This is a genomic window from Desulfovibrio sp. TomC (genome assembly GCF_000801335.2).
Classification (GTDB): domain Bacteria; phylum Desulfobacterota; class Desulfovibrionia; order Desulfovibrionales; family Desulfovibrionaceae; genus Solidesulfovibrio.
This window is the reverse complement of record NZ_JSEH01000012.1, coordinates 113,920-171,590: the sequence shown is the minus strand read 5'-3', so window position 1 is coordinate 171,590 and position 57,671 is coordinate 113,920. Positions and strand designations below refer to the sequence as shown.

The following is a 57,671-nucleotide window of genomic DNA, read 5'->3' as shown; positions in this document are numbered from 1 at the left end:
GGGAGGCGGCAAAGCGGCTGGCCTTTTCCACGGTCAGAAGCAATTCGTCGTTGGCAAAGGGCTTGGCGATATAGTCGAAGGCCCCGATGCGCATGGCTTCCACCGCGCCTTCGATGCTGCCAAAGGCGGTCATGATGATGACCGGGATGTAGGGGTAGTTGCGCTTGACGTGTTCCAGGACCTGCTGCCCGGTGACCTTGGGCATCTTCATGTCGGTGATGACCACGTCCACTTCGGACTCGTCGAGAAAGGCCAGTCCGGTCTCGGGGTCGTCGAGCGGGGTGACGGCATAGCCGGCGTCGCCGAGCATGGCTTCAAGGATGAGCAGGTAGTTCTTCTCGTCGTCGAGGATCAGTATCTGGCTTGGCATGGTTCTCTTTTATCCGAAAAAGGGTCGGGGGATGGCGTGGCGGTCGCGGCGCGACGGGTCTGGCGGCAGCCTACCCCAGGTTCAGGCCGCAGGGAAGGCCATGCTGACGCAGGCCCCGGCGTTTTCGGCGTTATCCAGGCCAAGGGTCGCGTTGTGGCTTTCCACGATGTTGCGGACAATGGCCAGGCCAAGGCCGGTGCCGGCATCCTTGGTGGTGAAAAAGGGGTCCAGGGCACGGTCCTTGTGTTCCGGGGAAAATCCCGGGCCGGAGTCGGTGATGGCCAGGGTCACCACCCCGTCGGCCACGGTCCCGGTCACGGTGATGGACGGCGCGCGGAGTTTCGCCTTGTCTTCGGTCAGGGATTCCATGGCGTTGGACAGCACGTTGTAGATGGCCCGGTAGAGGAGGTCCTTGTCGCCGCGAACGGTCAGGCCCGGGGCGTAGTTGCGCGCCACGTCCACGCCCAGTTCCTCGCATTTGGCTTCGAGAAAGGTCAGGGCCTGATCGAGAATAATGGCCAGATCCACCTCGTCCTGGCGCGGGGCTTTGGGCCGGGCATAGTCCAGGAAGTCGCCGACGGTCTTGGACAGGCGCTTGGATTCGTCGAAAATGGCCGAAAGCAGCCGGGCATTGGCCGGGTCGCTGTCTTTGGCCCGCTTGAGGAGCAATTCCGCGGTGGAGCGGATGATGCCGAGCGGATTTCGGATTTCGTGGGCGATGCCGGCCACCATGCGGCCCATGCCGGCCAGTTTCTCCTGCTGTTGCAGTTCGCGCTCCAGGCGTTCGCGGTCCTGGATGCGTTGGGCGTTGATGCGCCCGGCCCGGCTGATGATGACGCGCAACAGGACAAACAGGAGCAGGGAGGAGGCCAGCGAGGTGCCGATGATGATGCGCTGGAAATCCACGACTTTCTGGTAATCGGAGGTGATGTCCTGGGTGAATTCCAGTGCGCCCATGATAAAGCCCTGGGGATTGCCCGGGACCAGCGAGCGCTCGGTGCGCAGCGGATAGATGGTGCGCAGGGTCACGGTGTCGGGCTTGGGCGAGAAATCGAGGATGCCGCCGAGCATCCCGGCCCGGGTCACCAGCTGGAAGCTCGACGTGCCCTGCTCCAGGGCCTCCAGGATGGCCGCGCCGGCAAAACCGGACTGGCCCACCAGTTCCTTGTCCGTGGAATAGGACACGCGCTTGTCATGGTCGTAGATGCGCACTTCGCTGACGTGGAAGCTGTGGATGGTGGACAGCACGGTCTTGTCCAGGCGGTCGTACTGGGCCGGCTGGGACAGTTCCACCCGGCCGAAACCGATGACGGTTGGCAGGGTGAAGCGCTGGTAAATCTGGTGGTTGAGGTTTTCGGCCAGGAGCAGGGCGAATTCCTTCTGCTTGGTCAGCACGTCCTGGCGGGCGTAGTTGGACAGGAAGATGGAGAGGAACAGGTTGACCAGGAGAATGAGGGCCAGGGAACTCCAGGACAGGAATTTAACGAATCCCAAGTCCTGGTCGCCGTCTGAGCGCGGTTTTTTTTTCACGGGTTGCCTTCCCGGCGTCCGGCCCTGCCCGTGAGGAGACAGGCAGAACCGGCGCGCGGGTTGGAATCTAGGAGGAGAGTTTTTTGAGGAAATCGCCCATGATGGTCAGGGCTTTTTCCAGGGTTTCGTCGCTGGTGGCATAGGACAGGCGCACGCAACGATCTTCGCCAAAGGCCACGCCCGGGACGGTGGCCACGCCGGTTTCGGTCAACAGGGCCTCGGACAGGGCCGTGGAATTGGGGACGGCATCGGTATAGTAGGCCGACACGCAGGGGAAGAGATAGAATGCGCCGGCCGGGGTGGCGCAAAAGGCCTTGTCCCAGGTCTTGATGATGGACAGGCACAGGTCGCGGCGGCGGGCAAAGGCCTGGCGCATCTCCTCGACGCACTCAAGCGGCCCGGTCAGGGCGGCGATGGCGGCCTTTTGCACGATGGAGCAGATATTGGAGGTGGACTGGCTTTGCAGGGTGGACATGGCCCGGATCACGTCGGGATGGGCCACGCAGTAGCCCATGCGCCAGCCGGTCATGGCAAAGCTTTTGGCCAACCCGCCGACCACGGCGACATTGTCGGGGTGTATGGCAAAGGACGCGGCCATGGAGGCGGGTTTGGCCGGATCGTAGACGAGACGGTCGTAGATCTCGTCGGAGATGACGTAGATGTCGCGGGAGATGGCCCATTCCATGATGGCGTCGAGCTGCTCGGCCGAGTAATGCGCCCCGGTGGGGTTGGACGGCGAGTTGAGGACCATGGCCCGGGTGGCGGGAGTGACGGCCCGGTCGAGGTCGGCAATGGTGACCAGGAAACCGCTTTCCGGGGTGCTCGGCACGGCCACGGGATAGGCCCCGGCCAGCCGGATCATGTCCGGGTAGCTCACCCAGTACGGGGCCGGCACGAGCACCTCGTCGCCAGGGTTGAGCACGGCCAGGAACAGGTTGGCCAGGGCCTGTTTGCCGCCGTTGGTGGCGATGACCGCCTCTTTGGGAATGGGCACGCCGTAGAGTTTTTTATAATAGCCGGTAATGGCTTCCCGCAGGGTGGGGATGCCGGGCACCGGGGTGTAGCGGGTAAAATTGTCGTCGATGGCTTTTTTGGCGGCGTCCTTGATGTGTTGCGGCGTATTGAAGTCCGGTTCGCCGGCGGAAAGATCGAGGACGGCCTTGCCCTGACGGCGCAGATCGGCGGCCTTGGCGGCCATGCCGAGGGTGGCGGACGGGGCGACGAGACGCATACGGAGCGCGGTGCGCATGGCCCGAAATCCTTGGCTTGGGGGTTTATTGCGGGCGGCCGCAGGGTGCGGCCGTCGGCGAATGTAGGGCATATTACACAAAAGGTAAATCACGATGGCAGACACAATCGGGCAGGTCTGTCTGCCCCATGGCGGGCCGCTGCGTCTGGCGCGGTTTGTGCGGCGCTACAAGCGGTTTTTCATCGATGCCGAAGACGACGGTGGGGTGTTTACGGCCCACGCCAACAACACCGGCTCCATGCTCGGGCTGTTGCGCCCCGGGGCCACGGTGGCCTTTTCCGTGTCGGACAATCCCAAGCGCCGGTTCCCCTGCACGTTGGAAATGGTGCGGTTGGCGGATTTTCGCAATGATTTCTGGGTCGGGGTCAACACGCTGACCCCCAATCGGCTTTTTCGCCTGGGCTGCGCTGCCGGGGCTTTTGCCGAGCTCCCCGGCTATGACGCCATCCGGTCCGAGCCGCCCTTTGGCGGCGGACGGCTGGATTTTCTGCTCACCGGTCCGGCCGGGCGCTGTTTTGTCGAATGCAAAAATGTGACGATGGTGGAAGACGGGGCGGCCATGTTTCCCGATGCGGCCACTGAGCGGGGGTGCAAGCATCTGGTTGAACTGACCCGGCTGGCCCGGGAAGGCCTTGACAAGGCGGCCCTCTTTTTTTGCGTCCAGCGTCCGGACGGCGACTGTTTCGCGCCGGCCGCAGTGGTCGATCCCGACTACGCCGCCCTGTTGGCCGAGGCTGTGGCTGCCGGGGTGCTGGTTCTCCCCTACCGGGCCGAGGTGACCGAGGCCGGCATCATCCTGGGCAAGCGCCTCCCCCTGGCCCCGCTTGGCAACGAGTGAGGCGACAGACCGGGCCAACGCGCCCGCCGGCTCCAACCGCCAGGGCTTGCCGCTGACCCCCGGTCTCGCTGATTCGCAACCGGCCGGATGATCAGCTAGCGTCTAAACCCCTTAAAAAACTTCTCCCTTTGCAGGGGGCCGGGGGGATCATCCCCCCGGCCGCCGGAGGCACTCTTTCTCCCCTCTCTTCCTCATCCCCAACAAATACCGGGCGGCCGGGGCTTCGACCAGTCGGGTAAGGGCCATGCCGGCGGCCACGGTGACGGCCATGCCGGCCAGGGCCATGGCCGCCCAGAGCAGGGTCGAAGCGCCGGCTGGGGCCTTGCACAGCGGCAGGGTCCAGGCCTGGACCAGATAGATCGACAGGCTGGCGAGGCCGATGCCGGCCAGGAGCGGGTGGGTGGTCCACCGGCGCGGCCGGGCGGCCCAGGCCAGACACAGTGCCGCCAGGAAGGGGGCGTAGAGGGCGTTGTTGGCCAGTACGGCCAGAAAGAAATTCCCGGCCGGCAACGGGACGAGGAGCAGGGCCAGCAGACCGGCGGCGGCCAGGAGGTCGAGGCCGGGTACGGCGACCGGACGCAGGACGAACAACCGGGCCATGGCCGCTCCCAGGACGAATTCAAAGGCCCGGAAATAGGGGCTGGTGTAGGTCAGCCAGGGAAAGAACACGCCGGCGAATTCGCCCGGAACATTTGCCCAGAGCGGATAGCGGGCCAGGACTGCGGGGAAAAGCTGCGGCCAGTTGGCGGCGGTCAGGGCGTCGAGGCCCAGGATGGCGGCCAGACTGGCCAGCCCAATTCCCAGGGCCGCCCTGGGTGTGGCGAGGTGGGCTAGCAGCCGGGCGACGGGCGGGAAGAGCAGGTAAAAAAAGACTTCGACGCTGATGGCCCAGGCCAGGGGGAAGAGGCGGGGCGATTCAGGGCTGAAAACCCAGCCGTGGGTCAGGGTCAGGTAGGAGGCGATATTGGCCGCGCTGCCGAGCGCGCCCGGTCCTTCGCTGACAAGCAGGCCGGCCACGGCCAGGGCCAGGAGCAGCAGGTAGACCGGGTAGAGCCGGACCAGCCGGGTCGTTATGAACCGGGCCAGCGGGGTGCGGCCGGCGGCCAGGGCCGGACCGTAATTGTACTGGAGTACGAACCCGGACAGCAGGAAAAAGGCCGACAGGCCGCATTGGGTCAGTCGGGCCAGGGGCGTGAATAGGGCCGGCGTCTGGGGCAGCGGGGTGAGCCAGGCGGCGGCATGTCCGGCCAGGACGGCCAAGGCGGCCAAGGCCCGCAGGCCGCCAAGGCCCGGCAGAAACGGCGGTCGTTGCGAGGGGTTGGGCATCGCGCCCCCGCTACCACGGTCCGGGCGGCCTGGAAAGGCCGGCCGGACCGGGGGCGTCGCCGGCCGCCGGCCGCCGCTTCGGGCGGCCTTCTTTGTGCGCCTTGTGCGGCGAGGATGACAAACGGGCCGGAAGATCGTATCCAAAGCGTTACGCCGGTTTGTGCGGCGCAATCCCCCTAACGCCCTTCCCCAGACGGAATCCATGATCAGACACCTGACCCCCAAGGACCTGCGCGCTTGCTGCGATCCAGCCTCCCTGCCCTTTGCCGACAGCCGGGAGATTCCCGAAGACCCGGCCGCCCTGTCCCGGACCCAGCCCAGGGCCCATGCCGCCCTGTCCCTGGCCTTGTCCATCAGCGGCCGTGAGTACAACGTCTACCTGGCCGGCGAGCCGTACATGGGCCGTACCCATTTTGCCCGCTGCTTCCTTGATCCGGCGGCCAAGGCCGGGGCCACGCCGCCGGACTGGCTCTATGTCCATAATTTCGACGATCCCGACCGGCCCCGGGCCATCTCCCTGCCGGCCGGCCAGGGCCGCGGTTTCAAGACCGCCCTGGCCAAGGCCGTGGCCGATATGCGCGAGGAGATCCCGGCCCGGTTCGAGCGCGAAGCCTATCTGGCCCAGAAGCAGAGCCTCATGCGCGGCTACAACGCCGACCGCGAAACCATGCTCGACGAGATGGAAGAGCGGGCCAAGGGCGAGGGCTACAGCCTGTTTGTCGATGACCAGGGCGCTTTTACCCTCTATCCGCTCCTTGAGGGCAAGGTGGTCAACGACGAGGAATTCGAACGCCTCGACCCGGATCTCAAAAAAACCCTCAAGGCCAAGGGCGACCGGCTGCTCGAAGAGATGGGTTCGGCCCTGCGCCGTCTGTCCAAGGAAGAGCGCGGCTACCGCGACCGGGAAAAAGATCTGGAACGCGACGCCGCCGGCGAGGTCTGCGACGCCCATCTGGCCCAGTTTGCCGAGCTTCGCGCCACCTACCCGGCCATTGAGCAGTATCTGACCGCCATGCGGGCGGACATTCTCGACAACCTCGATGCCTTCATGCCCCAGACCGTCCCGACGCCGCCGCCCTCGCCCCACGGCGAACCGTCCTTTCCCGACGACGTGTTTTTCCACTACGAAGCCAACCTGTTCGTGGACAACGGCCAGCTCTCGGGCGCGCCGGTCATCGTCGAGGACCATCCGACCTATTTCAATCTCATGGGCTGCATCGAGCGCGAATCGGAAATGGGCGCGCTCTATACCGATTTCACCCTCATCAAGTCCGGCTCCCTGCACCGGGCCAACGGCGGCTTTCTGATCATCCGGGTGGATGATCTGTCGGCCAATCCCGGAGCCTGGGAGAGCCTGCTGCGGGCCTTGCGTTCCGGCTCGGCCCGGGTGGAAGACCCGGCCGAGGGCGGCGAACATGTGCGCACCCGCACCATCGAGCCCGAGCCGATTCCCCTTGACCTCAAGGTGGTGCTGGTCGGGCCGGACGAGGCCTATGAGCTGCTCCTGTACAACGACGAGCGCTTCGGCAAGCTGTTTAAGCTCAAGGCCCATCTTCAGGAGACCATGCCGCGCACCCCGGACAATGTGGCCGTCTACCTGAGTCTGGCCGCCCGGGCCATCCGCGACGCCGGGCTGTTGCCCTTTGACCGCACCGCCTTGGCCGGGCTGGTGGAGTATGCCTCGGTGGCGGCCGAGGACCAGAGCCGGCTGTCGCTCAAAATTCCGCTCACCCGCGAGCTTATGATCGAGTCCGATGCCCTGGCCCGGCGCGACGGGGCCGAGTGCGTGACCGCCGCCCATCTGGTCCTGGCCCGGAAAGCCCGGGCCTTCCGGGTCAATCTCTTCGAGGAGGAATACCTTGAGGAATACGACCGGGAAATGATCAAGGTGGCCACCACCGGCGAGGCCGTGGGCCGGGCCAACGGGCTGTCGGTGCGCATGTTTGGCGACTATGCCTTTGGCCTGCCGCACCAGATCGCCTGCACCGTGGGCGTCGGCCACGGCGGCATCCTCGACCTCGAGCGCGAGGCCGAACTCGGCGGCCCCATCCATACCAAGGGCATGATGATTTTAAAGAGCTACCTGATTGGTCGCTTTGCCCAGGACAAGCCCCTGGTCATGACCGGGTCGCTGTGCTTTGAGCAGAATTATGCCGCCGTGGAAGGCGATTCGGCCTCCGGGGCCGAGCTGGCCGCCCTGCTTTCGGCCCTGGCCGAGCAGCCGCTCAAGCTGCGCTACGCCATGACCGGCGCGGTGTCCCAGTCCGGGGCCATCCTGGCCGTCGGCGGGCTCAACGAGAAAATCCGGGGCTTTTTCGCGGTCTGCCGCCGTCGCGGCCTGACCGGCGACCAGGGCGTGCTTTTGCCGGCGGACAACGTGGTCAATCTGATGCTCGACGACGAGGTCATGGCGGCGGTGGCGGCCGGACAGTTCCACATCCATCCGGTGACCACCATCGAAGAGGCCATGGAGATTTTGACCGGCATCCCGGCCGGCGTCCGGGGCGCGGACGGGACCTTCCCGCCCGGCAGCCTCTACGCCCAGGTGGACGAGCGGCTGGCCCGGCTGGCCCGGCTGACGCCCATGATGAGCAGTCTCTGCCCCCAGGCCGGACGGGGGTAGGCGGCATGTCCAACACCTGGTTTGAGGAAAAGCACGACGAGTTCTGCCGCGATCTCCTGCGGGACTATTGCCTGTCGGTCGAGACCCTGGAACGGTTGTTTCAGGAGTTCGACCGGTCGGGCAAGATGGTCTTTGAGGAGTTGCGCGATCTGCTGGGCGAGGAGATGAACAAGGGCCTGCTGTGGCGTCTGAAAGACACGGCCCACCATCTTTTCCGCGAGGGCGGGGCCTCAAGCCCGGTGGGGCAATTCCTGGACTGGTGCATCGGCTACATCTTCCACGAATCCATGAAGCTCAAGGAAGACGCCTACCAACAGCAGAACTACGCCCCCTGGTTTCGCTCCATGCAGGAGCGCGAGCTGCCCGAACAGGACCTCATCATCAGCCGCGAGCTGTTCCAGCTGCTCATGCAGACCACCGAGAGCATGCAGCGGGAAATCCGGCGCATCCGTTTTCTTTTTGGCGAGTGCCGCAAGCTTTTTCCCATGTACTTGTCGGATCAGGGCGAGAACCACTGGCTGGCCCGGTTTCTGTTTAAGCGCAACGAGCTGGTGCGCGACGTCTTCGGCCAGGGCTACCGGGAACTCATTCGCGGCATTTACGGCGCTGCGCCCGAGTCGATGCACGTCATGGCCTCGCGCAGCCTGCGCGAAGGCGGCTGGATGCAGCAGGCGGCCGAGGCTGCGGCCAAGGCCTGCCAGACCAACCCGGACAGCGAACCGGCCCGGCGCGAAAAAGAGATCGTCGATACCTGGCGGGCCAGACTTCGGGCCTGAGGCGCGGAGGCGCGGAGGGGTGGAGAGGGGAAGAAGAGAGCCTCCGGCGGCCGGGGGGATGATCCCCCCGGACCCCTGCAATGGGAGAAGTTTGGCCAGGGGTTCTTGGCCTTGACCGGCAATCCGGTCGGCTATGGACCGGGAGAACTGCAGGGGGCGTTTGGCGGGAATCACGGAGGTTTCGACGGCCAAAGGGGCGACCTCTTTGGCATCCCACCTGGGTTGTGGTGGATGCAGACGTAGCTCCCGGTGAAGGATCACCGTGAATTTTTTTGGAGATTTTTTGATGAACGCGGCCCCGCAGGCAATGCCTGCGGGGCCGCGTTCGTTGGGACAGGCTTAATTGAGCAGCAACGACTGCCAGGGCCGTCCGACTGTCGGCGGCGGCAGCGTTGCCGGCTGGATGAGCAGGGCGCTGGCGTTGCCGAGGTCCGGCAGGCCGTTTCGCAGGCCAAGGAGCCGGGTGGACGCGCTGCCGGCCGAGACGCCGATGGTCTTGTCGCGCTGCGCAACCAGGGTCGTGTGCTGGTTGCCGGAGCCATAGTAAAAGCGCATGGCCCCGGAGGGATACAGGCGCACGGCCACATTGACCGGCCGGGCGTCGGTGACGGTGGCGGCCTTCCAGGCGATGGTCACGCTGGACGCGCTGGCGGCAACCGCGATGTCGTTGCCGGCACCGGCTGTGGTCAGGCGGTCCCACAGGGGGGCGACGGCCACGCATGCGGCCAGGCCATCGACGGTATTGTAGCCGCTGTTCACCGGGCTTGCGAACGACACGATGCCATGGCTGGACACATGGGCCGTGGTGTAGCGCTGCCCCCCCAGCGGAAAGGCAAACGGCAGGGTCAGGGGCCAGGACTGGTCCGTACCATTCCAGCCCTGGTCCGTGGCACCGATGGGGAAGGTATCGCCCGTCTGGTACTGGCTATAGCCGCCGGAGGTCGGGGCTTTGGCCGCCGGGAAGCTGCCGCCCAGGGCCAGCTGGCGGCCGAGATTCCAGGGATTGCTGAAGTAGGATGGGTGCTCGCCGTTGTTGGCTGGCCCGCTCCCGTCGTCGGATAGGTCTTCGCTTTGGACGCTGTCCTTGCCCAGGGCATAGAGGAAGGCTTCCTCCATGGTCACGATGCCGTCGGCATTGCTGTCGCCCTTGGCCGTGTCGGCCAGGGCCTGGGTGGCGTAATAGGCAAATTCATCGACGGTGTAGTCCGGCCCCATGGCGTAGGACAATTCCCAGAACCGGGCGGCGGACATGAGCACCCGGTTGGGGGCCTTGAGCGGTTCGATCATGCCGCCGGAAAAGCATTGCTCGAAAATGGCCACCGTAGCCTTGGTGGTCACCTTGTTCACCTCGGCGGCGAATTCCGTATTGGTGATGCTTTCCCCCCACAGATAAAGCACCACGTCAGTTGTATCGTACGGTGGGGTATTACCCTCGCCGGCCCCGCCGTGGTCCGTGGTGAAGATATAGAGGATATCTTCGCTGCCAAGCTTGCCGGCCAAGGTATTAAACACCGTGGCGATGTTGGCCTTGGTGGCGCTGTAGCCGATATCCGGAGTGCCGTCGTTGTTGAAATCCGTGTTGGAGTTTTCACCCAGGAAGTTGTCAACGGCTGGATCTGTGCCGTCGGCAAAGAGCACGAAAATGTTTTCCTGCAAGAATCCGTTGGCCTTGAGCGTATTGAAGAAATAGGCGCAATCGTTCCAGTAGCGGATGTGATTGTTGGGCTGGTTGTAGCCGCCGGAGAGAATGACGGCGTAGCGGTGCCCGGCGTCGGTGGCGGCGTCTGCGGTCGGCGCGGCAATCCTGGCCTCGGCGGCCGGCTGCGAGGCGGGTGCGCCGGCCGGCGGCCAGACCGTCAGTTCCGTGAACCCGGCCATATCCTTGGGCGGCGTGCGGGCGCTTGCCACCTGGATTTCGCCGCTTTCGGCCACCAGGGCAAAGCGGCAGGGGTGCTCCCAGTTGGCGGCGGGTGCGTCGTCGATGAAAAAGAGCCAACCTGGTCCGCCGGACAGCGTCACGGTGGTGCGCCACAATGCGAGGCTCGCCGTGTCGGCAACCTTCGTCGTGGCTGCGTAGACCCGCCGGCCTTGCAGGGAATGGCCCAGCAGCCGGTTGGTCAGGGCCGCTTTGGCCGCTTCAAGGCTGTCCACAGGGGCGACGTCGGCTGTCGTCCCAAGGGCGGGGAGCGGGGACAGGCCGGAGGGCAGGGCGTTGGTCGGGGCGAACCGTGTGGTCCCATCCTGGGCGACGAAGGCCACCCGCTTGTCGCCGTTGGCCATAACAATGCCGAAGAGCCAGCCGGGACCCTGGCCCAGGCGGACCGGACGGGCGTCCAGGTTGAGGACCACCTCGCCGGTGCGGAGGGTTTCGTCCCCGGTCAGGGCGGCGTTGTCCCGGGCCAGACGGGCATCCTGGGCCAGCAGCCGGTCGCGGGCCTGGGCAAAGGTCTCAATGTCGGCGGCCAGCCCTGGCCCGGCCAGGGAGAACAAGCAGGCAAGGGCAACGGCCAAGCGCAGCAGTCCGGAAGAGAGCATACAGGACCTCCTGGAAAAGCGGCTTGTCAGCCCATACGGCGGGCGTAGAGCAGGATGTCTTTCTGGGTGATCAGGCCGGCCAGACGGCCGTCGGCTTCGGTGACGGCCAGACGGCGCACCCTTTTTTGCCGCATGTACAAAATGACCTTGTAGACCATGGCGTCCACCGGCACGCAGACCACCGGGCCGCTCATGTGGGCCGAAAGAGGGTCAAGCAGCCGTTCGGGACGGCCCATGATGGCGCGCAGGGCGTCGCGTTCGGTGAAAATACCGGCGGCCTTGCCGGCGTCGGTCACCAGCACGCAGCCGGCGTTTTTCTGGCGCATCTGGCCAAGGGCGGCGCGCACGGAATCCCCAGGCCCAAGGCAGATGGGGTCAGCCCGCATAATCGCCCGGCAATCCACGCTTTCCACCATGAAATCCACGGCCAGGGCGTCCACCAGTTCTTTGTCCGTAACCAGCCCGACCAGGGAGCCGCCAATATCCACAACAGGCAGGTGGCGCTCCCGGCGTTCCAGCATTCGCTTGATGGCTTCGTCCACGCCCAGGTCCTTGGCGATGCCGACGCCGGTCCGGGACAGGATTTCGCGGATGGGGGTGGACGGATCGAGATCGACGTCGAGGTGGCGCACCAGTTCGCGTTCGGTGAGAAACCCCAAGACCCTGGCCCCGGTCACGGCCGCCAGACAGCTGACATCGGCCGTCACCATAAGATCAGCGGCCTGGGTCACGGTGGCGTCCGCAGGCACGATATGGGGCCTTTTGGCCAGTTCACCGACCCGGCGTTTGAACATGCTGATTCCTGACGGGGAAGAGTATCTCCAATGTATGGTCGGGCAAGGTCGGAAAGTCAAGAAATACTGGGTAAAATCGACGTCTGGCCGGCTTGCCGCGATGGTGCGATTCCGGTAGGGGAACAGGGAAAGACGTCTCCGGGAGTGTGCGGCATGACCCTCGACAGCACCCCATCCACGCCTGGCGATCAATCCGGTTTCATCGCCCGGTTGCTCGAACTGGGCCGGCCGCGCCGCGAGCGGTTGCCGGTCGTCGCTCCCAGGCCGCAGCCGATGCCATCTGTGGGCAAGGGCGCTCGCCGTTCCCTGGCCGACATCAATCCGCCACCCCTGCCCGAGGCCTATCTGGCCCTTCGCCGGGCCGCAGAAAATCCCATGAGCACCGTGGCCGAGGTGGCCTCGGTGGTATCCCTGGACCCCAGTCTGGCGGCCTATGTGCTGCGTCTGGCCAACAGTCCGCTGTTCACTCCGGCCGGCCGGGTGGAGACGGTGAGCCGGGCCGTGGGCCTGATCGGGCTGACCGAGATCGTCAATCTGGCGGCCGGGGCCGTGCTGACCCGGCTGTTTGACAAACCGCCGCGTCCGGATTTGCTGTCCCTGCCGGATTTCTGGCGGCATGCCGTGGCGGTCGGTCTGTTGTCCCGGGCCGTGGCCCGCAGGCGCGACGCAGTTGGCAGCGAACGGTTTTTTGTGGCCGGCCTGCTCCATGACATGGGCCGGCTGGTGCTGGCCGTGGCCGAGCCGGATCTGGCCGGGGCTGCCCTGGCCCGGGCCGTTGACACCGGCATTTCCCTGGCCGGAGCCGAACGCCTGGAATTCGATTTTGACCATGCCGCTCTGGGCGGGCGGATCTGCGGCAAGTGGCTGTTGCCACAGTCCCTGATCGAGGGTGTGGCCGGGCATCACAACCCGTCGCTTGCCCCGGACAGCGTGGTGGCCGCTGCCGTCCATGTGGCCGATTTCATGGCCAACGCCCTGGGGGTGCGGGCCGTGCCGACCGCCGGCCTCCCCTTGCTCGACCCCAAGACCCTGGCCGTTTTCAATCTGGCCGAGGCCGATCCCGCGGAGTTCGAGGCCCTGCTTGACGAGGGTCTTTCGGCCATGGCCGCCTTGTTTGCCGCCTGACCGCCGGCCTGCCCCTTGCCTTTCCCGGGGCGGGGCGCTACAGCAAGAAAAAATGGAGCGTAACGCCATGAGCGCGCCAACTATCGCCCTGGCCCCGCTGACCGGCACGGCCATAAACGATATGATTTACGAATACATGTCCTTGTCCGGCGACCGCCGGCGGGCTGAATTGGCCGGCTTTCTGGAAAGCGGCCGCAGCACCCAAAGCGACATCATGGCCGTCACCCTGCGCGGCATGATTCTTCGCGCGTCGGCCTAGGGCCGATCCCACCCTCGCATGAAAAACCTCGTTTTCCTCATCGTTGTCTGTTGTCTTGTCCTTGGCGCCCAACCAGCCGCAGCCAAGCACACCCCCCCGGCCAAGCACGCCGCCGCCAAAAAAAATCCTGAAAAAGCGCCCGAGCGCCACGAGTCCGCCCCAGGCGAGACCGTGGAGGCCCCGGGCCGGGTCATCAAGGAACCCAATGCCTTCAACGGCATCAAATGGGGCACGGGCATGGCCGCCATCCCGGACCTGAGCGTGGCCGAGCGCGACGGACAGGCCGCCTATGCCACGGCCCAGGGCGTGGTCTACCGTATCGGCGACGCCTTTCTTTCCGGCGTGGTCTATGGCTTTTGCCAGGACAAGTTCGCGGCGGTTATGGTGGACTACAAGGGCAAGAAGAACCACGAGAGCATCAAGAATTTTCTTGTCGCCAAGTATTCCAAGCCCATTGATCTGGAAGGAAACGGCTACGACGTGGGCTGGCCCGTGGGCAACGTATTGATCCGCATGAATTATTCGCCGGCCACGGATGCCGGCACGCTGAGCTATTTCTACCAGCCGCTCTATGGTCCCTGCGGTGAAGCCAAGGCCGCCCAGTGACGCGTCGTCTGGCTGCCGTCCTGGCGCTTTTCGTCTGGTGTCTGCTGCTGTCCCTGCCGGCCGAGGCGGCCGAAGCGGGGCGCAGCCTGCCTTTTAACAAACAAAACGTCTTTATGTTTTTCAAGCAGGTGGCGGAAGCCAGGGAGAAGCTGCCCGAAGAGCTGCCCCTGGAAGAGCTGCGCGACCGGCAGTGTATGCTCTACGCCAGCATCCTCAAGCAGGGCGGCTACGATTTCGAGGCCACGGTCCTAAACGCCCTGCAATTTTCCGAAAAGGGCGGCAACAAGCTCGACGACCCCCGCTTCATGTTCCTGGCCGGCGTTTTCCAGGAACACCCCGACGTGTTCGTGCGCTTGAAGGTCATCTCCAAGGCCACCCGTGACGCCGTGGTGCGCTACTTCGGCGGTTAGATCCGTTGTGGCGGAGCGCGGAAATTGCCGTTGCGCGCCTGCGGCCCAAAGTGGCCTGACCGTCTCCCGTCGAAACGTCACCCCGTATAGGTGCTGGTGATCTTCCCCACCCGGTCGATGAGCTGGAGGTGGCGGTATTCGCCCTTGATCTGGCCGGCTTCGTAAATGCGGTAGGCTTCTTCCACACAGGCCGGGCAGGCCCCGACCGGCGCTTCCACGCCCAGGCACAGGGGATTTCGGGTGGATTCCGTCTCATACTTGACCACGCCCCGGCAGTGGTCGCAAAGCCGCACCGCCTCGGTCTGGTACTCGGTGATGGCGTCGGTGTCGTAATACAGCGTCTTTCGCCGGGTGAACCAGCCGGCCACCACATCGCCTTTGCCCGGTCCCCGGGGGTGGCGCACTTCTTTCAAGATGTCGCGGCACACGTCCTCGATATACTCCGTCACCTGCGCACTTTGGCGCACGGCCGCCGCATCGAACCCGGGTTCGCGCACGTGGCTGTAGTCCAGCCCGGCCATGGACAGCACCAGCCCCAGATTGACGTAGGGCAGCGCTCCCTGGATGGCGTAGCCGCCTTCCAGCACGGCGATGTCCGCCCCGAGCAGCTCGGTCAGCTGGGCATAGCCCTGGGCCGAGAAGGCCATGTCCGTGATGGGATCGGAGAAGTGGTTGTCCTGGCCGGCGGAATTGATGATGAGATCGGGTTTGAAATCCTCAATGAGCGGCATGACCACTTCGCGCATGGCAAAGAGGAAGCCCTCGTCCGAGGTGCCGGGCGGCAGGGGGATGTTGACCGTTGCGCCAAGGGCCTTGGGGCCGCCGAGTTCGAGCGGAAAGCCGGTGCCGGGATAGAGCGTGCGGCCGTCCTGGTGCAGGGAAATAAACAGCGTGTCCGGATCGTTCCAGTAGACGTCCTGGGTGCCGTCGCCGTGGTGGCAGTCGGTGTCCACGATGGCCACCCGAAGCGGCCCATAGTGGTCGCGCAGCCATTCGATCATGACCGCTTCGATGTTGATGTTGCAAAACCCGCGCGCCCCGTGGACCACCTTCATGGCGTGGTGTCCGGGCGGGCGCACCAGGGCAAAGGCCCGCTTGGCCTCTTTCTCCAGGACCGTGCGGGCGGCCCGGATGGCCCCGCCGGCGGAAATGAGGTGGGAGGTGGTGGTGACCGAGGCCACGTCGGGGAAACAGAAATGGGCGCGCAGCACATCCTCGGCCGTGGCCAGATCGGGCTTGAGCTCGGTGATGCCGCCGATGTCGAACACCCCTTCCTCGCGCAACTGGTCCTGGGTGTAAAGCAGGCGTTCCTGGCGCTCGGGGTGTGTCGGGGAAATGGCCCAGTCGTAGGCCGGGAAGAAGACGATGCCAAGCGGCTGGCGGGCTTTCAACATGATTTGGACACCGCCTGTTTGTAGGCCGCCGACACCCCGGGGCGCACCTGGCAGGCCACCCGGATATTGTGTCCGACAAGGCATTGGCCCTCGACCATGGGAAACGAGGACAGCTCCACCGTCTCAATGGGCGCGTCCTCGACCTCGGCCCCGATGGAGGCGAGGTAGTCGCGCAGGCAGGTGGCGGCCTCGCCTTCGGCAGCGGCCGGACTGTAGTTGTCGGCCACCTGCCGGGTGATGCCAAGCGACGGGATGGTGAGCCGGCCGCTGGCGGTATCGGCAAAAAGCTCCACGGAAAAGGTCGGGCGGGCCAGGGCCGCGCCAATGGCGTTGGCCACGGCAAAGCTTTCCGGGACCACCACTTCCTCGGAAAAGGCGTCCTGCAGCAGGGCGGACAGGGCCAGGGCCGGGCCGCCCATGACGTAGACGCGCGTCGGGCGCACCTGCCGGCCTTCCAGCAGTTCGAAAATCGTATAGACCGGCCGGTCGTTAATTTCCCGTACAAAAGCCGCCACTTCCGAGCGGATCTGGTTGACGGCGTTGAGGATGGCGGCCTCGGCCACTTCCTCCGGCTCAAACCCGTTGGCTGCGGCCACGGCCAGGATGCCCTGGTAGGAGGCCCGGGGGTCGCCCACGGCGATGACATTTTGAATATTGAGCGCATCAACCAGGGTCGGGACCGGCCCGCCCAGGGCCATGGGCGGCCCCAGACGCCGGGGACCGACTTCCACGGCCTGGCGGCTGACGCTTATGGCCGAGTCGCCGCCAACGCCGATGGACCGGGTGCGCAGCGCCCGGACCAGGGTGGAGCGGCCGGCAATGGCAATGCCCTCGTTTTCAATGAGCGGCGCGCCGGCGGCAAAGACGGCGATGTCGGTGGTGGTGCCGCCGATGTCCAAAATGATGGAATCCTCGGCAATGTCGCACACGGCAATGATGCCCATGACCGAGGCGGCCGGGCCGGACAGGATGGACTGGACCGGCAGGGTGCGGGAGACGGACAGGGGCATGGTGCCGCCGTCGGCCTTGAGCACATTGAGGGCGGCGGTCATGCCAAGCTCGGCCACCGACTGTTCCACGGCGTCGCAAAAGCGGTTGTAGACCCGCCACACGGCGCTGTTTAAGCAGGCCGTGGCGATGCGCCGGCCAAAGCCCAGGCGGCCGGAAAATTCGTGGCCAAGCGACACGCAGTCGGACCGGTCGGCAAGGAGCGCCTTGAGCGCCAGTTCCTGGTCCGGGCAGCGGGTGGAAAATTTGGTGACCGCGGCAAAGGCGCGGACCCCGGCCGCGGCCCAGGCGTCGATGACCGGCCGGGCGGCGGCCAGGTCAATGGCCCCGGTCTGGCGGCCCCGGTGGTCGATGGCTCCGTCAAGGACGTGGTAATGCCCGCCCATGCGGTAGGCCTCGGGATCGATGCCCGGTCCGCCGGAGACCAGGACGCCGACCGGATCGGCCGTGCCTTCGATGATGGCGTTGGTGGTGAGCGTGGTGGACAGCGTCAGGCGGCTGATGGCCGTCGGGCCGGCCACGGCCACAATGCTGGCCAAGGCCTCGCGGATGGAGGCCAGCAGATCATCATGGTTGGTGGGCAATTTGGCGCACGCCACAACGCCGTGCGGCCCGATGAGGACCGCGTCCGTGTGGGTGCCGCCGACGTCGATTCCGCAAAGCATCGGCAACCCCTAGCATCAAGGGCCGCCGCCGTCGAGACGGGAGTGGCGGGGCGACCCCGAGGGAGGGGATGCCGACGGCAGAGGGCCGCAGCGATCGGGACCGGCGATTGGCCTGACCGGAGTCGTATGGCCGCGATCAGGGCCGCAGCGACGGCCTGTCGGCTCACCCCCGCCCGTAGCGCCCGATGAGCGTGGCCGAGGCCAGGATGTGCCCCTTGGCCGCCCGCAGGACGTCCCCTTTGCCGGCTCCGGGGGGGAGCGGCAGCTTCGTGTCCAGGGCGTAGAGGGTGAACACGTAGCGGTGGACGCCGGACGGCGCGCAGGGACCGCCGTAGCCGGGCCGGCCCCAACTGTTTTTGCCGGAGACGCTGCCGTCGGGATAGGCGTCCAGGGCCGGCAGCCCCTCAGGCAGGCCCGGGGTGGCCGGCGAGAGGTTGAAGATCAGGAAATGGTCCCAGACCCCGGACACGGCGTCGGGATTGTCGCACACCAGCATGAGGCTGGCCGTGCCGTCCGGCGCTCCGGCAAAAACCAACGGCGGCGACAGGTCGGCTCCGTCGCAGGTGTGGCGGGAGGGAATGAGGTCGTTGTGGGCAAAGGCCGGCGAGACAAGCGACATGACCATGGGCGCTCCTCGGCCGCGTGGGCGGCGGGCAGGGTGTGGCGAGGCAGGATGCTGCGTCCCGGAAGCCGGGACGGCACAAAAGCGACCTCCGATCGAGCGCCGGACACCAGCCGGGAAAGAGTCCACCCCTTCCGGGCGCCGAAGCAACAATGGTTCCTGTCAAACGCAGACACGGTGACGGCGGCGTTGCCCGGCCGACGCGATTTCTTTCCGCTTCCGTCCACCGTCACGGCAACGCCGTCCGCTTTACCCAGTTGGGGGGTCCGGGGGCCTGAGGCCCCCGGCCGCCGGAGGCCTCTCCCCCCTTCACGAATTATGGCACGCAGCGCTAGTCGTCGAAATCGCCCTCAGGGCCTTTGTCGCGGGACAGGGTCTTGGCCCGGGCAAGAATCTCTTCCCGGGTCCATTCGGCCGGGTTTTCGATGCGTTTGGCCTTGGGGCCGAGATCATAGGAGCCGGCGGCCAGCAAGGCTTCGATGCCAAGGGAGGCGGTGCCGGCGGCATTGAAGACGTCGGTCAAAAGCCAGGTCACGAACTCGGCCACGGCCCCGGCCATGCGGTCGCGCACGTCCTTGGGCTGGGCCAGGATCTTGTTTTCAAAAACGCAGTTGAGCTTCTTGTAATCGCCGGCCTTAATGGCCTTGCCGTCGGCGTAGCCCACCATCTCGGCCCACAGGGCCTCGTCGAGGCCCTTGCCGGGCTGTTTGATAAACGCCCCGGCCGCGTCCATGATGGCGTTGCCGTAGTCGTTGACGGCCACGCCCCAGGCGATCATCTGCAGCGCCGTGGCCACGTTGGCCTTGGTGGTGCGGGTCAAGGAAGCGATTTCCTTGAGCTTTTCCGAGGAATTGCCCGAGGTGCCGTGCTGGGCGCCGGAAATGCCATAGGGGAGAAGGGCCTTGTGGATCTCGGCGGTCAGCTCGACCTGGATGCCCGTGGCCGAGGCTTCGATACCGTGGGTGGTGCCGTTATTGAGGGCAATCCAGTCCGGGTGGATGCCGTTGGCATTGAGCCCCCGAATGAGAAACAGGGCCTCGTCCGGTGTAGAAAGGCCGGATTTGCCTTTTATTTCGCCAACTTCCGTTTCGTAGCCGGCCCAGCCCGGAACGAACGGGGCCAGGGCGATGTTGGCCAGCAGGTTTTCCTCGTCAGGCAGGTGGGAGGCGTCGATGGCGATGGAGGTGATGCCGGCCTCGAACAGAGTGGGGATTTCGGCCTGGGCTTCGGCGATCTCGGAAGTCTTTTTGATGCCGTAGTGGTCGGCGTGGATGGCCACCGGCACGGTGATGCCCAGTTCGTTCATGGCCTGGTCGGCCTGCCGGGCGATGTTCCACATGGTGACGTTGCAGTAGTTGGATTCGGACCGGGCGATCTCGACGATGATGGCTGCATCGGCCTTCTGGGCGGCAATGAGCGCCCCGCGCAGCACGGCGTTGCTGCGGGAGTTGGCGGCGATGGTCATGGCCTTGCCCTTCTTGAGCATGGCCCGGTCAATGGCCTTGCCGCTGACGATCAGCGCCCGGGAATTGGGGAAAATGGTTTTGATGTTGGGCGGGCGGCCAACGGCCAGGGCCTGGTCAAATGCGGTCATATCCGTCTTGGTCATGCAGTCCTCCTTATCAAGGCCGGGCGCGTGGCCCGAAAGGGTGTAGCCGGCCGGATCAGCCGGCGGCGTAAGTGGCTTTGATGTTGTGGCGTTCGAGGATGGCCGTGGCGGCCGGATCATCGGCGGTGGCCCGGATCAGGGCGGCCACGGCCGTGGCGATGCGGGCGCGCTCCACCGGAAAGGGGATGTCGGCCAGTTTGGCGCACAGGGCGTCCAAGCGGGCCAGATTGGCGTCGGCCGGGCCGGACTGGCAGTGGCCGAGGAAATCGCAGCTGACCACCGAGGCCGTGCCGGCGGCCGTGGGCGGCAGGGCCATGTAGGCCGGGTTGCCGCAAATGGCGCAGGTCATCTCGCCCATGGCGGTGTCGGCCACGGGAAAGGTCCAGTTGCTGGTGGTGTTGCCGCAGGCGTCGTATTTGCGAATATGCAGGAAACGGCTCTCGGCGGCCCAGCCGAAATCGGCGTGCGTGGGATCGGCGATGCAAAAAAGCTTGCGCGAAAGCATGGTTCGCTCCTTTTGCCCCGGATACGGGCGTAGCCATCCAGGCATAGTACGGGAGGCCGAAACAATCAACAAATCGACGAAAATCACCTACCCGGAGAGGGGGTTTTTCCTTTCGCGGCAGCGTCCTTTCTGGTAGCTGCAAGCCTCGCTGTCCGCGCAGATTCCGGGGGAAGCATGTCGGGTTATCTCTATGTTCTTGCCGCCGCCGCCCTGTGGGGGCTTATCGGGCCGCTGTCCAAGCTGTCGTTTGCCGCCGGCATGGACACGGTGGAAGTGGCCTTCTGGCGCACCACCCTGGCCTGGGTGCTCTTTGCCGCCCAGGCCGTGGTGAACCGGGAGACGCATATCGACCGGCGCGACCTGCCGGCTGTGGCCGGTTTCGGCGTGGCCGGCATCGCCGGGCTGTTTGGGGCCTACGTGGTGGCGGTTGCGGCCGGCGGCGCGGCCCTGGCCTCGGTGCTGCTCTATACCGCCCCGGCCTGGGTGGCGCTCATGTCCTGGCTTTTTCTCAAGGAGCGGATGGGCGGGTTCAAGGTGGCGGCGGTGGCGGCCACCATCATCGGCGTGGCCGGGGTGAGCCTTGGCCCTGGCGACGGCGGGGCCATGGTCGACGGCCGGGCCATTGTCTTTGGCCTGCTCTCGGGCGTCACCTACGCCCTCTATTATATCTTCGGGAAATACTACCTGGGCCGTTACAAAACGCCGACGCTGTTTCTCTATGCCCTGCCGGTCGGGTCGCTGGCCCTGCTGCCTTTTACCACGTTCACCACGCCGACCCTGGCCGGGGCGGTCCCGTGTCTTATTTTGGCCCTGTGTTCCACCTACGGGGCCTATTCGCTCTATTATGCCGGCTTAAAGCGCCTGGAGGCCACCCGGGCGGCGGTGACGGCCACGTTTGAGCCGGTGATGGCGGCCCTTTTGGCCTATACCATGTTTGGCGAGCGGTTCAGCTTCGTGGGCTATCTTGGTGCCGGGCTGATCATCGCCTCGGTCCTGTTGACCATCTGGGACGGGGCCAGGGAGCGGTTTCGCGCCCCGTTGCCAACGGTTGCGCCAGCGCGCCTGGGAGACTAAAGTCGGGGCAACCCCAGTCCGATAGAGAAGATACGGAGGACCGCGCGGATCGTCCCTGCCGCCGGCAGCCCACCATGAGCGCAAACGACGTCGCCTCCCCTCTGGCCGCCCAGGTCCAGGCCGCCGCGCCCTCCCCGGCGCAGGTCCAGACTGTTGCCGCGCCCACTCCCCGGCCTAGCCCGCCGCCCAAGACGGAAGAGACGCCGGCCCAGACGGTCGAGCCGCCCTTTCCCGAGCACCGGGTTCTGCTTAAAATCGACGAGGCCACCCAGACCATCCAGGCCCAGATCCGCGACCTGGATTCCGGCAAAGTGGTCTATGCCCTGCCCGACGACCAGTGGCTGCGCCTGTCGGCCAAGCTGCGGGCCTTTGCCGCCACCGCCATTGTGGACAAATCCGTCTAGCCCGGCCGGCTTGCGCTTTGCCGGGCCATTCGGTAGAGGGTACGCCACTGCTCTCCTGACGGCTTGTTCGGCGTCTGAACTGAAGCGACAACCGCAAGACCAGACAACGCCATGCCAAGCCGCCGTCCCCAACCCCGTCATTTTCCGACACGTTCCGTCCTGGCCCTGCTTGGCCTCGGACTGGTCCTGGCTTTTGGGCTGGGTTGGATGGAACTGGCCGCCGAGCACAACACGGCCATCTTTCCCTTCGTCATCGAAGGGGTGGTGGGTGAGCTCCGTGCGGCCGCAGGCGAGCTGCATGCCATGGCTCTTTTGGCCGCCGCCGGGGAGACGCAGGCCGTCGCCGCCTCCCGGGAGCAGGCTGCAAAGATTGCAGCCTGCGTCGAAACCCTGCGCCGGTCGGCTCCGAAAACCCAGGAATTCTACGACTTCGCCTGCATTGACGGACCGTTGCAGCGTGTCCTTGATATTGAGAACCGGGCCATAGCCCTGGCTGCCGACCGGGGAGGGCTTGCCCAGGCCCAGGCCCTTTTGCAGGGTCAGGACTCCCGGACAGCCCGGGCCGATCTCCGGGACTGTCTGGAACAGGCCCAGGCCAAGGTCCGAACCATCGTGCAAGAGCGTTTGGCCAGCCAGGACCACCATGCCCGGTTGGCTGCCGGCGTCATTGGCCTGGGCACACTGGCTCTGGGCCTGTTTGCCCTCATGCTGCTGCGCCGGGCCGTCCGCGCCGCCCAGGAGAATGCCGCGGCCCGCGCGGCCCTGGGGGAATCGGACCGGCGGTTTCGCGACACCTTCGAACTGGCCGCCGTGGGCATCGCCCATGTGGGCCTCGATGGGCAATTTCTGCGCGCCAACAACCGCTTTTTGGAAATAACCGGCTATACGGCCGAGGCCTTGCAAGCGCAGACCTTTGCCGCCATCACCCATCCTGAGGATCTCGACGAGGACCTGGAGCAGGTCGCGCGTCTGCTGTCCGGGGCCATCGATACCTTTGCCATGGACAAGCGCTACGTGCGCCAGGACGGGTCCCTGGTCTGGGTCAGCCTGACCGTGTCGCTTCTGCGCGATGCCGCCGGAGCGCCGCTGCATTACATCAGCGTGATCTCCGACATCAGCGACCGCAAGGCCGCCGAGGCCGCAGCAAAGGAGAATGCGGCCACAGTCACGGCCCTGCTCGACGCCACCTCGGACCGGGTGTTCCTGGTCGACGCCGCCGGGCGCATCCTGGCCGCCAATATGGCTGCGGCCCAGGGGCTGGATGTGGCCCGGGAGGCGATCACCGGGCTGACCTTCGACGCGATTTTCCCACCGGACCTCGCCCGGTCGCGTCTGGCCCATCTGACCCGGGCCTTGCTCCTCGACCGGCCGGTCCGGTTTACTGACGAACGAAGCGGCATCCTTTTCGACATCATCATCGCCCCGCTGCCGGCTGCCCCGGGAACGCCGGGACGGGCAGCCCTTTTCGCCCGCGACGCCACGGAACTCATCCGGGCCAGGGAAGCTGCCGAAGCGGCCAGCCAGGCCAAGAGCGACTTTCTGGCCAATGTCAGCCACGAATTGCGAACGCCCTTAAACGGCATCATGGGCATGGCCCAGCTGCTTGGGACCACGCCTCTGGAGTCCGACCAGCAGCAGTGCCTCGACGACCTGCAAAGTGCCGCAGCCGCCTTGCTGGCCCTGGTCAATGATCTTCTCGATCTGGCCAAGATCGAGGCCGGGCGGATGGACCTGGTCAACGAACCGTTTGTCCTGTCCTCCATCATCCAGGGGGTGACCGCCACCCTGGAGCCGCTGGCCACAAACAAGGGGTTGACGCTCGTCGCCCAGGTCGAGGCCGAGGTGCCCAGGCTGTTGGTCGGCGACGGCGACAAGCTGCGCCAGGTGCTGCTCAATCTGGTGGGCAATGGGCTGAAATTTACCGAGACGGGCGGGGTGACCCTGGATGTGGCCTGTGCCCGACCCAGCGTCTTGCCCGGGTGCGAGGGCACGGTCACGGATGTCTTTTTTGCCGTCCGCGATTCCGGCATCGGGATTGCGGCGGCAGATCAGGCGCGGATTTTCGAGAGTTTCACCCAGGTGGACACCTCGGCCACCCGGCGTTTTGGCGGCACAGGCCTGGGACTGGCCATCAGCCAACGGCTGGTGACGCTTATGGGCGGGGGTATCGGGGTGCAAAGCGAACCCGGGAAGGGCAGCGTGTTTTCGTTTGCCGTGCGTTTTGCCGTCAGGGACGATGCCCTGCTGGGCGACGGCCTCCGGGACGAACCGGCTACTGCCCCAGATAGGCCTTCTTGATGTCGGCGTTTTCCCGCAGGGCCGAGGCCTTGTCTTCCAGCACCACCGCGCCGGTTTCCATGACGTAGGCCCGGTCGGCCAGCTTAAGCGCCATGTTGGCGTTTTGCTCAACCAGCAGGATGGTCACGCCGCTCTCTTCGTTGACGTTGCGGATGATGCGGAAGATGTGCTGGGAGATCATGGGCGAAAGGCCGAGTGAGGGTTCGTCCAAGAGCAGCATTTTCGGGCGGCCCATGAAGGCCCGGGCAATGGCCAGCATCTGCTGTTCGCCGCCGGACAGCGTGCCGCCGTGCTGCTTGCGCCGCTCGAAAAGGACCGGAAACAGGCGAAAGACCATGCCGAGATCGTTGGCGATTTCGTCGTTGTCGCGGCGCAGAAACGCGCCCATGTCCAGATTTTCCTGAACCGTCAGGCGGGGAAAGATGCGCCGGCCCTCGGGCACCTGGCAAAGGCCCAGGGCCGGCAGCTCATCGGCGCGTTTGTCGAGGATCGACGCGCCCTGATAGCGCACGTCGCCGGCGCTGGCCCGGACAATGCCGCAGATGGTCATGAGCGTGGTGGACTTGCCCGCGCCGTTGGCTCCGATGATGGTGACGATTTCGCCTTCCTCGACGCGAAGCGACACGTCGCGAAGGGCCTGGATGCGGCCGTAATGGGCGCAAACGCCCTCAAGTTCCAAAATCGCGGCCACAGGTTACTCCGTATCGTCCGATCGTTTGCCAAGCCGCGCCGCCGGCCACAGGCCGGCCGGGCGCACCAGCATCATGATGGCCATGGCTCCGCCAAAGGCCAACATGCGGTACAGTTCAAAGCCCCGAAACATCTCCGGCAAGGCCACCAGGGCCAGGGCTCCCAGGATCACCCCGGGAATCGAACCCATGCCGCCAAGCACCACCATGGCCAGCACCATGGCCGACTCGATGAAGGTGAAGCTCTCGGGGCTGACAAAGCGCATGCGGGCGGCGAAAAAGGCCCCGGCCAGACCGCCGAAGACCGCGCCCAGGGCGTAGGCCAACAGCTTGAAGCGAAAGGTGTCCACGCCCATGAGTTCAGCCGCGGTCTCATCCTCGCGGATGGCCTCGAAGGCCCGGCCGATGCGGGAAAAATTGATGCGGTGGACGGCAATGATGGTGAATACGGCCAGGGCCAGGATGATGTAGTAGAGGTATTCGAGCTTGCGGATGACCAGATATTCCAAGGAAAAGGAGCCGTCGACCAACTGCGGCAGATAGATGCCCGGCGACTTGATGCCTAAAAGTCCGTTGGGGCCGCCGGTCAGCGCCATCCAGTTGTTGATGACGATGCGCACGATCTCGCCAAAGCCCAGGGTCACAATGGCCAGATAGTCGCCGCGCATGCGCAGGGTCGGATAGCCGATCAGGCAGCCGGCAATGGCGGCGAAGGCGGCGCAGACGGGCAGGCACAGCCAGAAGGGCACGGCGTAGTGGATGGAGAGCAGGGCGTAGGTGTAGGCCCCGACGCCGTAAAAGGCGATGTAGCCCAGATCGAGCAGGCCGCACAGCCCGACGACCACGTTAAGCCCCAGGCCCAGGCAGATGTAGACGAGCACGTTTATGGCCACGTCCTGGGCATAGCGGTTGGTCAGCATGGGGTAGCTCAAGGCAAAGGCGGCCAGGGGCACGAGCAGCATCCAGCGCGGGGCGCGGGCCAGGGCGCCGCCCACGGCGTCGCGGGCGGCCCCCAGGGGATTGAGCACCCCGTCCAGACGGCCGGCCTTGCCCAGGCGGTAGAGGCCAAAGCAGATGGTTGCGCCGACAGCCGCCCGCAGCCAGACGCCAAAGGCCTCGGCGAAGTGGAACTGGCCGTCGCGGATGCCCATAAGCGGCCAGAGCAGGAGAAAAAACCAGGCCAGGCCCAGGCCGAAATATTGCCAGGATTTCCTAGACCCGCGTATCATCGACGTTCTCTCCCATGATGCCGGTGGGCATGAAATAAAGCACCCCGATCAGGATGACGAAGGCGAAGACGTCTTTGTACTCGCCGCCGTGGGGGATGTAGGCGGCGGCCAAGATCTCCACCATGCCGATGATGAGGCCGCCGATCATGGCCCCGGTGATGTTGCCGATGCCGCCAAGGACGGCGGCGGCAAAGGCTTTGATGCCGGGGACAAAGCCCATGTCGTAGCGCACCGAGCCGTAGTACAGGCCGACCATGATGCCGGCGGCGGCGGCCAGGGCCGCGCCGATGGCAAAGGTGGTGCTGATCACCCGGTCGGAGTGGATGCCGACCAGGGCGGACATGACTTTGTCCTGGGAGGTGGCCCGCATGGCCTTGCCGATGCGGGTCTTGAAGACCAGGGCGTTGAGCAGGACGAGCAGCAGGCCGGTGACGGCCAGGATGCCGATTTGCATGAAGCTGACCCGAACGCCGAGCCACTCGAAACCGCCGTGGGTAAATTCCGTGGGATAGGCCTTGTCGTAGACGCCCTGGGTCAGCATGAGGCCGTTTTGCAGAAAGATCGACATGCCAAGGGCCGAGAGCAGAACCGACAGGCGCGAGGAAGAGCGCAGCGGCTTATAGGCCACCTTTTCCACGGCCATGGCCAGCATGGCGCAGTAGCCCATGGCCAGGATCAGGGCGAAGGCCAGGCCGAACCAGGGGTGGCTGGCCATGAGGCCCTGGGAGGCCATGTAGCTTAACAGAATGACGCCGAGGTAGCCGCCAGCGGCAAAAATCTCGCCATGGGCGAAGTTGATAAGGGAGATGATGCCGTAGACCATGGTGTAGCCAAGGGCCACCAGGGCATAGACGCCGCCAAGGGTCAGACCGTTTATGAGCTGCTGGAAGAGGTAATCCATGGATCGGTGCCGCCGAAGGGGGGAGGTTCGGCCTCCCCCCGTGCTTAACGATGCGTTTTTAGTACTTTTTGCCGGTCTGGGGATCCCAGAAGTTGGCGAACTTGCCGTCTTTGACCACACGGATGATGTAGTTGGAGCCGGACTCGCCGTTGGCTTCGAACTTGATCTTCTTGGACGCGCCCTGCATCTCGGTCTTGACCAGTTCGGCCTTGATCTTGGCCGGATCGGTGCTCTTGGCGGCCTTGATGGCGGAAAGCAGGGAATAGGCGGCGTCGTAGGCGTAGGCCGAGTAGGCCCCGGGCTTGCCGAACTTCTCGTAGGCGGCCTGGAACTTCTTGTACGACGGGGTGGTCTCGTCGATGTAGCCAAAGGTCAGGTACATGCCTTCGGCCGCGTCCTTGGCGATTTCCATGAGCTGGGGATGGTAGACGGCATCCTGGCCGATGATGGCGGCCTCGACGCCGGTGCGCTTGGCCTGGATGAGCATGAGCGCGCCGGAGGCGGAGTTCTGCAGGCTCATGTACAGGACGTCGGGTTTGGCGTCCTTGATCTTGGTCAAAACGGCCGAGAAGTCCTTGTCGCCCTGGTTGACGTGGTCATGGGCGATGACCTTGACGCCTTCCTTGGCGGCCAGCTTCTCGACGTTGTCGGCCAGACCCTGGGAATAGGTGGTCTTGTCGTCGACGATGTAGATGGTCTTGGCCTTGAGCACATCTTTGATGAACTTCATGGCGGCGATGGACTGGTCGTCGTCGCGGCCGCAGACGCGAAACATGTAGGGCAGGCCGCGCTCGGTGACCTTTTCCGAGGTGGAGGCCGGGGTCAGCATGGGGATGTCGGCTTCGGCCAGGGCTTCCGAGGCCGGGATGGTGGCCGAGGAGCAATAGGCGCCGATGACGCCGACGACCTTCTCGTTGACCAGCTTGTTGGCCGCGGCCACGGCTTGCCGGGGATCGCAGGCGTCGTCTTCGGCGAACAGCTCGATTTTGTCGAAGCCGGCGATGCCGCCGTCCTTTTCAATGGCGGCGATGGCGGCCCGGGCGCCGTTGGCAATGTCGTTGCCGTCGGCGGCGTAGGAGCCGGTGAGCGGGCTTAAACTGCCGATTTTGAGGGTGGCGGCCGAGGCCGTGCCGGCCGTCAGGCACAGGGCGACGAGGGCAAGGATGATGCTTCTGGCTTTCATGTTCCGCAAACCTCCTGTCTTCATGGTGTCGCCCCTCCCGCCGCGAGGTTGCGGCCAGCGTGGGCGTTTTCGCGGCACGGGAATCTAGTCGACTTCGGAACCGAGATAGGCCTCGATCACGGTCGGATTGGACCGGACCTCGTCCGGGGTGCCCTGGCAGATGCACACCCCGTGGTCGAGAACCACCAGCCGGTGGCTGACGTTCATGACCACGCTCATGTCGTGTTCGACCAGGAGCACGTTGACGCCGGTGGCGGCGATGCGCTGGATCATGGCCATGAGTTCCCGGCTTTCCGACGGATTGAGCCCGGCGGCGGGTTCGTCGAGCAAAATGGTCTTGGGGTCGGAGCCAAGGGCCCGGGCGATTTCCAGGCGGCGCTGCAGGCCGTAGGGCAGGTTCTTGGCCACGACATGGGCGAATTCGCCCAGTCCGGCAAAGGCCAGGGCGGCCATGGCCCGGTCGCGGACCGCTCGTTCTTCGGCCTGCTGCCCCCGGGTGTGCAGGACAGAGCCGAGCACCCCGGCCCGGCTGCGGCAATGCCGGGCCACCATGACGTTTTCAAGCGCCGTCATGGCGGTAAAAAGCCTGATATTCTGAAATGTTCTGGCAATGCCCCGGGCCAGGATGTGATGCGGCCGAAGCCCGGAAAGCGGTTGGTCGTTGTAGACCACAGATCCGCCGGAAATGCGGTAGACGCCGGTGATGACGTTGAAAATCGTGGTCTTGCCGGCCCCGTTGGGGCCAATAAGACTGACGATCTCGCCGGGGCGCAGATCGAAAGACACTTCCGTAAGGGCTTGCAGCCCGCCGAAGTGGACGCTGACATCGGTAAGACACAAGTGGGCCATGGGATTGTTCGTATACGAAAAATTCCGACGAAAAAAAAGGGGAATTTTTCAAGGGGGACAAGGTCTTGAATTGCTGTAACGGCCGTGAATGAAGCCTTTGGGCGAGGATGCGGGCATGGTGCTCAGGCACAGAAGCGTCTGGAAACAGTCTTTGCCGCGTGGCAGGAACGTTGCCTATAAGCGTGCCCGTATCGACGGAATTGTGACTCGGTGCTCCGATGCGGATCATCAACAACTGCGTCGCCAAAATGACAGGGCCGGGAACGCCTCGCAGCATCCCCGGCCCTGTTGCACAGACGGTACGCCCGTTCAGACCGCAGCCAGCACCTGCCCGAGGGCCTCGGAAAACCGCTTGAGGTCCTCCTGCTCGATGACGAGCGGCGGCAGCAGCCGCAACACCGTGTCCTGGGTCAGGTTGAGGACAAAGCCACGGGCAAGGAGCGCCTTCCAGACGTCTGTGCCGGGGAAGGTCAGCTCGATGCCAAGCATCAGCCCCAGGCCGCGCACGTCGGCAATCTTGTCCGGAAACCGGTCCTTGAGCTCGCCGAAAAGGGCCTGGGCAAAATCACCCAGGCGCGCGGCGCGTTCGGCAATCTTGTCGCGGTTCATGATCTCGATGGTCTTTGAGGCTGCCGCCGACACCAGCGCCCCGCCGCCAAAGGTGGTGGCATGGGAACCCGGCACAAAGCCGGCGGCCACGGCGTCGGTGGCCAGCACCGCGCCCATGGGCAACCCGTTGGCCAACGCCTTGGAACAGGTAAAGACATCCGGGGTCAGGCCGTAGTTCTGGAAGGCCCAGAATTTGCCGGTGCGGCACATGCCGGTCTGGACCTCGTCGATCATAAAGAGCACGTCGCGCTCGCGGCACAGCTCAGCCACGGCGTCGAGATATTCCTGGGAAAACGGCTTCACGCCCCCTTCGCCCTGGATGCACTCCAACAGCACCGCCGCCGTGCATTCGCCCACAGCCGCGCGCATGGCCCCGATGTCGCCGGCCGGCACGGTGACAAACCCTTCGGGCAGGGGATCAAAACCGAACTTGATCTTGTCCTGGCCGGTGGCTGTCAGCGTCGCCAGGGTGCGGCCGTGAAACGACTGGGTGAGCGTGACGATCTCATAGGCGTCGCGGTTTTTGACCGTGCGCATGTAACGCCGGGCCAGCTTGATGGCCCCTTCGTTGGCCTCGGCCCCGGAGTTGCAAAAAAAGACCTTGCCCATGTGGCAGGTGGCCTTGAGTGCCTCGGCCAGCTCCACCTGCTCACGCTGGTAAAAAACATTGCTCACATGCACCAGCTCGCGGGCCTTGGCGGCAATGACGTCGGCCACCTCGGGCTGGCAATGCCCCAGGTTGCACACCGCGATGCCGGCCAGCAAATCAATGTATTCGCGGCCGTCGAGATCGCGCAGACGGCAGCCGTCGGCCGAGGCCACGGCCAACGGATACCGGCCATAGGTGCTCATGACGGATGCCTGCTCCCGCGCCCGCAGCGCGTCGAACGCTTCACTCATCGCGATTCTCCTTTATGGTGAATGAATGTGAGATCCTGGGGGAGGAAACCCCTTTTTGAAAAAAGGGGTTTCCTCCCCCAGACCCCCACCTTCCCCAAAAACTTTTAACGGGGTGGGGTGCCCCGTAGCAACGCCCTGGTTCGTCCGCAGGACAACATGCTTATTCGCCCGAAGGGCGAGGCCCTTGTGGGCTTGGGATTCCGGCTGGGGCGGTTGTCGCCCTGCGACAGCCGCCCCAGCCGGAATCCCAAGCCCACTATTGAGGGGTCCGGGGGGATGATCCCCCCGGCCGCCGGAGGCATCTTCTCTTCCTCTTGCCCTACACTTTCCCGGTATGCCCGAAGCCGCCCTCGCCGCGGCTGGTGTCGTCGAGGTCGTCGACGGGGGTGACGATGGGCCGCACGATGGGGGCCAGGACGAGTTGGGCGATGCGTTCGTGGCGGCTTACGGTGCGGGGTTCGGCGGAGGTGTTGAGCAGCCAGACGATGATTTCGCCCCGGTAGTCGGGGTCGATGACGCCGACGCCCTGGGCCACGGTGAGGCCGTGTTTGGCTCCCAGGCCCGAGCGCGAGTAGATGAAGCCGGCGACGCCGGGGGTCTGGACGGCGATGGCGATGCCGGTGGGGACCGGGGCGCGTTCGCCCGGGCCGATGGTCAGGGACTCGGTTTCGAGGTCGGCGCGAAGGTCCAGTCCGGCCGAGCCGGGGGTGGCCACGGCGGGCGGGTTGTTGCGGCTGGATTCCCGCAGAAATTTGATATGAAGGACGGTTGTTTGGCCGGACACGGGCACACCTCCGCGAAGTGAAATCAGGGGGGTAAAAGTACCTCTTTGAGTGGATTTGTAAACGCTTTTTAATATGCTGAAATACAAGAATTTTTGTCGGTCTGGTGTCGTGGTGGCGACGTTTTTGGGCCGGCCTTGCCTTTTGCGAGGGCTTATGGATAGATGCTGGCGTGCAGTTGGCCGGATGGCAGGTGTTCCATCCTGGCCGGACTCAAAAAGGGGAACGTATGCAGCCGTTACGTGTCTATAGCGTCGTGCCGAAATTGCCGGAGAAGCTGAAACCGCTTTGGGATTTGGCCTACAACCTGCTTTTTTCCTGGAACGACGACATTGTGTCCTTGTTTGCCCAGGTGGATCGCCGGTTGTGGCGGGAGTGCTACGGGAACCCGGTGTGCTTCCTGAACCGCCTGCCCCAGAAGACCCTGGAAACCCTGGCCGAGGACGAATTTTTCGTCGAGCGGCTGGCCGATCTGCGCCAGAACCTGACCACCTACCTGTCGCGCAAGACCGCCTCGATTCCCTTCCCCGATCGCGACGGCACGCCGGTGGTGGCCTATTTCAGCCTGGAATACGGCATAAGCCAGAGCCTGCCCATCTACTCCGGCGGCCTTGGCATCCTGGCCGGCGACCATCTCAAATCGGCCAGCGACCTGTGCGTGCCGCTGGTTGGCATCGGCCTGTGCTACCAGCAGGGCTTTTTCCGCCAGTACCTCACCCCGGACGGCTGGCAGCAGGAACGCTACCCCATTTACGATTTCGAGCAGATGCCGCTGACCTTGTGCAAGGGGGCCGACGGGGAACGGATTCTCGTGACGGTCGATCTCAAGGGCGAGCGCGTCACGGCCCAGATCTGGAAGGCGCAGGTCGGCCGGGTGTCGCTGTATCTCATGGACACCAACGTGCCGGAAAACCAGCCGGCCACACGGCAGCTCACCAACCGCCTGTACGGCGGCGATCTGGAGACGCGGGTACGCCAGGAATACCTGCTCGGCATCGGCGGCGTCCGGGCCTTGGAGGCCCTGGGCTTAAAGCCCAAGGTCATCCACATGAACGAGGGCCATTCGGCCTTTGCCGGGTTGGAGCGCATCGCCAATTTCATGGACAAGCATCAGCTGTCCTTTGAGGCGGCCATGGAGCTGGTGGCCTCCAGTTCCGTGTTTACCACGCACACGCCGGTGCCGGCCGGCAACGACCGCTTCCCGCCGGAGCTCATTCAGGCCTATTTCGAGGACTATGCCAAGCGGCTCGGGCTGGCCTTCAAGGTGCTCCTCGCCCTTGGCCGCGAGGACCCGCGCAACGACACCGAACATTTCTGCATGACGGTGTTGGCGCTCAAGCTGTCGCGGTTCAACAACGGCGTGTCCCAGCTCCACGGCGTGGTGTCGCGCAAGATGTGGAACCGGGTCTGGACCCAGTATCCCGTGGAAGACGTGCCTATCGGGGCCATCACCAACGGCGTGCATGTGCCGACCTGGGTGGCCCAGGATCTGGCCGCGCTCTATGACCGCTATCTCGGGGCCAACTGGCGTGAGGACCCGGACACCAGCCGCGTCTTTTCCCAGGCCCATCTGATTTCCGACGCCGAGCTGTGGCGCACCCATGAACGTCTGCGCGAACGGCTGGTCGGCTATGTGCGCGAGCGGCTGCGCGACCAGTTGCTGGCTCGCGGCGCCAAGAGCATCGAACTGCAAAACGCCGAGGAAGTGCTTGATCCCCAGGCGCTCACCATCGGGTTTGCCCGGCGCTTTGCCACCTACAAGCGGGCCAACATGCTGCTCCAGGACAAGGAGCGCCTGATCCGCATCATTTCCAACGCCGACCGGCCCGTGCAGTTCGTCTTTGCCGGCAAGGCCCATCCCCACGACAACGAGGGCAAGCGCCTGATCCAGGATCTGGTGCAGTTGTGCGGCACGGCCCCGTGCCGCTACAATATGGTTTTTCTCGAAGACTACGACATGGAGATCGCCAGCTACCTGGTCCAGGGCGTGGACGTGTGGCTCAATACGCCCCGCCGGCCCCTTGAGGCCTGCGGCACCAGCGGCATGAAGGCCATGTGCAACGGCGTGCTCAACTTCTCCACCCTGGACGGCTGGTGGGCCGAGGCCTGGAAGCCCGACAACAGCGTGGGTTGGGCCATTGGCATGGGCGAGGAATACGAGGACGCCGGGTATCAGGATTTTGTGGAGAGCCAGACGCTTTATAACATTCTGGAAAATGAGATCATCCCGACCTTTTACGAGCGGGGCCACGGCAATTTGCCGCGCAACTGGATTCGCAAGATGAAGGATTCCATTTGCCAGCTGACCCCGGTCTACAACTCCCACCGCATGGTGGAAGACTATGCCCGCATCGCCTACGGGCCGGCGCTGGAAAACTACAACCGCCTGACCCGCGAGGAATGTGCCGCGGCCAAGGATCTGGCCTCCTGGCGCATGGACATGATGACCAAGTGGGGCAACCTGGACATCCGCAACATCCGGGCCGGCGACCCTGAGGTGCTGCATGTGGGCGAATCCGTGCGCGTCACGACGGAAGTGCAGTTAAACGGCATCCGCCCCCAGGACGTGGAAGTGCAGATTTACGCCGGCCGGCTGGACTACGAAGGCAAGTTTGCCCAGCGCGAGACCGTGGCCATGCGTCCGGTGGAAACCACCGCCGACGGCTGGCACCTCTACATGGGCGAGATGCGGCCGGCCGAGGCCGGCCGGTTCGGGTTTACCGTGCGCATCCTGCCGCACCATCCGCTGCTGCTTGATTCCCACAGCCTGGGGCTGATCCGCTGGGCGCAAAACGTGTAGGCGACGCTTCGGGAGAGTGCCGGGGAGTGGTTGTCTCCCCACAGAGACGCAACGCGCGGGCTTCCTTGGCCGGGAGGTCCGCGCTTTGCATTTTCAGTGCAGGAGTGGCGGCGGCAACGCGAGGTCGGTCAACGGCACGCTTGTGTTGCTCTGCCTCTGGCAGACTGGCCAATCCTCGCGGCCTGCGCGTCTGTCCGCACTCGGGCCGCAGTGTCCCCTCCGTGCGCCGTCCGGGCGAGACGGCCGTCCGTCAGACCCCAGGCTGCAGGGAAGGCCCTGTCGCCTCTACGTCTTCTTGTATATCCCGAAGCAGTGACCAGAATTCGTGCGGATTTTTGTCTTGCTAATAGGAATTTTTTTGGTGTAGATTCTGAACATAGGAATACGATAGGCTGTATCGAGTCAGTAAAAAGGGAAAAAGGTGGTAGTGACGTCATTTGGGGTGAAGGTATGGACAGGATGCCCTCAAAAATAATTTTAAAAAATGGTTGTTACTGTACGATTCTTTTGCAAGAAAGAATTTTTTATATTTATCTGCACATTTTTTAAGTATCATTCTTAATAGATCGTTGGCATATAGATATTGAGTTTAAGTAGTTCATTTTCTGTCCGATAATCTCTGTGTAGGAGTTGGCAGTAATTGCCAGTTGGAATTTAGTATATAGAAATTGCCGAATGAGGATGCATATGAAAAATTGGAAGCTTGGAGCGAAAATTGGTGCTGGTTTTGGCTGTCTTATCTTTATCGCCATGGCGCTAGGATTGATGGGCGTGTTGTACATGCAGCATGTAGAGTCTTCTTCTGCCACGCTTGCCAAACAATATATGCCTGAAACTGACATTGCGAATGCAATTGAACGTTCTTCCTTGAAAACCATGTTTGCCATGCGCGGCTATTCCATGAGCCTGGAACAGCGCTACCGCGACCAGGCCAAGACCGAAATTGAGCATGCGCGCCAAGCCCTGGATCAGGCCCAGGCGCTTTCCGTCAAATATCCCGGCCTGACCCGGCTCAAAACTGACCTGCCCAAAATCAGGGAAGCCGCCACCACGTATTTCGCCCTGGCCGACGAGACGGAAAAGAATATCCATGTCCTGGGCGAAGCCCGCAAGGCCATGGATGTCGCCGCTGTCGAATTCGTGGAGAGCGCCACGCAGCTTACCAACAGCCAGAAAAAGCAATTTGAAGATGATATTAACGCCGAAGCCAGTCATGCGGCCTTGTTGGAACGGCTCGCCAAACTGTCCGCCATCGATGACTTAATGGATTTGGGTTCTGAGATCCGGGTGCTCAATTTCAAAGCCCAGGCCACGGGTGACCATGCCTTGCGCCAGAAAGCCCTCGGCCTGTTCGCCAAGGCCGACCCCATCCTCAAGCAACTGGATGCCGTCACAACCAAAGCGGCCAACAAGAAGGAACTGGAGGACGTGCGCCATGCCTTGGCCCAGTACAAGGCGGCCATGACCGCTTTTGACCAAGCCATGATCGCTCTCACCGAACTTGACGGCAAGCGGAATAAGACTGCGGACAGCGTCCTGGCCGGAGCGGGGGAAATGGCTGCCGCCGGCATGGCGCACACGAAGGAATTGTCCCAGGAGGCCGTTGAGAGCCTTGGCACCGCCTCCATGGTCATGCTGGGCGGCCTGGCCGCGGCCTTGGTCCTGTGCATTGCCGTGGCCGTCTCCCTGACCCGGGCCATCACCCGGCCGGTCCATGCGAGCATGGATTTTGCCGACAAGGTGGCCGGCGGCAACCTCGACGGCGAACTGGCCGTGCACCAGGGAGACGAGATCGGTAGATTGGCCGACAGCCTGCGCGCCATGGTCAACAATCTCAAGGCGCGTATCCAGGAGGCCAACGAGCGGTCCGCCGAGGCGGCCGCCGAAGCCGAGAAAGCCCAACAAGCCATGGCCCAGGCCGAAGAGGCCCAGCGCGAGGCCCTGGCCCAGCGCGACGCCATGATGACCGCCGCCGGCACGCTCCAGGAAGTGGCCCAGGCCACGGCCTCGGCCACGGAAGAGTTGTCGGCCCAGATTGAACAGGCCAGCCAGGGGGCAGGCGTGCAGTCCCAGCGGGCAGCGGAAACCGCCACGGCCATGGAGGAGATGAACTCCACGGTCATGGAAGTGGCCCGAAACGCCAGTATGGCCGCCGGCACGGCCGATCAGGCCAAGGCCAAGGCGGTCACCGGGAAATCCGTCGTGAATGATGTCGTCAGCGGCATTGCCCAGGTGCAGGCCCATGCCCAGGAGTTGCAGCGCGACATGAAGCAGCTTGGCGAGCGGGCCAAGGGGATCGGGGCCATCATGGGAGTCATTTCCGATATTGCCGACCAGACCAATCTGCTGGCCTTAAACGCCGCCATTGAGGCCGCCCGGGCCGGCGAGGCCGGACGCGGCTTTGCCGTCGTGGCCGATGAGGTCCGCAAGCTGGCCGAAAAGACCATGAGCGCCACCCGCGAGGTCGGTGAAGCAATCGTCGGGATTCAGCAGGGGACCACGGACAACGTGCAAAACGTCCGCAAGACCGTGGACGTCATTGAGCAGACCACCCGATTGGCCGGCGAGTCCGGCGACGCGCTCAATGAGATCGTCACCCTGGCCGACACGGTGGCCAGCCAGATTCAGTCCATTGCCACGGCTTCCGAGCAGCAGTCGGCCACCAGCGAAGAGATCAACCGCAGCATCGAGGAGATCAACCGCATCTCCATGGAATCCTCGGACGGCATGCGCCAATCGGCCCAGGCTGTCACCGAAGTGGCCTCCCAGTCCGGCGTGCTGACCCAGCTCATCGGCGAAATGCGCGGCGAAAAGACGGCAGCCCCCGCCCGGGGCCGCAAGCGCGCCCTCTCGGCCTGATTTTTTCAATGGTGCGGGTGGAAGATCTGCAACGGGTGGAAGACCTGCAAGATGACGAGCAAAAAGGGCGGTTCCGCGAGGAACCGCCTTTTTTACTGGTGTGGGCGGGGGGTATTTGGAGCGACGCGGCGAGGTCATCGGCGGTATGGACATGCTGATCGCTGCCGCGAGTTTACGCGGGTTTCAGGGCTTCGGTGCGAGAATTGGGTGGAGTGAGGGAGCTCAAAGCGTTTCGAAGAAAGCTCTGATGCCCGTTGCACTATCTTGGTTGTTGAATGATTTTAAAACATCACCTTGTGTTGAATTTAAACGCATTTCAATGGATTTAGTGTCGTGATTATACGAGAATGCATACTTCTTGCCTTGAATGTACACCCATAAGACATTTGTTGTTTGGTTTTCTCTTGTCATGACGGTGATTGGACTTTGGTCTTTTTTCCAGAGCAAAGCTCCAATCAGCGTTAAGACAACCTCGTTGACATTGTTTGCATGATGGTCTGCACGTTTCATGACACCAGTTAAATACATCTTCAGATCGTTGACTTCGTTTACCGTCGCGGGCATGGGAAACCTCAACTGTTGCAATGTATTAATTTATACTTGTTCATATGTCGACGCCTGCTGAAAATGCAAGCCTTTTCGTAAAAATAAGGGCGGCCCCGCGCGGGACCGCCCTTGCTTTTTACCCAATGGAAGCTTCCGGCCCTATTCTTCGGCCATCAGCTTCTTGATGCGGTCCTTGAGTTCGCGCAGGCGGGCCAGCCGTTCGCCGAGCGCCCCCTGCTTCTCCTGCTCCTTGGCCACTACTTCGGCCGGGGCGCGGGAGACGAAATCGTCGTTGCCGAGCTTTTTTTCCACCACGGTCAGTTCCTTGACCGTCTTCACTTCTTCCTTGGACAGGCGCAGATATTCCACGTCGAAGTCCACGGCGCCGGACAGCGGCACATACAGCGCGCAGGCGCCGGCAGCGGCCGAGGCCGAGGCCTTGGGAGCCGCCACGTCCAGACCGGCCTGGAAGGTTTCGAGCTTGGCCAGGAAGCTGATCATGGCCGCGTTTTCGGTCAGCGAGGCGGCCTGGGCCGCAGACTCGGTGTGGACCAGGGCGGTCAGCTTCACGCCCGGGTTGATATTGAGCTCGGCCCGGATGTTGCGCACGCCGACCACGATGGAGCGCAACAGTTCCATGTCCGATTCGGCGGCGTCGCTTATAAGTTCGGGGCGCAGCGGCGGGAAGAGCACCTTGGCCAGATTCGGCTCGGTCACGCCCGGCAGCTTGCTCCAGATTTCCTGGGTGACGAAGGGGATGATCGGATGCATGAGGGTCATCACTTCGGACAGGACGGTCAAGAGCACCCGCTTGGCCGCGCCCTTTTTCACCTCGTCGTCGCCGCCGAGGTCCACCTTGGCCATTTCCAGGTACCAGTCGCAAAATTCCCGCCAGAAGAAGCCGTAGAGCTCCTGGGCGGCCTCGTTGAACTGGTAGCCCTCAATGGCCCCGGAAACGGTGATCTTGAGCCGCTCCAGGCGCGAGAGGATCATGGCGTGGCACAGGCCGGCCTTGGCCGCCTCGGCCGGGGTGATGTCCGGCGCGCCTTCGCCCACGTGCATGAGGGCAAAGCGGGTGGCGTTCCAGAGCTTGTTGATGAAGTGGCGGTAGCCCTCGATGCGGTCTTCGGCCAGCTTGATGTCGCGGCCCATGGCGGCAAAGGCGGCCAGGGTGAAACGCAGGGCGTCGGTGCCGTAGCGCTCCATCATGGCCAGCGGGTCGATGCCGTTGCCCAGGGATTTGCTCATCTTGCGGCCCTCGGCGTCGCGCACCAGGGCATGGATGTAGACATGCTTGAAGGGCACTTCGCCCATGAAATGCAGGCCCATCATCATCATGCGGGCCACCCAGAAAAAGAGGATGTCAAAGGCGGTGCTGAGCACCGAAGTGGGGTAGAAGGTCCTCAGTTCCTTGGTGTTGTCGGGCCAGCCAAAGGTCGAGAAGGGCCATAGGGCCGAGGAGAACCAGGTGTCGAGGACGTCGGGATCCTGGGTTAAAAGCGAGCCGCCGCAGGCCGGGCAGACCGTCGGGGTTTCGCGCGAGACAATCAGTTCGCCGCAGGCGTCGCAGGTCCAGGCCGGGATGCGGTGTCCCCACCAGATCTGCCGGGACACGCACCAGTCGCGGATGTTGTCCAGCCAGTCGTAATAGGTCTTGGTCCACTGGTCCGGCAGGATGGCGGTGCGGCCGTCTTCCACCGCCGCCCGGGCCGCCGTGGCCAGGGGCTTGGTTTTGACGAACCACTGCTTGGAGACAAACGGCTCGATGATCGTGCGGCAGCGGTAGCACTCGCCCACGTTGTGCTCGTAGTCGCGGATGTCGTCGAGGAGCTTTAATTCCTTGAGGTCCTCGACCACGGCCTTGCGGGCCACGGTGCGGTCCATGCCGCGATATTTTTCCGGGGCGTTGTCGTTGATGCGCCCGGCCTCGTCCTGGACGGCAATGGCCTCCAGGCCGTGTTTGCGGCCAAGCTCGAAGTCGTTCATGTCGTGGGCCGGGGTGACCTTGAGGCAGCCGGTGCCGAATTCGCGTTCGACATAGGCGTCGGCAATGATCGGGATGCGCCGGCCAACCAGGGGCAGGATGGCGAACTTGCCGACCACGTGGGTGTAGCGTTCGTCTTCGGGATGCACGGCCACGGCCGTGTCGCCAAGAAGCGTTTCGGGCCTTGTGGTGGCCACGGTGACGAATTCGTCCGTGCCCTCGACCGGGTAGCGGATGTGGTAGAGCTTGCCGATGTGCGGGGCGTATTCCACTTCCAGGTCGGCCAGGGCGGTGTGGCAGCGCGGGCACCAGTTGATGATGTAGTCGCCCTGATAGATCAGGCCCTCTTCATAGAGGCGCACGAACACTTCGCGCACGGCCTTGGACAGGCCCTCGTCCATGGTGAAGCGCTCGCGGCTCCAGTCGACCGATGCGCCAAGGCGGCGGATCTGGGTCAGAATCTTGTCGCCGTACTCCTCGCGCCATTTCCAGACGCGCTCGATGAAGGCTTCGCGGCCCAGGGCCTCGCGGGAGGAGCCTTCAGCGGCCAGGGAGCGTTCCACCACGTTCTGGGTGGCGATGCCGGCATGGTCCGTGCCCGGAATCCACAGCACCTTGCGGCCCTTCTGGCGGTGGTAGCGGCACAGGATGTCCTGGATGGTGATATTGAGGGCATGGCCCATGTGCAGGGCGCCGGTGACGTTGGGCGGCGGAATGACAATGGAATAGGGCTCACCCGGGCCGTCGGGGTCCGGGGTGAAAGTCTTTTCGTCCTGCCAGTAGGCAATCCACCGGGCCTCGACGTCGGCCGGCTCATATCCCTTGGAAAGGGCCTCGCTGGTCATTATGCGCTCCTTGGGGGTCTGCGGCGCGATACGCCGCCAAGCGGCCCTGGATACAAAAGATCGGCCCGGATGTCACGACCCGGAGCCAAGCCGGGCGTGGGGCGGCTTACAGGGCGTCGTCCGGAGTGGTTTCCCGGACCGTGACCGTGGCTCCGACCACCGTTCCGGCGGCCGAGACAACCGGGGTGACCGTGAGCCGGGCGGCGAAGGCGCTGCCGTCCCGGCGCTGCCGCCGGGCCGTATACGGAGGCACACGCTCGCCCCGGCCGGTGCGGGCCAGGGTATCGTGCACCTGGTCCCGGGCGTCCTCGGGCACGAGCATGCGCACATTGCGGCCGAGGGCCTCGGCTGGTTCGTAGCCGTACAGGGAAACGGCGGCCCGGTTCCAGCTGATAATGGTCCCGGCCAGATCGAGGCCGACCACGGCGTCGGGCGAGGAATCGACCACGGCGGCCAGGAAGTCGCAGCGCTGGTCAGCCTGGGTCCGGGCAGTCTGGCTTTCCTCCACGGCCAGGGAGAGCGTTCGGACTTTCTCTTCGGCCTGCTTGATGCCGGTGACGTCGACAAAGGTCAGAACCACGCCCTTTATGACGTTGTCCACCGTGACATAGGGCAGGATGCGCAAAAACAGCCGCCGGCCCCGGGCGCTGCCCACCTCGGCCTCGAAGGGCGTCAGGGTCTTGAGCACCCGGCCGGCTGCATCGACCAGCCCGTCAAAGTCGAAATTGAACGAGATATGGGAAAGCGGCCGGCCGACGTCGAAATCCATGAGGTTGATTTCCTCCTTGGCCGCAGTGGTGAACTTGCGCACGCACAGGTCGCGGTCGAGAAACAGCACGCCGATGTTGGTGGAGGAAAGCAGGTTGTTGACGTCGTTGTTGAGGTCGGTCAGCTCCTGAATTTTGTTTTGGTACTCGGCATTGACGGTGATGAGTTCTTCGTTGACGGACTGCAACTCCTCGTTGGTGGATTGCAGCTCTTCGTTGGCCGAGAGCAGTTCCTCGTTGGTCGCCTGGAGTTCCTCGTTGGTGGTTTCCACCTCTTCGATGGTGGCCTGCAGGTTTTCCTTATTGTATTGAAGCTCGTGCTCCAGATCGAGGATGCGCTGTCTGGCCTTGGCGTCGAGGTCGAAGTGTTCGGCCAAAGGCTCTGTCGCCGGAGCTTCGCCCTCCCGGAAGGTCAGGGCATAAAGCCGCGGGCCGGAACCGGGCGTGGCAAAGGGGCGGATGGACAGGTCCAGGCGCAGCGGCGTCCCGTCCTCTTCCAGGCGCACGTCTGTGTAGAGCACTTCGGTGTTTTCCCGGGAGACCTTGTTAAGGCCCGTCTCCACGGCAATGACCAGATCCTGGCGCAACAGCGCGGCCACATCAAGGCTGGTGCGGCCCGGGCGCAGTTTGAGATAGCGGTCCACCTCGCCCATGACGTGGACCACCTCGTGGTTTTCATCGACCACCACGGTTGGCGGCAGGTAGCGGGCCACCAGCTCGTCAAACAGGGCTTCCAGGGTCTGGCTTTCCAGGTCGTCGCGTCGGCGCAAGCCGGGCAGACGCGGTTTGCCGGGGATGCGCGGCTGGGGCGGGGTGATGGAGAACCCTTCGAGATCAAGAGGGATATGTTTGCCCTGGGAATGGTAGATTTTCCATTTGGGATCAGACAGGTTGAAGTAGTTGGCAAACCCGCCCACGGTCTCGGACGAACCGAGGAAGAGGAAGCCGTTTTCGTTTAAGGCGAAGTTGAAAAAGGCCATGACCTTTTGCTGCAGCACCGGCTGCAGGTAAATGAGCAGATTGCGGCAGCTTAGGAGATCGATCTTGTTGAAGGGCGGGTCCTTGATGATGTTGTGGGCCGCGAAGATGACCATTTCCCGGATGGGTTTGATGATCTGGTAGCCGTCGTCGCGGTGCATGAAAAATTTCTGCAGCCGTTCCCGGGAGACGTCGGTGGCGATATTTTCCGGGTAGAGGCCGTTGCTGGCAAATTCCAGGGCGTTTTTGTCGATGTCCGTGGCGAATATCTTGACGTCGCGGATTTCGCCTGCCGCCTCCATGTATTCCCGCATCAGGATGGCCAGGGAATAGGGTTCCTCGCCGGTGGAGCAGCCCGTGGTCCAGATGCGGATGGTGCTGCGCCGTTCCTTGAATATTTCGGGCAGCACCCGGGTGGTCAGGGCGGCAAAGGCTTCGGGGTCGCGGAAGAAGTTGGTCACGCCGATGAGCAGGTCGTTGTACAGGGCGGTTATTTCCTCGGGCGTCTGATTGAGGAAGGCCACATAGTCCGACAGGCCGGTGATGTGATTGATGCTGAGCCGGCGCTCCACCCGGCGCAGGACCGTGGACTGCTTGTACAGGGTGAAATCCACCCCGGTCTGCTGCTTGAGGGCCAGATAGATCTGGTTCAGGCGGTCGTCGTCCTCGCGCAGCCCGGTCTGGGCGCGCAGCGAGTCCTGGACCACGGGATGGCGCAGGTAGTTAAGCAGTTCCTCCGGCATCCTGGAGGGGGGCATGATGAAGTCGGCCAACCCGGTGGCGATGGCGTTTCGCGGCATTCCGTCGAACTTGGCCGAGTCCACGTCCTGGACCATGACCATGCCGCCTTCCTGCTTGATGGCCCGGATGCCCCGCGACCCGTCCGAGCCTGTGCCGGACAGGATGATGGCCACGGCCTTGTCGCCGGAGTTCTCGGCCAGGGAGTTGAAGAAGACGTCAATGGGATAGTTGGGCACGGGTCGGTCTTCCCGGGCAGCCAGATGCAGATGGCCGCTTGCCGCAGTCATGACGGCCTTGGGCGGGATCAGGTAAATGGTGTTCGGGACCAGCGGGACGTTTTCCTCGGCCTGGCAGACCCGCATGGGGGTATGCTTGGACAAGAGTTCCACCATGAGGCTTTTGTGGTCCGGGGAGAGGTGTTGGACCACCACGAAGCTGGCCCCGCAGTCGCCGGGCATGGCGGAAAAAAACTGTTCCAAGGCTTCGAACCCGCCGGCCGAGGCCCCGATGCCGATGATGAAATGGGGCGCGGGCTGCGCCTCGGCCGGCTCGGGAGCATCGTCCAAAGCCGGCTGCTGCGGGTTCCCGGCGGGAATATCGCTTTTATCGCTGGACATGGGGCACCTCGGCAGGCATTGGCCGCCTGCTCTGCAATGGATGGAGCGAAGCCAGTCCCAATCCGGGCTTCTCCTGACAGCCGAACAGTCGTTTTCCCTTGTCAGGGCCGACGGCTTTTCCAGGTCCGCAACCGACCGACTTGCCGGACAGCCCCCAAAAACCCTTGAAAAATTTCACCAGGCGCAGGGGTCCGGGGGGATCATCCCCCCGGCCGCCGGAGGCGTCTTTTGTCTTTCTCCCCGGCTGCCGGGCCTCTCCGCTTTTCAATGGCGCAAGTAAAACGCCGCCGCCTGGAATTCAAGGCGCTTCTTGCCGGGCGGCGGCTGTGCCTGTAGGAAATGGCCATGGCTGCGCCGTTTGCCGTGTTGTGGGACCATTCCCATTTGTGGGGGCTGCTTCTGTGCCGGGGGCTGGCCGCCTTGGGCGTGGACTTTGCCCCGGTGACCTGTGCGGCCGTGGCCGGGGGGGCGCTGGCCGGCGATCCGCCCCGGGCCTTGCTCGTCCCCGGCGGCTTTGCCCGGCGCAAGTTTGCCGCCCTGGGGCCGGCCGGCGTGGCCGCCATCCGTGGCTATGTGGCCGACGGCGGGACCTATTTCGGGGTGTGCGGCGGCTGCGGCCTGGCGCTCACCCATCCCGAGGGCCTGGCCCTTTGCTCCTGGACGCGCCGGCCCTTTGCCGACCGCCTGGAGCATCTGGTCAGCGGTCATGTCCGGCTGGCGGTGGCCGAAGAGACGCCGTTTTTCCCGGCGGCTGCGCCCCGCGAGGTCGAAGTCCCGGTGTGGTGGCCGGCGGGGTTCGTGCCGCCGCCAGGGGAGCAGAGGGCGGCTGGGGACGCGGTCTCGGTGGTGGCGGCCTATGCCGGGGCCGGGGCCGATCTGATGCTGGCCGACATTGCCCTGGGGGCCATGCCGCAGGGCTTGCTCGGGGCCTGCCAGGAGCGTTTCGGGCTGACGCTTACTCCGGAGTTCCTGGACGGCGGGGCCTGCGTCATTGCCGGCGCTTTCGGCCGGGGACGCTACGTCCTGTCGCATGCCCACCTGGAGACGCCGGATTCCCCCCGGGCCAATGCCTGGCTGGCCCATCTGCTGCGCCTGTTTGCCCCTGAAGCCGAGATTGCCGGGGAGGCGGTCCCGGCCTGGGACCCGGCCGGGGAGCCCGAGCGTTTTGCCGATCCGCATCTCGGGGCAGTGCGCCGCGACCTGGAATCGGTCATCAGCGCCGGCATCGATTCACGGCTTCTGCTCCAGCGCAATGCCTGGCTGCTGGGCTGGCGGCCGGGCATGCCCGGTTTTTCCCTGTCCAATCTGGCCGCCATGCTGGCCGGCGCGGCAGCGCTCCCCCCCACCGAGGCGGCCCTGGACTACTGGCGCCAGGCCGGACCGGAGTTCGCCCGCCTAGCCGATGGTTTCGCCCGCCGGCTGGAGACGTTTTTCCCGGCCCAGCGCCTGGAAATCACCCTGTCGCTGGTGGAGCGCCGGGTCGGGATCGAGCCGAATCTGGCGGCCGAGCGCCGCGAACTGTTTGGCGCGTCCCCGGGCGGCGGCGGGCTCTGCGGCCAGTTGGCCGAGCGCCTCGACGGCCTGCTGCTGCGCCTGCTGGCCTGAGCAGAAGGCAGAAGGCAGAAGAGGCCTCCGGCGGCCAAAGGGGCTGAGCCCCTTTGGAAACCCCACCTTGTCTGCGGTCCACGGTATTTCCTTCCCCGTATCCTTCCTGTTTGGGGAGCGCTTTTGTCCTCGGGCCACGCCCGAGGACAAAAGCGCTCCCCAGGCAGGGAGGGTCCGGGAGGGGGTTACCCCCTCCCGGCCGCCGGAGGCATCCATCCCCGCCTATTTGCGCTCCATGCCCCGGCGGCTTAAGACCAGGGCCAGGGCCGTGGTCAGCTTGACCAGCTCCACATTGTTTTTGCGCACAACGCCAGCCAGCCGTCTGGCCAGCACGGTCAGCAGCTTGACCCCGATGACCGGGTTTTCGGCCACGAAGGTGAAAAAACGGTCGCGGTCGATGCGCAGAAACCGGCAGTCGGTCAGGCAGGTGACCGTGGCCGAGCGGATGTCCCGGTCCAGGAGCGCCATCTCGCCGAAAAACGGGCTTTGGGCGTCGCCCAGCTCCACCAGGGTCTTCTCGGTACGCTCGGCGTCCAGGCCGGGGGCGGCAATGCCCTTGAGCATCATGGATTTGCTGACCCGCACCCGGCCGGCCACCAGCAAAAACATGTCGTCTCCCGGCTGGCCCTCGGCAATGACGGCCGTGCCGGCGGGCAGGCCAACCGACGTAAAGGCCGGGCCGATCAGGGCCAGTTCCTCCTGGGACAGGCCGGCAAAGAGTTCCGCCCGGGTCCAGGAATCCTTGTTCATGGCGCGCCTCCACCGGCGTCGTCGCTCGGGCTGGTCCCGGCCGGTTTGCCCCGATGGTCCTTGGCCGCAGCGGTCTCGCCGCCAAGGACGATACAGCCGTCAAAAGCGCTTAAATCCACCTCGTCGCCCGGATTGACCAGCACCACCGGCCCCTGGTTGCCGATGCGTCCTTCCTGGCCGTAGGCGGCGAACAGCTCCAGGATGAACTGGTCAAGGGCCGTGTCGGCATCGAGGAGTTCCTTGATGGTGATGTCGCGTTTGATGCGAAAGACGGCCACAGGCAGGCGGCGGCCGTCGGCCATGGACCGGGCCACCACCTGGGACCAGCGCAGGCCGCGCTCGTCATGGGACAGCGCCCTGGCCTGCATGGCCCGATGCCCGGGCGTGCCGAGGAGGCGTTCCATGAAATGCCACAGGGCCGGGTGTTCCCCCATCGTGCCAAGGGCCCGTTCGGTCAGATCGCCGCGAATAAGGGTTACATCCACCCCGGCCCGGGCCAGATGCTGGCGGTTGGTCTCAAGCAGCGCCTCGGCGTAGAGCTGGACCTTGGGGGCCAGCCCGCGAAAGGTCAGGGCGGCGAGCAGGGTCTGCTGATCGGCCTCTTCCGGGGCCAAGCCATCCTGGGACAGGATGTAGGCCGCTCGGGCCGTCGCCGGCGAGGCCCGGCCCAAAACGCCTTCCTGGGCCGGGTTGCCGCGGCAAAATTCCAGCCGGTTTTCCAGACCGATGTCGGCCGCGGCCTCGGCAAAGGCTTCGGGGGTGATCGGGGCCACGAGGACCACCACCGGCCCCCGGGTGGGCGGGGCGGCGGCGGCCAGGGCCTTGATGAGCCCGGCGGCGTGGCTGTTGTAGCCAAGGACGAGGCAGTGTCCGGAGGTTTTCACAGGCGCTAACCCCTGGCGTTTGCGGTTGCGGCGCTCGATGAGCGCCGAGGCCAGATTGCCGGTCAAGGCAGCCATGATGCCGATGCCTGCGCCCATCATGCCCATGCCGATGATGCGCCCCGGCACGGTGACCGGCACGATATCCCCGTAGCCGACGGTGGACAGGGTGACCATGGCCCACCACAGGGCGTCAAAAAGCGTCCGGCTGGGGTCGTGGCGCAGCTCGAAATAATAAAAACCCAGTGTGGCCAGCAGCAACATGACCGCCACCAGGGCGGTGGCCGTGGCCAGGGTGGAGGCCAAAAGGCGGCGCAGCAGGGAAGCCGGGGCGTTCACGGGCAGGTCTCCCGGGCCGGGGGCGTCGTGGGGCCGGACAGGCCCGCCCCCGGAGTCAAAACGGCGGCGGGGACGGCGGCGTCAGGAGCGGGCGATGCGCCCCGGGGCCGGGCCTGGGGCAAAGGCCATACGGAGTGGGAGCGCACGCAGTATCTCCAGGACATCATGGCGAACAGGCCGGCCTGACGCCATGGACGACCGCTAGTTGATGCCGACTTCCCTGGCCACGTCGAGTACCTTTTGGCCCGGTTTCTTGGCGCAGGCTTCCATGAGCGCGCCGGAGAAGGTTTCCAGGGTTTTCCAGTTGAGTTTGGTGTCGCCGGAGACGCCGCTTAAGTAGCCGTCCAGCCACATGAGGATGATGCCGGCGGAGTCTTCATCGGCGTCGGCAATTTCCATGACGAATTCCTTGCAGGTGACGGCGCCGAAATCGATGTTCTGGGGCTGCTGTTGTTTCTTGGCCAGGGCCGGGCCGGCCAGGGCCAGGGCCAGGACGGCGGTGCAGACAAAAGTGCGAAGCAGACAAGGCATGGCTTCTCCACAGGGCAAGGGTTTCCGTCGGCTGTTGGGCCAGGACGGGCCAGAGCCGGCAAAAGCCGGTCACGACGGCTTGAAGCTAGAGTATTTGTCGCTGTCGCGCCAGAGGGGCGTCGCCGGCAACGCCCTAAAAGAGATTGTACTGGCGGATTTTGCGGTAGAGCGTCTTGCGACAGATGCCAAGGGCCTCGGCCGCCAGGGAGCGGTTGTTGTCGTAGAAATTGAGGACCTTGGTGATGTGCTCCTGCTCCTTGGCCTCCAGGGTCAGGATTTCTTCCTCGGCCCGGGCCGGTTCCAGGAATTCGCGCGGCAGGGCATGTTCGGTAATGAGGCTGTTTTCCGACAGGATGATGGAGCGTTCCATGACGTTTCGCAGTTCGCGCACATTGCCCGGCCAGTCATAGCCGGTCAGGCATTTCATGGCCCGGTCGGAAATGCGAAACGGGGCCTGTCCGGCGGTGAGGCGCGACAGGAAAAATTCCACCAACAGCGGGATGTCCTCGCGGCGTTCCCGCAGCGACGGCATCTCGATATTAAAGACGTTGATGCGGTGGAAAAGCGCCTCGTGAAAGCGGCCCTCGGCCACTTCCTTGACCAGCTCGCGGTTGGTGGCAAAGACCAGCCGGATATCCACCCGGCGCTCTTCTTTTTCCCCCACCCGGCGGTAGGTCTTGTTTTCGAGCACCCGGAGCAGGGCCGCCTGGACCTCGATGGGCAGTTCGCCGATTTCGTCAAGAAACAGCGTTCCCTTGTTGGCAAAGGCCATGAAACCTTCGCTGTTCTCCACTGCGCCGGTAAAGGAACCGCGCAGATGCCCAAAGAGCTCGCTGCGGGCCAGTTCTTTTTGGAGGGTGGCGCAGTTCTTGATAAAAAACGGTTTGTCCGCCCGTTTGGACAGGGTCTGGATCAGGTGGGCGGCCACTTCCTTGCCAGCTCCGGATTCGCCGGTAATGAGGACCGGCACTTCGGTCGGGGCGACTTTTTCGATGAGGTAGCGCACCTGCTTGATGGCCGGAGAATTGCCGACCAGCTGCACCGGCGGGGTCTGGCCCTGGAAATGGCGCAGGCGGCGGTTTTCCCGGCGCAGATAGGTGCGCTGGTAGGCGCGTTCGATCAGCAATTCCAGTTCGGCCAGATTAAAGGGCTTGGTCACGTAGTCAAAGGCCCCGAGTTTCATGGCCTCGACCGCGGTGTCGATGGCCCCGTGCCCGGTGATGAGGATGGTTTCCAAATCTTCCTGTCGCTGGCGCAGTTCGACCATGAGCTCCAGGCCGTTGGCATCGGGCAGGCGGATGTCCAGGACAGCCACCTCGTATTCGTTTTTAGCCAGCAATTCCTTGGCCTCCCGGGCCGAGGCCGCCACATGGACGGCCCGGGCCGGGGTGGTCAGTTCCTTGAGCAGGAGCTTGCCGATGGACGGTTCGTCGTCGACCACAAGGACACAATAAGAACTATTCACTGGGATGCCCGCTATCCAGGGGGAGTTTCACGGTAAAGTGCGTGCCAATGCCGACTTCGCTGGCCACTTCGATGACCCCGTGGTGTTCGCGCACGATGCTGTAGCAGGTGGAAAGGCCGATGCCCAGACCCTTGCCCACGGGCTTGGTCGTGAAAAAGGGGTTGAAAAGCTTGTCCATATTCTCCGGCGGGATCCCGCGTCCGGTGTCTTCCACCGAGAGGTTGACGGTGTTGTCGTTTTCCGGATGCGTGGTGATGGTGATTTCGCCGTCGCCCTCCACGGCGTCCATGGAGTTGACGAGCAAGTTGAGCAGGACCTGCTTGAGCTGGGCCTCGTCGCCGGGCACGGTGGGCAGGCCCTGGTGGATGTTGACGGTGAGGCGCAGGCCGGCGGCGGCGCATTCGTCCAGGCGGCGCTTTAAGATATTGAGCGTGTCAACGACCACTTCGTTTAAGCTGACCGGCGAAAAGGCCAGGGTGTGCGGCCGGGAAAAGGACAGCATGGAACGCACGATGTCGCGGCAGCGGCGGCATTCCATGAGGATGGTTTCGGTGTATTCGGCCACGTCGTCGTAGAGTTCGCCGTCAACGGCCGACTCGATGGACGGCAGGCGGCGGCGGATGCCCTCGGCCAGCCCGTACACCGCCGTCAGGGGGTTGTTGATTTCGTGGGCCACGCCGGCGGCCAGCATCCCGATGGTGGCCATTTTTTCGGCCTGATAATAGTTGGCCTGGTATTCGTGCTCCATGGTCACATCGCGCTTGAAGATGAGGATGCGCGATTCCGGGCTGTCGGGATTGTGGATGGGCGAAGCCACCATTTCAAAGCGCCGGGCCACGCCGTGGATTTTAAAGGTGCCCATGCAGCGGCAAACGGCATTGGAGCGGAACGAGCGATGGGCCGGGCATTCGGGGCAGGGCTTGGCGCTTTGCCGGAACAGTTTGTAGCAGTGCTGCCCTTCGGGGCGGGGCACGTCGAAGAGTTCGTGAAAGACGTGGTTGACGGAAATAATACGCAGGTCCTTGGTGAGCACCATCATGATGTCGGTGATGCCGTCGAGGATGGCGGCAATCTCCTGGCGGCGCAATTCCGATTCCTGGTGGGCGTCCTTGAGTTCCTCCACCTTCTGGCGCAGTTCCTGATAAAACCCGAGCTTGCTGTGCTCGATGCCGATCAGGTCTTCCAGAGACGGAGGTTGGGGCAGGGCATCGCCGGTGTGGGGTTCCAGGGAACGTCTGGGCAAGGGGGTCCGCAACCGCGAGGGCGTCATGAACGATTCACGGCCGTCGCGGGCCACGTCAAGGGTGAGCCGCCGAAACGGCATGGAGTGTCTGGAGCCGGGCAACAGCCGGTCCTGGACCCTGGTTATGGCCGGTTGGTCTGTTGCGTCCCGGGATTTTTCATCCCCTCCTGCTGCCGCAGACATGGTGCCGTCCATGGAAAACGGCCGCTATGACAGAAGCAGGCAGGCCGGTTCTTCGCCACGGGCCACGGGCCGGGAGACGATCAGCCGATCGGGACCGGCAGACTCTATGGCCGCAATGGCCCCGAGGTCCAGAAAATCCTGCAGGGCGGCCACTGCGCGGATGCGAAACGCGGCCATGGGCTGCCGGGTCAATCCCGAGAGGCGGCGCAGGGCGGCAAAATCCAGGCGCAGCGCGGCCGGACCGTGGGACAGAAAGGCAGCCAGCCACCGGGTGAAGCCGTCGCTGCCAAGGGGACCGCGGGCGGCCAGCAGGCGTTCGATGCGCTGGGCGTCGTCAAAGGCGGCCAACATCCGGGGGCTGACGTCCAGGGCGCACAGGCCGGCGGCCCGGTCGCACAGGAGCGTGTTGAGCAGGCGGACTTGCAGGACATAGCTGCCGGCAGCGTCTTCGATGTCGATGCGGGCGGCGGCCAGCCGCCACAGCGAGCGTTCCAGGCGTCTGGCGTCGAAACGCCGGGCCTTGGGCCGGATCAGGCGGGCCAGGTCGCGCAGGGCGAAGCGGGCCGAGCCCCGGGTCTGGCTGCGCCAGGCCAGGAGCAGACAGCCCAGAAAGGCGTCGAGGTCGTCCTGGTCCAGGCGTTCGCCGCTGGCGCGCAGGGTCGCGCCGGGCCAGCAGGCGGTAAGCGGCAGGTTTTCCTGCCAAAGCCTCGGAGAGCAGGTGCGGGCGGCAAACAGGTCCGAGGCCAACACGAGGCCAAGCAGACGGGCGGCCAACCCCTGTTCCAGGCCGTCGGCAGCCCGGGCTTCGGAGGCGCTGTCCAGGGGGCTGGTCAGGGTCATGGCGTCGAAGCCGATCTCATCGTGGTACATGGTCGTCTTCCCCCTGGCTCGAAGCGGTTGTCCCTGTCCGCGCGGGCAGGCCGGCGGCAGCGCCGGATTGCAGGAAACGGGGCGGCCGGCCGGCCGGCCGCCCCACGTGCGGGTTAGGCGTTGCGACGCAGGGTGGCGAGCATCCCGCGCAACTGGCGCAGGTGGCCGCGTTCCTCGTCGAGAACCTGCTTGACGATGCCGGACTCGGCCTCCGGCATAAGATCCATCATCTCCCGAAAGTAGAGGATGGTGTCTTTCTCGAAGCGCGAGGCCAGTTCGATGGCGGCAACGGCGTCGGCGGCGTCGGCCAGGTCTTTCTCGGGGGCTCCGCCGCAAAACAGCGCGTGGGAGTCGAGCAGGGCCTGGACATACTCCATGTATTCTTCCTCGTTGCTGCCGGCCGGGAGCTCGATCTTGTCGATGCGTCCGGCCATGCCCTCGAAGATGGCCAAGTGGCGGGCTTCCTCGCCGGCAAAGAATTCCAGGAACTTTTTGACGTCCGGATTCTTCGCGGCGGCAGCGGACTTGATGTAAACATTGCGGCCGCGACGCTCAATCTCAATGGCCGTGCCGACGATGTCGCTGGCGCTGAAAAAGCGTGCCATGTGCGTCTCCTTGTAAGATGCCTCCGGCGGCCGGGGGGGATCATCCCCCCCGGACCCCCTGGATGGGGGAGTGGGCACTCTCCCGGGCCTATGCGTCGTGCGCGATTTTTTTATAATTCGTTGGGCAGGGCCTTGAGCTGGGCGTAGGTGTACACCGGTCCGTCCACGCAGACGTAGCTCGTGCCGATGTTGCACCGGCCGCAGATGCCGATGCCGCATTTCATGCGTTTTTCCAAGGTGGTCAGAATCTGCTCATCCGGGAAGTTGAGCTTTTTGAGCGCTTCCAGGGTGAACTTGATCATGATCGGCGGACCGCAGGTGATGGCCACGCAGTTCTCGGCCGAAGGAGCCATTTCCAGGAGCACGTTGGGGATAAGGCCCACCTTGTGTTCCCAGCCGTCGGCCTCGCGGTCGATGGTCAGCGTGGTTTCGATATCCTTGCGCGAGGTCCACTCGGGCAGCTCGGCGGAAAAGGCCATGTCCAGCGGCGAACGCGCGCCGTAGAGCAGGCGGATCTTGCCGAAGTCGGCCCGGTTGTCGAGCATGTACAGGAACAGCGTGCGCAGCGGGGCCATGCCGATGCCGCCGCCGACGAACACGATGTCCTTGCCCTTCATGTCTTCGACCGGGAAGGGCTTGCCCAGGGGAGCCCGCACGCCGACCTTGTCGCCGGCCACGAGGTTGTGCAGCTTGGAAGTCACTTCGCCGGTGCGCATGACCGAGAACTGGAGGTAGTCCATGCGGGTGGGGGGCGAGTTGATGACAAAGGTGGATTCGCCGATGCCCGGGGCCGAGAGCTGCCCGACCTGGCCGGGTCCGAATTTGAACGCGGCCATCTTGGCTTCATCGTCGAAGCGCACCCGGAAGGTCATGATGTTATGCGTCTCCTGGACGGTCTCCAGGATGGTGGCCACTTCCGGCAGATAGGGATTGAACGGATCGGTCATCTGGACACCTCTAGGCCTTGGCCTTGGCGACGGCGTTTTGCACGATTTCGCGGATATCCACGGAAACCGGGCAGCTTTTCACGCACCGGCCGCAGCCGCAACAGGCGATCAACCCATCATGCAGGGTCGGATAATAGCTGAACTTGTGGCCAACGCGGTTTTTCAAGCGATGGGCCTTGGTCGGCCGGGGGTTGTGGCCCGAGGCTTCCAGGGTGAACTGGAAGTGCATGCAGGCGTCCCAGGAGCGCAGGCGCTTGCCGGCCAGGCCGGACCCTTCGTCGGTGATGGAGAAGCAGTAGCAGGTGGGGCACAGGTAGGTGCAGGCCCCGCAGCTGATGCATTTGTCCGACTGGTCGCGCCAGAACTCCATGTCGTCAAACCGCTCAAGCAACGCGGCCGGCGCATTGGCGATGTCCGGAGCCTCGCCCAGGGCCTCACGGGTCTTGGTCTTGACCGCTTCGGCCTCGGCCGTCTTGGCCGAGCCGTCGGTCAGGACCGGGCTGTCGAGAAACGGCGCGCCCTTGTCGCTGACCGCTTCGACCAGATAACCGCCCGCAACCGGGGTCAAAAGCAGGTCGGAACCGGCGGCGTCGGCCGGGCCGGACCCCACCCAGTGGCAAAAGCAGGTGTTTTCCACCGTGTCGCAGGCCATGGTGACAAACACCGTGGCTTCGCGGGCGGCGATGTAATACGGATCAGGGTACTTCTTGCCCATGTAGACGCGGTCGAAGATCAGGAATCCGCGTGCGCCGCAGGGTTTGGACCCGAAGACGACCGTGGGCTGGGCCTCGGTATGGGCTTCGAGGGTCAGGGTGGGTTTGACGTCCTCGCCTTCCTTGCCGCAGGCAAAGCTGAAAAGCTCCTGGCTGGCAGGGAAGATGGAACCCTTGGGCGGGGCGGTGGCGTCTGAGCCGAAGACCGGCGTTTTGGCCGGATCGTAGGCCCGAAACACCACGCTGCCGCCTTCCTCGACGGGGACGAGCACCCGGCGTTCGGCAGCCAGGGCCTTGAGCCACTCGGGGAGTTTTTCCCGGGAGATGTATTTGGCGGCCATTACCAGCCTCGCTCCTTGATGTTGTCTTCCTCGAGCTTGAACTGCAAAAGCGGCGGGATGGCAGCCACATCGACGCCGGCCTGGTAATCGAACAGGTCGTGGATGGTGCGGTTCAAATGCTTTTTCAGGGCCAAAACCGGAATATCCATGGGGCAGGCCCGCTGGCATTCGCCGCATTCCGTACAGCGCCCGGCCAAGTGCATGGCGTGGACGACCTGGAACATGAGCTTTTCCGTCGTCGAATCGTCCTGGGACAGCCAATGCGGTTCCCGGCTCTGGGCGATGCAGTGGTCGCGGCACACGCACATGGGGCAGGCATTGCGGCAGGCGTAGCAGCGGATGCAGCGGTCCATGTGGTAGCGCCAAAAGGCCATGCGGTCGGCCACGCTCATGGCGTCCAGGGCGTCGAGGTCGGCGTTGCCGCTCGGGCTGGCCGTAGGCTGCGGGGCCGGGTCGCCGACAAAGACGTCGGCCAGCACGGCGTTGGGGAACTGGCAGCGCAGGCACTTGTCGGCCGCCACGTCGGCCATGGCCATGGCCACGGTCTGGCCGCCGGCAGTGACTGCGACGGTCTTGCCGTCAGTGACCACCTTTTCGGCGTTGCCGGCCGAAACCCCGGCCGCAACCAGTTTGGCCTTGACCTTGGAGAGATCCACCACGCCGTCGCAGCCGGTGGAGAAGATCACGACGTTGTCGCGGTCAATGAGTTTTTCCTGAAGCAGTTCCACCACAGAGCGCGAATCGCAGCCCTTGACCACCACGCCGACCTTCTTGCCGGCCATGGTCGGCAGGTAGACGGCGGGGTTGTGGACATTGAGCGCGCCCCACTCGAGCTTGTCCACGTCGGCATCGCTTCGCATGAACAGCGGGGTGTTGTGCAGGGCGTCGTAGCCCTTTTGCCAACCGATGACGCATTCAAGGCCGGGCAGGGCCTCCTTGATGCGGGTTTTGAGTTCCTCAAGCCGCGACACGGTTGCCTCCTTGGCTGATGGCCCCGGCGACCTTGGCCAAAAGTTCCGGAGCCACGGCATCAAAGCGCGGCGCCGGTCCCAGGGCGTGAATCTGTTCAGTGAACACGGTCACCACTTTCTGCCACCGCTGGCCTTCCGAGGCCGAGACCCAGGTGTAGTCGAACCGGCCCGGGTCGATGCCGAGGATAGGCAGAAAGCGCTTGAGGACTTCCAGACGCCGACGGGCGTAGAAGTTGCCTTCGGCGTAGTGGCAGTCGCGCGGGTGGCAGCCGGAGACCAGCACGCCGTCAGCGCCGCCTATCAGGGTTTTGGCGATGAACAGGGGATCGATGCGGCCCGAGCAGGGCACGCGGATGATCCGCAGGTCGGTGGGCTGGTTGAAGCGTCCAACGCCTGCCGTATCCGCGCCGCCGTAGGAGCACCAGTTGCACAGGAATCCGACGATCCGCAGTTCCTTGCCGGTCAGGACTGGCATAAGGCGTTGACCTCCGCGAGGATTTGGTTGTCCGTGAAGTGCGACAGCTGGATAGCCCCCTGGGGACAGGTCGAGGTGCAGATGCCGCAGCCCTGGCACACGGTCTCGATGACCTCGGCCTTTTTCTGGCCCCGGAATTCGACTTCCTTGATGGCCTTGAACGGGCAGGTCATGATGCACTTGCCGCAACCCACGCAGCGCTTGATGTCCACGCGCGAGATCTGCGGGTCGCTTTCCAGCATGTCCTTGGAGAACAGGGCCAGCACCTTGGCGGCGGCGGCGCTGCCCTGGCCAACGGACTGGGGAATGTCCTTGGGGCCTTGGCAGGAACCGGCCAGATAGACGCCGGCGGTGTTGGTCTCCACGGGCTTCAATTTGGGATGGCTTTCCATGAAAAAGCCGTATTTGTCATACGAGATGCGCAGCTTTTCGGCCAGCTGCGGCGCGCCCTTGGCGGCTTCGGCTCCGGCGGCCAGGACGACTAAGTCGGCTTCGATCTCGACCTGGGTTCCGGCCAGGGTGTCGGCCCCGCGCACCATGAGCTTGTCGCCCTTGGGGTAGACCATGGCCACGCGGCCGCGGATGTAGCGCGCTCCGTATTCCTCCATGGCCCGGCGGGTGAACTCGTCGTACATTTTTCCGGGGGCGCGGATGTCCATGTAAAAGACATAGGACTGGGAATCGGGAATGTGGTCCTTGGTCAGGATGGTCTGCTTGGCCGTGTACATGCAGCAGAAACCGGAGCAGTAGGGGCGGTCGAGCGACTTGTCGCGCGAACCGACGCACTGGATGAACACGATGTTTTTCGGTTCCTTGCCGTCGGAGGGCCGCTTGATGTGGCCGCCGGTGGGACCGGAAGCCGACAGCAGGCGCTCGTATTGCAGGCCCGTGATGACGTCGGGGTAGCGGCCGCCGCCGTACTCGGCAATCTTGCTGATGTCGAAGAGGTCGTAGCCGGTGGCGGCGACGATGGCGCCCACGTCCTCGGTGACGATCTCATCGGTCATGTCGTAGCGGATGGCTCCGGTGGGACAGACCTTGGCGCACACGCCGCACTTGCCCTTGACGAACTGGCGGCAGGTGGTGGCGTCGATATAGGCCTTTTTCGGAATGGCCTGGGGAAACGGGATGTTGATCGAGGTGCTCGGCCCGATTTTCTCGTTGAAGGCATCGGGATTCTTCTTGCTCGGGCACTTCTCCATGCAGGCGCCGCAACCGGTGCACAGTTCCCAGTCCACGTAGGTGGCTTTTTTCTTCACCTGCACCTGGAAGTTGCCCACGTAGCCGCCGATGGAATCGACTTCGGAGTAGGCGTGCAGGGTGATGTTGGGATGCTGGGCCACGTCGACCATCTTGGGACCGAGGATGCAGCTCGAACAGTCGACCGTGGGAAAGGTCTTGTCGAGCTTGGCCATCTTGCCGCCAATCGACGAGTCGCGTTCGACCAGGACGACTTCGAGGCCGCCGTCGGCGCAGTCAAGGGCCGCCTGGATGCCGGCCACGCCGCCGCCGATGATCATCACGCGCTTGTTGACGGAGAACTTGCTGGGAATAAGCGGCGCGTCGCGTCGCAGTTTTTCCACGGCGATGCGCACCAGATCAACGGATTTGTTGGTATTGGCCTCGCGGTCCTTGCCGATCCAGGAGACGTGTTCCCGGATGTTGGCCATTTCGAACATGAAGCGGTTAAGACCCGCCCGTTCGACGGCCCGGCGGAACGTGGGCTCGTGCATGCGCGGGGTGCAGGAGGCCACCACCACGCCGGTGAGGTTCTTGTCTTTGATGGCCTGGATGATGCCGTCCTGGCCGGGTTCCGAGCAGGCGTACATGGTATCCGTGGCGTAGACGACCTCAGGAAAGTCCAGGGCTGCCTTGGCCACGGTCCCGGTATCGACCGTGCCTTCGATGTTGCTGCCGCAGTGGCAGACGAAAACGCCAATTCGCATTGCCTATGCTCCCTCGCCTGTTAGTCCGCGCCCGACAGGGCCTTGGAAAGGACCGGCCTCGGATCGACGTTGAGTTTGCCGAAACCGATTTCCCCATCCGGAATATTGAGCGCCACGCCCATGAGCTGGGTGAAGTAGGGCACCGGAATCCGGTAGTGTGTCCCCATGGCCCGGTTGACCTGACCTTGCCGGAGGTCGAGGTTCATCTGGCACAGGGGGCAGGCCACGGCGACCATGTCCGCGCCGACGCCGACAGCCGCTTCCAGCAGTTTGCCGGACAGCGCGGCCGTCACATCGGGCCGGGGAATGCCGTAGGAAGCGCCGCAGCATTCGACTTTGAGCGGGAAGGGAACGACTTCGGCTCCCAGGGCCGCCAGGATGTTGTCCATGGCCATGGGGTTTTCGCAGTCGTCAAAGGCCATAAGTTCGGGCGGCCGGTTCATGATGCAGCCGTAGTAGCAGGCGACTTTGAGGCCCTTTAAGGGCGTGCGCACGGCCGAGGCGATG

At 64.3% G+C, this 57,671-nt stretch carries 47 protein-coding genes (2 of these 47 only partly in view); 13 read left to right on the top strand and 34 right to left on the bottom strand.

Translation table 11 applies throughout. The features are described from left to right. The 3 genes from NY78_RS13335 to NY78_RS13325 all read right to left on the bottom strand — a co-directional run. Positions 1–370: the beginning of a sigma-54-dependent transcriptional regulator gene (locus NY78_RS13335; RefSeq protein WP_043636815.1), read on the bottom strand. 1,004 nt of this gene lie to the left of the window's left edge; 370 of the gene's 1,374 nt are visible here — the first part of the coding sequence; the start codon lies at positions 368–370; its stop codon lies beyond the left edge, outside the window. Between the two features lie 81 nt (positions 371–451). After that, positions 452–1,900 (bottom strand): sensor histidine kinase, encoded by a 1,449-nt coding sequence (locus NY78_RS13330; protein WP_043636811.1) that lies wholly within the window; start codon positions 1,898–1,900, stop codon positions 452–454. A gap of 67 nt (positions 1,901–1,967) precedes the next feature. Then, positions 1,968–3,149, bottom strand: a complete 1,182-nt coding sequence (locus tag NY78_RS13325; RefSeq protein WP_043636810.1) for a pyridoxal phosphate-dependent aminotransferase — start codon at positions 3,147–3,149, stop codon at positions 1,968–1,970. Positions 3,150–3,243: 94 nt separating this feature from the next. Between NY78_RS13325 and sfsA the strand changes: the two genes are divergently transcribed. Further along, entirely contained in the window at positions 3,244–3,987 is a 744-nt protein-coding gene (gene sfsA / locus NY78_RS13320) for a DNA/RNA nuclease SfsA (protein ID WP_043636807.1), read from the top strand. A 147-nt stretch (positions 3,988–4,134) separates the two neighbouring features. Here sfsA and NY78_RS13315 read toward each other — a convergent pair whose 3' ends face one another. After that, on the bottom strand, positions 4,135–5,313 hold the full coding sequence (locus NY78_RS13315; RefSeq protein ID WP_043636803.1) for an acyltransferase family protein: 1,179 nt from the start codon (positions 5,311–5,313) through the stop codon (positions 4,135–4,137). A gap of 202 nt (positions 5,314–5,515) precedes the next feature. Between NY78_RS13315 and NY78_RS13310 the strand changes: the two genes are divergently transcribed. Both NY78_RS13310 and NY78_RS13305 read left to right on the top strand, forming a co-directional pair. Beyond that, positions 5,516–7,936, top strand: coding sequence for a Lon protease family protein (locus NY78_RS13310; RefSeq protein WP_043636801.1), 2,421 nt, complete (start codon positions 5,516–5,518; stop codon positions 7,934–7,936). A gap of 5 nt (positions 7,937–7,941) precedes the next feature. After that, positions 7,942–8,712 (top strand): hypothetical protein, encoded by a 771-nt coding sequence (locus tag NY78_RS13305; RefSeq protein WP_043636799.1) that lies wholly within the window; start codon positions 7,942–7,944, stop codon positions 8,710–8,712. A gap of 339 nt (positions 8,713–9,051) precedes the next feature. Here NY78_RS13305 and NY78_RS13300 read toward each other — a convergent pair whose 3' ends face one another. Together NY78_RS13300 and NY78_RS13295 are read right to left on the bottom strand one after the other, a co-directional pair. Then, the gene (locus NY78_RS13300) at positions 9,052–11,247 is read right to left on the bottom strand and encodes a C13 family peptidase (RefSeq protein ID WP_043636796.1); all 2,196 of its coding nucleotides are present in this window, start codon (positions 11,245–11,247) and stop codon (positions 9,052–9,054) included. 26 nt (positions 11,248–11,273) lie between these two features. Continuing rightward, positions 11,274–12,041: a CBS domain-containing protein gene (locus NY78_RS13295; protein ID WP_043636793.1), complete on the bottom strand. Its 768-nt coding sequence runs from the start codon at positions 12,039–12,041 to the stop codon at positions 11,274–11,276. A gap of 153 nt (positions 12,042–12,194) precedes the next feature. Between NY78_RS13295 and NY78_RS13290 the strand changes: the two genes are divergently transcribed. The 4 genes from NY78_RS13290 (at position 12,195) to NY78_RS13275 (ending at position 14,441) form a co-directional block, all read left to right on the top strand. After that, the gene (locus NY78_RS13290; RefSeq protein ID WP_047960182.1) at positions 12,195–13,166 is read left to right on the top strand and encodes an HDOD domain-containing protein; all 972 of its coding nucleotides are present in this window, start codon (positions 12,195–12,197) and stop codon (positions 13,164–13,166) included. A gap of 67 nt (positions 13,167–13,233) precedes the next feature. Continuing rightward, positions 13,234–13,425, top strand: coding sequence for a hypothetical protein (locus NY78_RS13285; protein ID WP_043636790.1), 192 nt, complete (start codon positions 13,234–13,236; stop codon positions 13,423–13,425). A gap of 18 nt (positions 13,426–13,443) precedes the next feature. Then, entirely contained in the window at positions 13,444–14,031 is a 588-nt protein-coding gene (locus NY78_RS13280) for a hypothetical protein (protein WP_043636787.1), read from the top strand. Beyond that, positions 14,028–14,441, top strand: a complete 414-nt coding sequence (locus tag NY78_RS13275) for a hypothetical protein (RefSeq protein WP_047960181.1) — start codon at positions 14,028–14,030, stop codon at positions 14,439–14,441. The genes NY78_RS13280 and NY78_RS13275 overlap by 4 nt, the downstream gene beginning before the upstream one ends. Positions 14,442–14,518: 77 nt before the next feature. Here NY78_RS13275 and NY78_RS13270 read toward each other — a convergent pair whose 3' ends face one another. The 5 genes from NY78_RS13270 to NY78_RS13250 all read right to left on the bottom strand — a co-directional run bounded on the left by NY78_RS13270 (position 14,519) and on the right by NY78_RS13250 (position 20,244). Beyond that, positions 14,519–15,835 (bottom strand): histone deacetylase family protein, encoded by a 1,317-nt coding sequence (locus NY78_RS13270; protein WP_043636784.1) that lies wholly within the window; start codon positions 15,833–15,835, stop codon positions 14,519–14,521. Then, positions 15,829–17,508, bottom strand: a complete 1,680-nt coding sequence (locus NY78_RS13265) for a hydantoinase/oxoprolinase family protein (RefSeq protein WP_043636781.1) — start codon at positions 17,506–17,508, stop codon at positions 15,829–15,831. The genes NY78_RS13270 and NY78_RS13265 overlap by 7 nt, the downstream gene beginning before the upstream one ends. Before the next feature lie 163 nt (positions 17,509–17,671). Beyond that, positions 17,672–18,133 (bottom strand): YbhB/YbcL family Raf kinase inhibitor-like protein, encoded by a 462-nt coding sequence (locus NY78_RS13260; RefSeq protein WP_043636779.1) that lies wholly within the window; start codon positions 18,131–18,133, stop codon positions 17,672–17,674. Between the two features lie 328 nt (positions 18,134–18,461). After that, positions 18,462–19,739, bottom strand: coding sequence for a class II fructose-bisphosphate aldolase (locus NY78_RS13255; RefSeq protein ID WP_043636776.1), 1,278 nt, complete (start codon positions 19,737–19,739; stop codon positions 18,462–18,464). 55 nt (positions 19,740–19,794) lie between these two features. Then, entirely contained in the window at positions 19,795–20,244 is a 450-nt protein-coding gene (locus tag NY78_RS13250; protein ID WP_043636773.1) for a hypothetical protein, read from the bottom strand. A gap of 174 nt (positions 20,245–20,418) precedes the next feature. On the opposite strand from NY78_RS13250, the gene NY78_RS13245 reads away from it, so the two are divergent. The 3 genes from NY78_RS13245 to NY78_RS13235 all read left to right on the top strand — a co-directional run bounded on the left by NY78_RS13245 (position 20,419) and on the right by NY78_RS13235 (position 24,020). Continuing rightward, positions 20,419–21,318, top strand: coding sequence for a DMT family transporter (locus NY78_RS13245; protein WP_043636770.1), 900 nt, complete (start codon positions 20,419–20,421; stop codon positions 21,316–21,318). A gap of 74 nt (positions 21,319–21,392) precedes the next feature. Next, positions 21,393–21,722 carry a hypothetical protein gene (locus NY78_RS13240; protein WP_043636767.1) on the top strand — a complete coding sequence of 110 codons (330 nt, stop codon included), beginning with the start codon at positions 21,393–21,395 and terminating at the stop codon, positions 21,720–21,722. Positions 21,723–21,833: 111 nt separating this feature from the next. Then, positions 21,834–24,020, top strand: a complete 2,187-nt coding sequence (locus NY78_RS13235; RefSeq protein ID WP_043636763.1) for a PAS domain-containing protein — start codon at positions 21,834–21,836, stop codon at positions 24,018–24,020. On the opposite strand, the gene NY78_RS13230 is transcribed toward NY78_RS13235, so the two are convergent. The 7 genes from NY78_RS13230 to dut all read right to left on the bottom strand — a co-directional run bounded on the left by NY78_RS13230 (position 23,995) and on the right by dut (position 31,164). Beyond that, the gene (locus NY78_RS13230) at positions 23,995–24,711 is read right to left on the bottom strand and encodes an ABC transporter ATP-binding protein (protein ID WP_043636762.1); all 717 of its coding nucleotides are present in this window, start codon (positions 24,709–24,711) and stop codon (positions 23,995–23,997) included. The genes NY78_RS13235 and NY78_RS13230 overlap by 26 nt on opposite strands. 3 nt (positions 24,712–24,714) lie before the next feature. After that, positions 24,715–25,938, bottom strand: a complete 1,224-nt coding sequence (locus NY78_RS13225; RefSeq protein ID WP_043636757.1) for an ABC transporter permease subunit — start codon at positions 25,936–25,938, stop codon at positions 24,715–24,717. Beyond that, entirely contained in the window at positions 25,922–26,839 is a 918-nt protein-coding gene (locus tag NY78_RS13220; RefSeq protein WP_043636754.1) for a branched-chain amino acid ABC transporter permease, read from the bottom strand. Before NY78_RS13220 ends, NY78_RS13225 begins: the two co-directional genes overlap by 17 nt. A gap of 58 nt (positions 26,840–26,897) precedes the next feature. Next, the gene (locus NY78_RS13215) at positions 26,898–28,022 is read right to left on the bottom strand and encodes a branched-chain amino acid ABC transporter substrate-binding protein (RefSeq protein ID WP_043636747.1); all 1,125 of its coding nucleotides are present in this window, start codon (positions 28,020–28,022) and stop codon (positions 26,898–26,900) included. 84 nt (positions 28,023–28,106) lie between these two features. Continuing rightward, positions 28,107–28,871: an ABC transporter ATP-binding protein gene (locus NY78_RS13210; protein WP_043636741.1), complete on the bottom strand. Its 765-nt coding sequence runs from the start codon at positions 28,869–28,871 to the stop codon at positions 28,107–28,109. Positions 28,872–29,180: 309 nt separating this feature from the next. Beyond that, on the bottom strand, positions 29,181–30,380 hold the full coding sequence (locus NY78_RS13205; protein ID WP_043636739.1) for an aspartate aminotransferase family protein: 1,200 nt from the start codon (positions 30,378–30,380) through the stop codon (positions 29,181–29,183). A 319-nt stretch (positions 30,381–30,699) separates the two neighbouring features. Continuing rightward, positions 30,700–31,164, bottom strand: coding sequence for a dUTP diphosphatase (dut, locus tag NY78_RS13200; RefSeq protein ID WP_043636736.1), 465 nt, complete (start codon positions 31,162–31,164; stop codon positions 30,700–30,702). 227 nt (positions 31,165–31,391) lie between these two features. On the opposite strand from dut, the gene glgP reads away from it, so the two are divergent. Together glgP and NY78_RS13190 are read left to right on the top strand one after the other, a co-directional pair. Further along, positions 31,392–33,962: an alpha-glucan family phosphorylase gene (gene glgP, locus NY78_RS13195; protein ID WP_043636734.1), complete on the top strand. Its 2,571-nt coding sequence runs from the start codon at positions 31,392–31,394 to the stop codon at positions 33,960–33,962. 675 nt (positions 33,963–34,637) lie between these two features. Continuing rightward, positions 34,638–36,821, top strand: a complete 2,184-nt coding sequence (locus tag NY78_RS13190; protein ID WP_331428926.1) for a HAMP domain-containing methyl-accepting chemotaxis protein — start codon at positions 34,638–34,640, stop codon at positions 36,819–36,821. Positions 36,822–37,043: 222 nt separating this feature from the next. Here the strand turns inward: NY78_RS13190 and NY78_RS23735 are convergent, their stop codons facing one another. From NY78_RS23735 to NY78_RS13180, 3 genes are all read right to left on the bottom strand, one after another. Beyond that, complete coding sequence (locus tag NY78_RS23735) at positions 37,044–37,385, bottom strand: hypothetical protein (RefSeq protein WP_082140005.1); 342 nt, start codon at positions 37,383–37,385, stop codon at positions 37,044–37,046. A gap of 141 nt (positions 37,386–37,526) precedes the next feature. Then, complete coding sequence (locus tag NY78_RS13185) at positions 37,527–40,196, bottom strand: valine--tRNA ligase (RefSeq protein WP_043636727.1); 2,670 nt, start codon at positions 40,194–40,196, stop codon at positions 37,527–37,529. A gap of 106 nt (positions 40,197–40,302) precedes the next feature. Next, positions 40,303–43,299 carry a chemotaxis protein CheB gene (locus NY78_RS13180; protein ID WP_053062205.1) on the bottom strand — a complete coding sequence of 999 codons (2,997 nt, stop codon included), beginning with the start codon at positions 43,297–43,299 and terminating at the stop codon, positions 40,303–40,305. Between the two features lie 345 nt (positions 43,300–43,644). Here NY78_RS13180 and NY78_RS13170 point away from each other — a divergent pair, with 345 nt between their 5' ends. After that, positions 43,645–44,904 carry a hypothetical protein gene (locus NY78_RS13170; RefSeq protein ID WP_043636853.1) on the top strand — a complete coding sequence of 420 codons (1,260 nt, stop codon included), beginning with the start codon at positions 43,645–43,647 and terminating at the stop codon, positions 44,902–44,904. Positions 44,905–45,126: 222 nt separating this feature from the next. Here NY78_RS13170 and NY78_RS13165 read toward each other — a convergent pair whose 3' ends face one another. The 13 genes from NY78_RS13165 to NY78_RS13105 form a co-directional block, all read right to left on the bottom strand. Continuing rightward, the gene (locus NY78_RS13165) at positions 45,127–45,654 is read right to left on the bottom strand and encodes a cyclic nucleotide-binding domain-containing protein (protein WP_043636723.1); all 528 of its coding nucleotides are present in this window, start codon (positions 45,652–45,654) and stop codon (positions 45,127–45,129) included. Further along, positions 45,651–46,874, bottom strand: a complete 1,224-nt coding sequence (locus NY78_RS13160) for a potassium channel family protein (RefSeq protein WP_082140003.1) — start codon at positions 46,872–46,874, stop codon at positions 45,651–45,653. The genes NY78_RS13165 and NY78_RS13160 overlap by 4 nt, the downstream gene beginning before the upstream one ends. A gap of 201 nt (positions 46,875–47,075) precedes the next feature. Next, complete coding sequence (locus NY78_RS13155; RefSeq protein WP_043636722.1) at positions 47,076–47,405, bottom strand: HdeA/HdeB family chaperone; 330 nt, start codon at positions 47,403–47,405, stop codon at positions 47,076–47,078. Between the two features lie 133 nt (positions 47,406–47,538). Beyond that, positions 47,539–48,870: a sigma-54-dependent transcriptional regulator gene (locus tag NY78_RS13150; protein WP_043636720.1), complete on the bottom strand. Its 1,332-nt coding sequence runs from the start codon at positions 48,868–48,870 to the stop codon at positions 47,539–47,541. Further along, positions 48,863–50,296, bottom strand: a complete 1,434-nt coding sequence (locus NY78_RS13145) for a two-component system sensor histidine kinase NtrB (protein WP_082140002.1) — start codon at positions 50,294–50,296, stop codon at positions 48,863–48,865. Before NY78_RS13145 ends, NY78_RS13150 begins: the two co-directional genes overlap by 8 nt. A gap of 24 nt (positions 50,297–50,320) precedes the next feature. Then, a complete protein-coding gene (locus NY78_RS13140) occupies positions 50,321–51,166 on the bottom strand; it encodes a hypothetical protein (RefSeq protein ID WP_043636717.1) in 846 nt (281 codons plus the stop codon). Positions 51,167–51,279: 113 nt separating this feature from the next. After that, entirely contained in the window at positions 51,280–51,771 is a 492-nt protein-coding gene (locus NY78_RS13135; protein ID WP_043636711.1) for a ferritin-like domain-containing protein, read from the bottom strand. A 110-nt stretch (positions 51,772–51,881) separates the two neighbouring features. After that, entirely contained in the window at positions 51,882–52,718 is an 837-nt protein-coding gene (locus NY78_RS13130) for an FAD/NAD(P)-binding protein (protein WP_043636710.1), read from the bottom strand. A 10-nt stretch (positions 52,719–52,728) separates the two neighbouring features. Beyond that, positions 52,729–53,772: a 4Fe-4S dicluster domain-containing protein gene (locus NY78_RS13125; protein ID WP_043636704.1), complete on the bottom strand. Its 1,044-nt coding sequence runs from the start codon at positions 53,770–53,772 to the stop codon at positions 52,729–52,731. Beyond that, complete coding sequence (locus tag NY78_RS13120; protein WP_043636703.1) at positions 53,772–54,743, bottom strand: 4Fe-4S dicluster domain-containing protein; 972 nt, start codon at positions 54,741–54,743, stop codon at positions 53,772–53,774. Before NY78_RS13120 ends, NY78_RS13125 begins: the two co-directional genes overlap by 1 nt. Continuing rightward, positions 54,730–55,218, bottom strand: coding sequence for a hydrogenase iron-sulfur subunit (locus NY78_RS13115; protein ID WP_043636702.1), 489 nt, complete (start codon positions 55,216–55,218; stop codon positions 54,730–54,732). The genes NY78_RS13120 and NY78_RS13115 overlap by 14 nt, the downstream gene beginning before the upstream one ends. Beyond that, positions 55,206–57,164 (bottom strand): CoB--CoM heterodisulfide reductase iron-sulfur subunit A family protein, encoded by a 1,959-nt coding sequence (locus NY78_RS13110; RefSeq protein ID WP_043636701.1) that lies wholly within the window; start codon positions 57,162–57,164, stop codon positions 55,206–55,208. Before NY78_RS13110 ends, NY78_RS13115 begins: the two co-directional genes overlap by 13 nt. Before the next feature lie 20 nt (positions 57,165–57,184). Beyond that, positions 57,185–57,671, bottom strand: partial view of a CoB--CoM heterodisulfide reductase iron-sulfur subunit B family protein gene (locus NY78_RS13105; RefSeq protein WP_043636700.1) — the 3' portion only. It continues 395 nt past the right edge of the window; only the last 487 of its 882 coding nucleotides appear in the window; its start codon lies beyond the right edge, outside the window; it ends in the stop codon at positions 57,185–57,187.

Excerpts from the sequence above, each read along its gene's own strand:
- NY78_RS13325 (WP_043636810.1), bottom strand. The coding sequence starts at position 3,149 with ATGCGCACCGCGCTCCGTATGCGTCTCGTCGCCCCGTCCGCCACCCTC.
- sfsA (WP_043636807.1), top strand. The coding sequence starts at position 3,244 with ATGGCAGACACAATCGGGCAGGTCTGTCTGCCCCATGGCGGGCCGCTG.
- NY78_RS13315 (WP_043636803.1), bottom strand. The coding sequence starts at position 5,313 with ATGCCCAACCCCTCGCAACGACCGCCGTTTCTGCCGGGCCTTGGCGGC.
- NY78_RS13310 (WP_043636801.1), top strand. The coding sequence starts at position 5,516 with ATGATCAGACACCTGACCCCCAAGGACCTGCGCGCTTGCTGCGATCCA.
- NY78_RS13305 (WP_043636799.1), top strand. The coding sequence starts at position 7,942 with ATGTCCAACACCTGGTTTGAGGAAAAGCACGACGAGTTCTGCCGCGAT.
- NY78_RS13300 (WP_043636796.1), bottom strand. The coding sequence starts at position 11,247 with ATGCTCTCTTCCGGACTGCTGCGCTTGGCCGTTGCCCTTGCCTGCTTG.
- NY78_RS13295 (WP_043636793.1), bottom strand. The coding sequence starts at position 12,041 with ATGTTCAAACGCCGGGTCGGTGAACTGGCCAAAAGGCCCCATATCGTG.
- NY78_RS13290 (WP_047960182.1), top strand. The coding sequence starts at position 12,195 with ATGACCCTCGACAGCACCCCATCCACGCCTGGCGATCAATCCGGTTTC.
- NY78_RS13285 (WP_043636790.1), top strand. The coding sequence starts at position 13,234 with ATGAGCGCGCCAACTATCGCCCTGGCCCCGCTGACCGGCACGGCCATA.
- NY78_RS13280 (WP_043636787.1), top strand. The coding sequence starts at position 13,444 with ATGAAAAACCTCGTTTTCCTCATCGTTGTCTGTTGTCTTGTCCTTGGC.
- NY78_RS13270 (WP_043636784.1), bottom strand. The coding sequence starts at position 15,835 with ATGTTGAAAGCCCGCCAGCCGCTTGGCATCGTCTTCTTCCCGGCCTAC.
- NY78_RS13265 (WP_043636781.1), bottom strand. The coding sequence starts at position 17,508 with ATGCTTTGCGGAATCGACGTCGGCGGCACCCACACGGACGCGGTCCTC.
- NY78_RS13260 (WP_043636779.1), bottom strand. The coding sequence starts at position 18,133 with ATGGTCATGTCGCTTGTCTCGCCGGCCTTTGCCCACAACGACCTCATT.
- NY78_RS13255 (WP_043636776.1), bottom strand. The coding sequence starts at position 19,739 with ATGACCAAGACGGATATGACCGCATTTGACCAGGCCCTGGCCGTTGGC.
- NY78_RS13250 (WP_043636773.1), bottom strand. The coding sequence starts at position 20,244 with ATGCTTTCGCGCAAGCTTTTTTGCATCGCCGATCCCACGCACGCCGAT.
- NY78_RS13245 (WP_043636770.1), top strand. The coding sequence starts at position 20,419 with ATGTCGGGTTATCTCTATGTTCTTGCCGCCGCCGCCCTGTGGGGGCTT.
- NY78_RS13240 (WP_043636767.1), top strand. The coding sequence starts at position 21,393 with ATGAGCGCAAACGACGTCGCCTCCCCTCTGGCCGCCCAGGTCCAGGCC.
- NY78_RS13235 (WP_043636763.1), top strand. The coding sequence starts at position 21,834 with ATGCCAAGCCGCCGTCCCCAACCCCGTCATTTTCCGACACGTTCCGTC.
- NY78_RS13225 (WP_043636757.1), bottom strand. The coding sequence starts at position 25,938 with ATGATACGCGGGTCTAGGAAATCCTGGCAATATTTCGGCCTGGGCCTG.
- NY78_RS13220 (WP_043636754.1), bottom strand. The coding sequence starts at position 26,839 with ATGGATTACCTCTTCCAGCAGCTCATAAACGGTCTGACCCTTGGCGGC.
- NY78_RS13215 (WP_043636747.1), bottom strand. The coding sequence starts at position 28,022 with ATGAAAGCCAGAAGCATCATCCTTGCCCTCGTCGCCCTGTGCCTGACG.
- NY78_RS13210 (WP_043636741.1), bottom strand. The coding sequence starts at position 28,871 with ATGGCCCACTTGTGTCTTACCGATGTCAGCGTCCACTTCGGCGGGCTG.
- NY78_RS13205 (WP_043636739.1), bottom strand. The coding sequence starts at position 30,380 with ATGAGTGAAGCGTTCGACGCGCTGCGGGCGCGGGAGCAGGCATCCGTC.
- glgP (WP_043636734.1), top strand. The coding sequence starts at position 31,392 with ATGCAGCCGTTACGTGTCTATAGCGTCGTGCCGAAATTGCCGGAGAAG.
- NY78_RS13190 (WP_331428926.1), top strand. The coding sequence starts at position 34,638 with ATGAGGATGCATATGAAAAATTGGAAGCTTGGAGCGAAAATTGGTGCT.
- NY78_RS23735 (WP_082140005.1), bottom strand. The coding sequence starts at position 37,385 with ATGCCCGCGACGGTAAACGAAGTCAACGATCTGAAGATGTATTTAACT.
- NY78_RS13185 (WP_043636727.1), bottom strand. The coding sequence starts at position 40,196 with ATGACCAGCGAGGCCCTTTCCAAGGGATATGAGCCGGCCGACGTCGAG.
- NY78_RS13180 (WP_053062205.1), bottom strand. The coding sequence starts at position 43,299 with ATGTCCAGCGATAAAAGCGATATTCCCGCCGGGAACCCGCAGCAGCCG.
- NY78_RS13170 (WP_043636853.1), top strand. The coding sequence starts at position 43,645 with ATGGCTGCGCCGTTTGCCGTGTTGTGGGACCATTCCCATTTGTGGGGG.
- NY78_RS13165 (WP_043636723.1), bottom strand. The coding sequence starts at position 45,654 with ATGAACAAGGATTCCTGGACCCGGGCGGAACTCTTTGCCGGCCTGTCC.
- NY78_RS13155 (WP_043636722.1), bottom strand. The coding sequence starts at position 47,405 with ATGCCTTGTCTGCTTCGCACTTTTGTCTGCACCGCCGTCCTGGCCCTG.
- NY78_RS13145 (WP_082140002.1), bottom strand. The coding sequence starts at position 50,296 with ATGTCTGCGGCAGCAGGAGGGGATGAAAAATCCCGGGACGCAACAGAC.
- NY78_RS13140 (WP_043636717.1), bottom strand. The coding sequence starts at position 51,166 with ATGTACCACGATGAGATCGGCTTCGACGCCATGACCCTGACCAGCCCC.
- NY78_RS13135 (WP_043636711.1), bottom strand. The coding sequence starts at position 51,771 with ATGGCACGCTTTTTCAGCGCCAGCGACATCGTCGGCACGGCCATTGAG.
- NY78_RS13130 (WP_043636710.1), bottom strand. The coding sequence starts at position 52,718 with ATGACCGATCCGTTCAATCCCTATCTGCCGGAAGTGGCCACCATCCTG.
- NY78_RS13125 (WP_043636704.1), bottom strand. The coding sequence starts at position 53,772 with ATGGCCGCCAAATACATCTCCCGGGAAAAACTCCCCGAGTGGCTCAAG.
- NY78_RS13115 (WP_043636702.1), bottom strand. The coding sequence starts at position 55,218 with ATGCCAGTCCTGACCGGCAAGGAACTGCGGATCGTCGGATTCCTGTGC.
- NY78_RS13110 (WP_043636701.1), bottom strand. The coding sequence starts at position 57,164 with ATGCGAATTGGCGTTTTCGTCTGCCACTGCGGCAGCAACATCGAAGGC.